The following is a 56,372-nucleotide window of genomic DNA, read 5'->3' as shown; positions in this document are numbered from 1 at the left end:
CCGGTCCTGACCGCGCTCACCGGGATCCCGCCGCGCTGAGCCGAGGCAGACGCGGATCGGCCACCCCGCACCCCGGCAACCCGCGGTCTACATTGGAGGGGCACCCTCACCGCGAATAGCCAGGTCCGGAGCCCACGATGGCTGTCTTCGCCGCACCCACCGCCACCCGCGCGGACTTCGACTCCCTCCTGCGCCAGGACCCTGAGGTCGCCGAGATCGTGCTGGGGGAGTCGGCCCGCCAGGGAGAGGGCCTCCAGCTGATCGCCGCCGAGAACTTCGCATCCCCCGCGGTGCTGGCCGCTCTCGGCTCCCCGCTGGTCAACAAGTACGCGGAGGGTTACCCGGGGGCCAGGCACCACGGCGGCTGTGAGTGGGTGGACGAGGCCGAGCGGCTGGCCGTGAGGCGCGCCGCCGCACTCTTCGGCGCCGAGCACGCGAACGTACAGCCGCACTCCGGTTCGTCCGCGGTGCTGGCCGCGTACGCCGCCCTGCTCGAACCGGGCGACACGGTCCTTGCGATGGGGCTGTCCGCAGGTGGGCATCTGACCCACGGCTCACCGGCGAACTTCTCCGGCCGCTGGTTCGACCTCGTCGGCTACGGCGTCGATGGGCAGACGGGCCTGATCGACTACGACCGGGTCCGTGCGTTGGCGCGCCAGCACCGCCCGCGGGCTGTCGTGTGCGGTTCGATCTCGTATCCCCGGCATCCGGACTACGCCCTGTTCCGGGAGATCGCCGACGAGATCGACGCCTATCTGATCGTGGACGCCTCCCACCCCATGGGGCTGATCGCGGGCGGGGCGGCGCCGAATCCCGTTCCGTACGCGGACGTCGTCTGTGCAACCACCCACAAGGTGCTCCGCGGGCCCCGCGGCGGAATGATCCTGTGCGACAGCGCGCTGGCCAAGCGGGTGGACCGTGCGGTGTTCCCCTTCACCCAGGGCGGGGCTCAGATGCACACCATCGCCGCGAAGGCGGTGGCGTTCGGAGAGGCCGCGACCCCGGCGTTCACCACCTACGCGCATCAGGTGGTGGCCAATGCCCGGGTGCTGGCCGCCGGTTTGGAGGCGGAGGGGTTCGGGGTGCTCACCGGCGGTACAGACACGCATCTGATCGGCGCCGACTCCACCCCGCTCGGTCGGGACGGGAGGACGGCACGGGCCCGCCTATCGGCCGCCGGGCTGGTCCTGGACACCTGCGCACTGCCCCACGGCGGAGCTCGGGGCATTCGGTTGGGCACCGCTGCGGTCACCACACAGGGCATGGGCGAGCGGGAGATGGCACGGATCGCCGCCCTGTTCGCGTTGGCTCTACGTGATGAAGGGGACCTGTCGCGGAGAGTACGTACAGAAGTACGCGAGCTTGCGGGTAGATTTCCGCCTTATCGGGGGTAGCCGGAATCGAGTGCAACCATTGCCGGCCCCCCTGGTGTCCTCAAACAAGTGGCCACCACAGCTAGGGTGTGGGGCTGAGATGGCCAGCGATTCCTGTGGGGCAGCCCGTGCGTGATTATCTGCTGACGCTCTGTGTCACAGCCGCCGTGACGTACTTGCTCACCGGTCCGGTGCGCAAGTTCGCCATCGCGACCGGGGCGATGCCGGAGATCCGGGCACGTGACGTACACCGAGAACCGACACCGCGGCTCGGTGGCATCGCCATGTTCTTCGGCCTGTGCGCGGGCCTGTTGGTCGCCGACCACCTACAGAACCTGAACAGCGTCTTCGAGCTGTCGAACGAACCGCGGGCGTTGCTGTCCGGGGCCGCACTGATCTGGATCATCGGAGTCCTCGACGACAAGTTCGAGATCGACGCCCTGATCAAGTTGGGCGGTCAGATGATCGCCGCCGGTGTGATGGTCGTGCAGGGTCTGACGATCCTGTGGATTCCGGTGCCCGGTGTGGGCACGGTCTCGCTGACGTCGTGGCAGGGCACCTTGCTGACGGTCGCGCTCGTCGTGATCAGTATCAATGCGGTGAACTTCGTCGACGGGCTCGACGGTCTGGCCGCCGGAATGGTGTGCCTGGCCGCGGCGGCCTTCTTCCTCTACGCGTACCGGATCTGGTTCAGCTACGGGATCGAGGCGGCGGCGCCGGCGACCCTCTTCACGGCGATCCTGATGGGCATGTGCCTGGGCTTCCTGCCCCACAACATGCACCCGGCGCGGATCTTCATGGGCGACTCGGGGTCGATGCTGATCGGTCTTGTGCTGTCGGCTGCGGCGATCTCGGTGACCGGCCAGGTGGACCCGGACGCCCTGAAGATCTTCTTCGAGGGCAGTACGCGCCAGGCCACACATGCGGCCCTGCCGGTCTTCATCCCCCTGCTGCTGCCGTTGACGATCATCGCCATTCCGGTCGCCGACCTGGTGCTCGCCATCGTGCGACGCACCTGGAACGGCCAGTCGCCGTTCGCCGCCGACCGTGGGCACCTGCACCACCGGTTGCTCCAGATCGGGCACTCCCACAGCCGTGCGGTGCTCATCATGTACTTCTGGTCGGCTCTGATCGCCTTCGGTGTGGTCGGCTACTCGGTCAACTCGGCGTCGATGTGGATCGTGATGGTCATCGTCGCTCTGAGCACGCTCGGCCTGGTGCTGTTGTTGCTGCCGAGGTTCACTCCGCGTGCACCGCGATGGGCGGAGGCGTTTGTTCCGCCCCGCTATCGGCGACGCAAGAGGGTGGCGCAACCGCTTTCTCCGCGCCCCAACGGGACTTCGGGCACAGATGCCCTTGACACCAATGAGACTCCTGTGACTGGAGAGGTGGCGGAAGGGTCTGCTCCGCTTCCTGTTGGCGTCAACGGAGCGACCGCCATGGGCGCCCGTTCGCGCATTTCCGACCATCGGAAGGCCGTGAGTCGCCGCTAACAAAGCGCTCACCATCGCCCAATACCAGACGAACCAAAGGGCGGTCTATGCACACACGCGCAGGTTCGCTCTCATGTGTGATAGTTGGCACACGGTCGGGTAAAGACCTCTTCAAATAGTTTGTGATACGGTTCACGAGAACCGGCGACAGAGCCAAGGGACCGTAGTGCGACGGTCTGTTGGCCCCGAGGACCTGACTCGGACCCGGATTAGGCTCGTCCATGACGACACCACTGCCCCCACCAAGCAAGCGGAGCTGCCGCCATGCCGTCAAATGACGCACGCACCCTGATTCACACCGCCGTACCCACGGCTGCCGCGGGCGTTGTTGCCGTCGCGGTGAGCGCGGGCATCGCCGGTGGGAAGGGGGCGATCGGTGCGGCCATCGGCACCTTGGTGGTCATGCTCTTCATGGGCATGGGGCTCGTGGTGCTCCAGCGGACGGCGAGGTCCCTGCCGCACCTGTTCCAGGCCATGGGTCTGATGCTCTACACGGCACAGTTGTTGTTGCTCTTCATCTTCATGGCGGCGTTCAAGGACACCACGGCCTTCAACGCCAAGGCCATGGCCTTCACGCTGCTCGGAACGACCCTCGTCTGGGTCGCCGCACAGGCACGTGCTTACATGAAGGCCAAGATCCTTTACGTGGAACCCGAGGGCACCAAGGCGCAGAAGCCCGAGAACGCAGGGTCGCCGACGTGAGAGGTAGGGGCGGTATAAAGACCGGTCCTGGTTCCTGCTATCGTCCGGTGCCAACTGCGGCTCTGCGGGCGCGGGCATCTGAGCTGACGCCTGCTCATTCGCGAGGCTCCTTGCCCGCCAGCCGCCCTCACATCCGTAACACCAGTCCAGTGCCGAACCGCGGCTGCGCGCCGCGCCGACACAACGAGGTTGCCGTACCTATGCGCCACGCTGAAGGAGCCCGCGGTGAGTGCTGACCCCCAGATGCTCGCCTTCGACCCCGATTGCCAGCTCTTTTCTGGGTGCGGGTTCCCAGCTCCGGGCCTGCACACCTTCCTCTACGAGCCGATCTTCACGGTGAGCGGCTTCGAGTTCACCAAGCCGATGTTGCTGGCCTTCATCAGCTCGTTCCTGGTCGTTGCCTTCTTCTGGGCCGCTTTCAGTAAGCCGAAGCTGGTTCCGGGCAAGCTCCAGATGATCGGTGAGGCGGGGTACGACTTCGTTCGCCGCGGCATCGTTTACGAGATCATCGGCAAGAAGGACGGCGAGAAGTACGTCCCGCTGATGGTGTCGCTGTTCTTCTTCATCTGGTTGATGAACCTCTGGTCGATCATTCCGCTCGCCCAGTTCCCGGTGACGTCGCTCATCGCGTTCCCGGCGGGTCTCGCCCTGATCGTGTACGTCCTGTGGGTCGGTCTGACCTTCAAGACCCACGGATTCGTCGGCGGCTGGAAGAACATCACCGGCTACGACAAGTCGCTCGGCCCGATCCTCCCGCTCGTCGTGGTCCTGGAGTTCTTCTCCAACCTGCTCATCCGCCCGTTCACGCATGCGGTCCGACTGTTCGCGAACATGTTCGCCGGCCACCTGCTGATCGTGATGTTCAGTCTCGCCACCTACTACCTGATGAGCGGCATCGGCTTCGCCTACGCCGGCACGTCCTTCGTGCTGGTCATGGTGATGATCGTCTTCGAGCTCTTCATCCAGGCAGTTCAGGCATACGTCTTCGTCCTGCTGGCCTCCAGCTACATCCAGGGCGCGCTCGCCAAGCACCACTGAGCCAAACCTCGCCCGTCACTCCACCCCAGACGTCCGGTGGCCAACCCCCACCGGGTCCTTGAAAGAGAAGGAAGAACCGGCATGTCCGCTCTCCAGACCCTTGCCGCCGTCGAAGGAAACGTCGCCTCGATCGGCTACGGTCTCGCCGCCATCGGCCCCGGCGTCGGCGTCGGCATCATCTTCGGTAACGGTACCCAGGCCCTCGCCCGTCAGCCCGAAGCTGCCGGCCTGATCCGTACCAACCAGATCATGGGTTTCGCCTTCTGTGAGGCGCTCGCCCTCATTGGCATCGTCATGGGCTTCGTCTACTAAGACGCGGACCTGACAGCCAACATTTCACGGAAGGCACTGATGTGACTCAGTTCAATCTTGCGGCAGCGGGGGCGGAGCAGCCGCCGCTCATCCCGCACGCCGACGAGCTCATCATCGGCCTGATCGCGTTCGCCATCGTCTTCTTCTTCCTCGCCAAGAAGCTCCTCCCGAACATCAACAAGGTTCTGGAGCAGCGTCGGGAAGCCATCGAAGGCGGCATCGAGAAGGCTGACGCGGCGAAGACCGAGGCCGAGAGCGTACTTGAGCAGTACAAGGCCCAGCTCGCCGAGGCCCGCCACGAAGCCGCTCGGCTGCGCCAGGAGGCCACCGAGCAGGGCACCGCGATCATCCAGGAGATGAGGGCGGAAGGCCAGCGGCAGCGTGAGGACATCATCGCCGCAGGTCACGCCCAGATCGAGGCCGACCGCAAGGCCGCAGCCGCCGCGCTCCGTCAGGACGTCGGCAAGCTTGCGACCGATCTGGCCGGCAAGCTCGTCGGTGAGTCCCTTGAGGACAACGCCCGACAGAGCCGGACGATCGACCGCTTCCTCGACGAGCTGGAAGACGGCGCTGTGAAGGCAGAGGCCACCCGGTGAAGCCCCTGAACGGAGCGAGCCGTGAGGCCCTCGCCACCGCGCGTGAGTCGCTCGATGCACTGACGGACTCCACGTCCGTCGATGCCTCGACGCTCGCCGAGGGGCTGGCCTCCGTCACCGCGCTGCTCAACCGCGAGGTGTCGCTGCGTCGGGTCCTGACCGACCCGGCGCAGGCCGGCGAGGCCAAGGCCCAGCTGGTATCGCGCCTGCTCAGCGGGCAGGTCAGCGGCGAGACCGTTGATCTGGTCTCCGGTATGGTCCGCTCCCGCTGGTCCAGGTCACGCGACCTGGTCGACGCACTGGAAGAGCTGACGGCCACCGCCGATCTCAGCTCGGCCCAGCGCGCAGGGGTCCTGGACGACGTCGAGGACGAGCTGTTCCGCTTCGGCCGGATCGCGGACTCCAGCCCGAATCTGCGCGCCGCACTGAGCGACAAGGCCGCCACCGCCACTGCCAAGGCCGGACTGCTGCGCAGTCTGCTGGGCGGCAAGGTGAACCCGGTCACCGAGCGACTGATCATCCGACTGGTCACCGCACCTCGTGGACGTAGCCTGGAACAGGGACTCGACTCCCTGTCCAAGCTCGCTGCGTCGCGCAGGGACCGGATGGTGGCGGTCGTCACCTCGGCCGTACCGCTCACCGACGTCCAGAAGCAGCGCCTCGGCGGTGTTCTGGCCAGGGTCTACGGGCGCGAGATGCACCTGAACCTCGATGTGGACCCCGAGGTCCTCGGCGGGATCTCGGTGCGGGTCGGCGACGAGGTGATCGACGGGACCGTCGCGAGCCGTCTGGACGAGGCAACCCGTCGGATGGCCGGCTGACAGCCGACACCAACTGAACAAGGCAGTAAGCGGCCCGGTTGGGCCGTGCAGAGATTGCAGAAGATTCCTGGGGGTCGCCCCCAGACCCCCTTAAGAAACTTCGGGCCCAACAAGGAGAGCAGGGAACCCAGATGGCGGAGCTCACGATCCGGCCGGAGGAGATCCGGGACGCGCTGGAGAACTTTGTCCAGGCGTACAAGCCGGACGCGGCCTCGCGCGAGGAGGTCGGTACGGTCAGCGTGGCCGGCGACGGTATCGCGAAGGTCGAGGGTCTCCCCTCGGCCATGGCGAACGAGCTGCTGAAGTTTGAGGACGGAACCCTCGGTCTCGCCCTCAACCTTGAGGAGCGCGAGATCGGTGCGATCGTCCTCGGCGAGTTCAGCGGAATCGAAGAGGGCCAGTCGGTCACCCGTACCGGCGAGGTTCTGTCCGTCGCCGTCGGCGAGGGCTACCTGGGCCGGGTCGTCGACCCGCTCGGCAACCCGATCGACGGTCTCGGCGAGATCGACACCGAGGGCCGCCGCGCCCTCGAACTTCAGGCACCCGGCGTCATGGTGCGTAAGTCGGTGCACGAGCCGATGCAGACCGGCTACAAGGCCGTCGACGCCATGGTGCCGATCGGCCGTGGTCAGCGTCAGCTGATCATCGGCGACCGCCAGACGGGCAAGACCGCCCTGGCCGTCGACACGATCATCAACCAGCGTGACAACTGGCGCACGGGCGACGTCAACAAGCAGGTGCGCTGCATCTACGTCGCCATCGGCCAGAAGGGCTCCACCATCGCGTCCGTGCGCGGCGCGCTGGAGGAGGCCGGCGCCCTGGAGTACACGACCATCGTCGCCGCCCCGGCGTCCGACCCGGCCGGCTTCAAGTACCTGGCGCCGTACACCGGTTCGGCCATCGGCCAGCACTGGATGTACCAGGGCAAGCACGTCCTGATCATCTTCGATGACCTGTCCAAGCAGGCCGACGCCTACCGCGCCGTTTCGCTGCTGCTGCGCCGCCCGCCGGGCCGTGAGGCGTACCCCGGTGACGTCTTCTACTTGCACTCGCGTCTGCTGGAGCGCTGCGCCAAGCTCTCCGACGACATGGGTGCCGGTTCGATGACCGGTCTGCCGATCGTCGAGACCAAGGCCAACGACGTCTCGGCGTTCATCCCGACCAACGTCATCTCCATCACCGACGGCCAGTGCTTCCTGGAGTCCGACCTGTTCAACGCCGGCCAGCGTCCGGCTCTGAACGTCGGTATCTCGGTTTCCCGAGTCGGTGGCTCCGCCCAGCACAAGGCGATGCGACAGGTCTCCGGCCGACTGCGCGTCGACCTGGCCCAGTTCCGTGAGCTGGAGGCGTTCGCCGCCTTCGGTTCCGACCTGGACGCCGCGTCGAAGGCGCAGATGGAGCGCGGCAAGCGCATGGTCGAGCTGCTCAAGCAGGCTCAGTACCAGCCGATGCCCGTCGAGGAGCAGGTCGTCTCCGTCTGGGCCGGTACCACCGGCAAGATGGACGACGTCCCGGTCGAGGACATCCGTCGCTTCGAGAGCGAGCTGCTGGAGCACCTGCGCCGCGAGCACAAGGGGCTGCTGACCAGCATCGCCGAGGGCGCGAAGATGTCGGATGACACCATCCAGGCCATCGGCGACGCGATCGCCGCCTTCAAGCGCCAGTTCGAGACTTCGGACGGCAAGCTTCTGGGCGAAGACGCTCCGGTCAGCACCAGCAAGTGACGACGGAAGGGACCTGACTCATGGGAGCCCAGCTCCGGGTCTACAAGCGTCGCATCAAATCCGTCACCGCGACCAAGAAGATCACCAAGGCGATGGAGATGATCGCCGCCTCGCGCATCGTCAAGGCGCAGCGCCAGGTGACGGCCTCCACTCCGTACGCGACCGAGCTCACCCGCGCGGTGACTGCGGTGGCGACCGGGTCGAACACGAAGCACCCCCTCACCACCGAGGCCGAGAACCCGGTGCGGGCCGCTGTTCTGCTCATCACGAGCGACCGCGGCCTGGCCGGTGGCTACTCCGCCAACGCCATCAAGGCGGCGGAGCAGCTCACCACGCGCCTTCGGTCCGAGGGCAAGGAGGTCGACAGCTACATCGTCGGCCGCAAGGGTGTCTCGTACTACGGCTTCCGTGAGCGCAAGGTCACGGAGTCGTGGACCGGTTTCACCGACAACCCGACCTACGCGGATGCCAAGAAGGTCGCGGGCCCGCTGATCGCGGCGGTCCAGAAGGACACGGCGGACGGTGGTGTGGACGAGCTCCACATCGTCTTCACCGAGTTCATCTCGATGTTGACGCAGACGCCGGTGCAGAACCGGCTGCTGCCGCTCAGCCTTGAGAAGGCCGTGGAGGAGAGCGGGACCAAGGGCGAGATCCTGCCCCTGTTCGACTTCGAGCCGTCGGCGGAGGACGTCCTTGACGCCCTGCTGCCGCGCTATGTCGAAAGCCGGATCTTCAATGCGCTGCTTCAGGCCGCTGCTTCCAAGCACGCTGCCACCCGCCGCGCGATGAAGTCGGCGACCGACAACGCCGGAGAGCTGATCAAGAGCCTCTCCCGGCTTGCCAACGCGGCCCGCCAGGCCGAAATCACCCAGGAAATCAGCGAGATCGTCGGTGGAGCCAGTGCCCTGGCCGACGCGACCGCGGGGAGTGACAAGTAATGACGACGACAGTTGAGACGGCCGTTGCCACGGGCCGCGTCGCCCGGGTCATCGGCCCGGTCGTCGACGTGGAATTCCCCGTCGACGCGATGCCGGAGATCTACAACGCGCTGACCGTCGAGGTGGCCGACCCGGCCGAGGACGGCAAGCTCAAGACCCTGACCCTTGAGGTCGCCCAGCACCTCGGTGAGGGCGTGGTCCGTGCGATCTCCATGCAGCCCACCGACGGTCTGGTCCGCCAGGCTGCGGTGACCGACTCGGGTACGGGCATCACCGTTCCCGTCGGTGACTTCACCAAGGGCAAGGTCTTCAACACCCTCGGTGAGGTGCTCAATGTGCCCGAGGCGAACGCCGAGGTCACCGAGCGCTGGCCCATCCACCGCAAGGCCCCCAGCTTCGACCAGCTGGAGTCCAAGACGGAGATGTTCGAGACCGGCATCAAGGTCATCGACCTCCTCACCCCGTACGTCAAGGGTGGAAAGATCGGTCTGTTCGGTGGTGCCGGTGTCGGCAAGACCGTGCTGATCCAGGAGATGATCTACCGCGTCGCCAACAACCACGACGGTGTGTCGGTGTTCGCGGGCGTCGGTGAGCGCACCCGTGAGGGCAACGACCTCATCGACGAGATGAGCGAGTCGGGCGTCATCGACAAGACCGCCCTGGTCTTCGGTCAGATGGACGAGCCCCCGGGCACCCGTCTGCGCGTCGCGCTCGCGGGTCTGACCATGGCGGAGTACTTCCGCGATGTGCAGAAGCAGGACGTGCTCTTCTTCATCGACAACATCTTCCGGTACACCCAGGCCGGTTCCGAGGTGTCCACCCTGCTCGGCCGTATGCCGTCCGCGGTGGGTTACCAGCCGAACCTGGCGGACGAGATGGGCCTCCTCCAGGAGCGCATCACCTCGACCCGTGGTCACTCGATCACCTCGATGCAGGCGATCTACGTCCCCGCGGACGACCTGACCGACCCGGCGCCGGCCACCACCTTCGCCCACCTCGACGCGACGACGGTTCTCTCCCGTCCGATCTCCGAGAAGGGCATCTACCCGGCCGTGGACCCGCTGGACTCCACGTCCCGCATCCTGGACCCGCGCTACATCGCGCAGGAGCACTACGACGCCGCCACGCGGGTCAAGGGAATCCTGCAGAAGTACAAGGACCTCCAGGACATCATCGCGATCCTCGGTATCGACGAGCTGGGCGAGGAGGACAAGATCGCCGTCCACCGTGCCCGTCGTGTGGAGCGCTTCCTGTCCCAGAACACCCACGTCGCCAAGCAGTTCACCGGCGTCGATGGTTCGGACGTGCCGCTCGACGAGTCGATCGCCGCGTTCAACGCGATCTGCGACGGCGAGTACGACCACTTCCCCGAGCAGGCGTTCTTCATGTGCGGTGGCATTGAGGACCTCAAGGCCAACGCCAAGGAGCTGGGCGTCTCCTGAGTCTTTGACTCATGAAGGGGGGCGGGTCCGTCCCGTCCCCCTTCGCAAGCCCCATTAGACTTTGACCCAACACCCGGCATCTTCGCCGGGTGGTGACCCGAGGAGCCACCCTTGGCTGCTGAGCTGCATGTCGAGCTGGTCGCCGCCGACCGAAAGGTCTGGTCCGGCGAGGCCACCCTGGTCGTCGCGCGCACCACGTCCGGCGACATCGGCGTCATGCCCGGTCACCAGCCGCTGCTCGGTGTGCTGGAGTCGGGCCCGGTGACGATCCGTACCACCTCCGAGGAGGGGGGCGGGACCGTCGTCGCCGCTGTGCACGGCGGTTTCATCTCCTTCGCCGACAACAAGCTGTCGCTGCTGGCGGAGATCGCCGAGCTGGCTGACGAGATCGATGCCCAGCGCGCCGAGCGTGCGCTGGAGCGTGCCAAGTCGGAGGAGGACGCCGCCGCCGAGCGTCGTGCCGACATCCGACTGCGTGCGGTGGCGGTGCGCTGAGCACCCCGCCACACAGTCAAACCCTCAGCCGCGGCCCGGTCTGGAGTCATCCAGACCGTGTCGCGGCTGAGGCGATGCAGGTGCATAGAGCAGTGCGTTTGGTTACGAGGACGAGCACGATGCGAGGAGGTGGGTGGAGATGTTCCTCGCGGTGCTGGTGAGCGTCCTGGCCGTCGTCACACTGGTGGGGATCGGCCTTTTCGTCTTCGGTCTGCGCCGACGGCTGATCCAGCGTTCCGGCGGCACTTTCGACTGCAGCCTCCGGTGGAACCTCCCGGAGGAGCCCGATCTCTCGGGCAAGGGATGGGTGTACGGAGTCGCCCGCTACAGCGGTGACCGGATCATGTGGTTCCGGGTCTTCTCCTACGCCCCGCGTCCCCGTCGCACCCTGGAGCGTTCGGCGATCGAGGTCGTCGCCCGTCGCACTCCGGAGGGCGAGGAGGAGTTGGCGCTGCTCTCCGATGCGGTGGTGCTGGGGTGTCTGCATCGCGGAACCCGGCTGGAACTGGCGATGAGCGAGGACGCCCTGACTGGTTTTCTGGCCTGGTTGGAGGCGGCACCCCCCGGCCAGCGGGTGAACGTGGCCTGAGCCGTGTCTGGCACATCCCGCCCGACCTTCGGGTGGATGACGCTCTTGTCAGGAACGACCGAGGAGCTCTCGCGGTCTCGTCCATGTGATGGGTGAGTGCTGGAGAAGGGCGCTGTCCATGGGGCAGCGCCTTTGTTGTGCCCGGATTCCCGGACCCGTGGGTGACGGGTTCCCTGACCCGGGTGGGTGACGGGTGCCGGTCGAATCGCGGTGTGAGGGGCATGACGGCGGGGGTGGCGGGGGTGGCAGGGGACCGCGGGCGGGCGGTCGGTCAGTGAAGAGCGTTGCCCATGCCGGTGGTTGGACGCCGTACCGCTGTTGGGGTGTTGCCAGGAACGCGGCCGGCTCGATGGCCGGGTCCGTGCGGGCGCCGCGGGGGAAGCGGGCAGCCGCCTGGGCCGGTCCACAGCGGTGTTCGCGTTCGCCGGTGTCGCCCTGCGGGTGCTGCTCTGCGGTGATGTGCAGGGGGCGGCACGGTCATCCCGTGTCCGAGGGCGCAGCACCGGTGGATGTGAGCAGTGGACGGACGGGCATGCGGAAGGGGCCGGGGAGATGGTTCTCCCCGGCCCCTCCTGTGTGCTGAGTGCAGTGCTGGTTACCTACTGGGTGCGACTACTGGAGGCCGGTGTGGACCGCGTTCGCGAGTTCACCGTTGGCGGTGTCTCCGCTGAACTCCCAGTAGAAGGCGCCACCCAGGTTCTGCTGCTTGGCCCACGCCATCTTGGAGTTGATGGTCGCCGGGGTGTCGTAGCTCCACCAGTTGGTGCCGCAGTGGGCGTAGGCGGTGCCGCCGACGGTTCCGGTGGACGGGCAGGTGTTCTTGAGGACCTTGTAGTCCTCGTTGCCGGGCTCGTAGGTACCAGCAGCAGCGCCGGTGGCGGTGCCACCCGGTGCCGCCTGGGTCACTCCGGTCCAGCCGCGGCCGTAGAAGCCGACACCGAGCAGGAGCTTGCTCGCCGGCACGCCCTTCGCCTTGAACTTGGCGATGGCCTCAGCCGAGGTGAACTTCGGCTTCGGGATGCCCGTGTACGCGGTCAGCGGGGAGTGCGGAGCCGTCGGGCCCTTTGCGTCCCAGGCGCCGAAGAAGTCGTACGTCATCACGTTGTACCAGTCGAGGTACTGCGCGGCGCCGCCGTAGTCGGCCGCGTCGATCTTGCCACCGTCAGACGCGTCGGCCGTGGTGGCCGCGGTGATCAGGTAGTTCGGGCCGAACTTCGCCCGCATGGCCTTCATCATGTTGGTGATCGATGCAGGGCCACTGGTGTCACAGGTCAGACCACAGGCGTTGGGGTACTCCCAGTCCAGGTCGATGCCGTCGAAGACACCGGCCCAGCGCGGGTCCTCAACGAGGTCGTAGCAGGACTGCGCGAAAGCGGTCGGGTTGGCAACGGCCTGGCCGAAGCCGCCGGACCAGGTCCAACCACCGAACGAGTACAGGACCTTGATGTGCGGGTACTTCTTCTTCAGCTTGAGCAGCTGGTTGAAGCTACCGCGCAGGGGCTGGTCCCAGGTGTCAGCGACACCGTCGACCGACTTGTCCGCACTGTACGCCATGTCGTAGTCCGAGTAGGCGTCACCGATGGTGCAGCGACCGTTCTGGACGTTACCGAAGGCGTAGTTGATGTGGGTGATCTTCGACGCCGTGCCGGAGGTGTCCAGGTTCTTCACGAAGTAGTTGCGTCCGTAGACGCCCCAGTTGGTGAAGTAGCCCATCTTCTTCTTGGCGCCCGGGTCGATGACCCCGCCCTTGGTCGTCACCGAGAGGGCTCCGGACAGCGGACCGAGCTGGTCGATGCTGTCGCGGGCCTGCACGGTGTACGAGTACGTGGTGCCCTTGGTCAGACCCGTGTCCGTGTGGGTGAGGGCGGTCGTGGTGGCGACCTTGGCCCCGTCCCGGAAGACGTCGTAGTTCTTGACCTGCTTGTCGTCCGTGGCGGCGCCCCAGCTGATCTTCGCCTGGGTCTCCGTCACATCGGCGTCGCCAGCGGTGACGGTGCCGGGAGCGCTCGGGGGAGCGTCCTCGGGCGGGGTGCCGTCGCAGGAAGCGCCGTTGATCTTACAGCCGGTCGGGGCACCGGTGCCCTGGCCGTTGAAGCCGAAGGTCACGGAAGCACCGGGGGCCAGGGTGTTGGCCCAGGGCTTGTTCTTCGCCGTCCAGTGGTTGCCGGCGCTTGTCACGTCGGCGTCCCAGGACGAGAGGACCTTGGTTCCGGTGGGGAAGTCCCACTCAAGGGTCCATCCATTGATGGTCGTGGTGCCGGTGTTCTTCACCGTCCACTTGCCCTCGAAGCCGCTGCCCCAGTCAGATCCCTTGACATAGCTCGCGGAGGCCGAGGTGGCGGCCTGTGCGGGGGATGCCATGGCGACCATTGCGGCCAGGGGCAGGGCGAGCGCGGTCAGACCCGCGACTATTCGTGATCTTTTAGACATACGTTTTCTCAAGCCGTTGAGTGGTGGGGGTTGAGTGCTCAAGGGTGCTCCTTGGGGAGGTCCGGATAGTGGGGTAGGACCGTGCACTGCGCACTCTGCGTGGCTCACTGCAGCGTGTTGCGGTGAGAGTAAGGAGGTCTGGACCAATCGTCAATAGGTCCAGACCAAAGCTAGCCGGTGGCGTGAAGAGATGGGGTCAGATTCCCAACTCCTGTGCCAGAACGGCTGCCTGGACCCGGCTACGGAGGTCCAGCTTTCCCAGCAGTCGGCTCACATGCGTTTTCACAGTAGCCTCAGCCATGCACAGCCGTACCGCGATTTCGGCATTCGACAGTCCTTGGCCGAGACACACGAGGACCTCCCGCTCGCGCCGGGTGAGGACGTCCAGCAGAGCGGGGTCCGGTGCATCAGGGGCGCGAACGGGGCCGGGAGCTGCGAATTCCGCGATCAGACGCCGGGTCACGGCCGGGGCGATCAGGCCCTCTCCGCGGGCGACCGTGCGAACGGCGTCCAACAGCCCCTGCGCCTCGGTGTTCTTCAGCAGGAATCCGGAGGCGCCAGCTCTTAGCGCTCCGAAGATGTACTCGTCAAGATCAAACGTAGTAAGGATCAAGACATCTGCGAGATGGTCCTCAACGATCTGCCGGGTGGCTGAAACCCCATCGAGACGGGGCATTTGAATATCCATCAACACCAGGTCCGGACGGAGGCTCCGAGCCAACTCCACCGCCTCTTCGCCGTCCGCGGCCTCCGCGACGACCTCGATGTCCGCAGCGCTCCTGAGGATGAGCACCAGTCCCGCGCGCACCGCGCTCTGGTCCTCCGCCACCAGCACCCGGATCCGCCCGGTCCGCCGACCGTTCGTTCCGTCGGATTCGTCCGTCATGTCGATGGCTCCTTGTCGTCGTCCCGTACGGGGAGCACCGCCCGTACGCACCAGATCTTGGCCGGGCCGCCCGGTGGCCCCTCGACCGGACCCGCCGTCAACTCGCCCTTCAACAGGGCGACCCGCTCCCGCATCCCCACCAGCCCGGCCCCGGAACCCGGTGCCCGCGGGCCCGGTCTCCTCCCGAACGGGCTGTTCACCTCCACGGTCAGGGCGCGCCCCCGCTCATGGGAGAGATGGATCTCCACCTGCCCCGACTCCGCGTGCTTGAGGGCGTTCGTCACCGACTCCTGGACGATGCGGTACGCCGCCAACTCCACCGGCGCGGGCAGTGAATCCCCCTCCCGCCGGTCGTCCAGGCTGAAGGTGAGCCCGCTGGCGGCCCCGTTGGTACCCGCCTGGGCGATCAGGGCGTCGAGGCCGGCCAGAGTGGGGGCAGCCGCCGGTTCGTTGTCATCGCTGCTCTGTCTGAGCAACCCGATCAGCCGCCGCATCTCGGACAGCCCGGCCACGCTGTTCTCACGGATGACCCCGAGCGCCTCCTCGGTCGTGCGCGGGTCCTTGAGGGAGAGCGCGGCCGTGGAGTGGATGGCGATCGCCGAGAGATGGTTGGCCACCATGTCGTGCAGTTCACGCGCCATCCTGCTGCGCTCGGCCGTCACCGCCTGCACCCGGTCCATCTCGGCGAGCAGCGCCGTCTGCTCGGCTCGCAGCCGGGCCGCGTCGGCCGCCTCCCGGTGGTTGCGGATGATGCTCCCGGTGGCGGCGGGGGCGAGGGTGATCAGTCCGATGATGACCCCGATCAGCAGGCCGACCGGTTCCTGGAACACGGCGAGCAGGGTGATCGTCGATGCCACGGTGATCAGTCCGGACACCACGGGGACCCGACGGGCCGCGGCGGGGGAGCCGTAGACGACCGCCGCGTACACCGCATCCGTGAAGACGACGACCGTCACCAGGCTGCCGACCGTGAACTGATCGGCGATCAGCGCGGCCGTGGCGATCGCCAGCATCGCGAGCGGCAGTATCCGGCGCAGCAGCGACTGGGCGGACATCACGGCCAGTGGCACCAGGGCTGCCCAGGGGGGCAGCGCATTGCGGGAGGACTGGGTGTACAGCCCCAGTGACCAGAGCAGCACACCGCCGAGGAATGCGGCGACGGCGAGGATCACATCGTCACGGTGAGGGCGGGGAAACGTCACCTGCCCATCCAACACGGCGGGACGGGTGCAGGGCGTCCGCAGCCCGGGTGAGCTGCGAGTACATCGAAAGATGCAGCACGACTTCGTCACTGGCGACGACGATCGGCGGCCCCTTCGGCGAGACGCTGGAGTCGGTGAAAGGAGTTGTGCCGTGATCGTCACGCTGATCATCGTCTGCGAGGTCGGATTCTGGGTGCTGCTGGCGGCAGGGCTCGCCACGCGCTACATCCTGAAGAAGCCGAAGACGGGCATGGCCCTGCTGCTCTGCGAGCCCCTGTTGGAGGTCCTGCTGCTGGTCGTCACCGCGATCGACCTCAAGAACGGCGCGGACCCCAGTTGGAAGCACGGTCTGGCGGCCCTCTACATCGGCTACACCGTCGGCCACGGGCACCGCACGGTCACCTGGCTCGACGGCCATGCGGCCCATCGGTTCGGTGGCGCGCCGCCGCCTGCGAAGCCGCCGCGCTACGGAAGGGGACGGGCCGTCCACGAGGCGAAGATCTGGTTCGGGACGGTGGTGGGCGCCGCGGTCGCGAGCGGACTGCTGCTCCTGGCGATCTGGTACGTCGGCGACCCGAGCCGCTCCGCCTCGCTGGAGGGTTGGATCTACCAGGCGTGGAAGATCACCGCCATTCACGGTGTGATCGCGCTGTCGTACTCGCTCTGGCCCAACAAGGGCAGCGGCGGCCAGAAGACGGACGAGCAGAGCGATCAGGGGCAGTCGGATCGCGAGCCGGTCCGGGTGCGCCGCCCGTAGGGCCTGGCCCGAGCGGGCCGCGAAGGCCCGTGCGGTGTTCTATGAGTCTCTGGACTTCTCGGTGCTTCGGCCCCGTCGACCCGGTCATCCGGGTCGACGGGGCCGAAGCGGTACACCGAGGGTTCAGCGATCTCCGCCGGGGACCCACAGCACGTCCCCGGTCTCCTTGTTCGCCAGCCGGGCCATGATGAACAGCAGGTCGGAGAGGCGGTTGAGATAGGTGGCCGCCAGCGGGTTCATGCTCTCGCCGTGGACCTCCCAGGCCGCCCAGGTCGAACGCTCCGCCCTGCGCACGACGGTGCACGCCTGATGGAGGAGGGCGGCGCCCGGGGTGCCGCCGGGCAGGATGAAGCTGCGCAGCTTCTCCAACTCCTCAAGGAAGCGGTCGCAGTCCGCCTCCAGTCGGTCGATGTAGAACTGTTCGACGCGCAGGGGCGGGTACTTCGGCTCCGCCACCACCGGCGTGGAGAGGTCCGCCCCCACGTCGAAGAGGTCGTTCTGGACGCGGACGAGCACGCCGACGACGTCCTCCCGCAGCTGCCCCAGGGCGATCGCCGTGCCGAGTGCGGCGTTGGCCTCGTTGGCGTCGGCGTACGCGGAGATCCGCAGGTCCGTCTTGGGGACGCGGCTCATGTCGCCCAGGGCCGTCGTGCCCTGGTCGCCGGTACGGGTGTAGATGCGTGTCAGGTTGACCATGGGCCCAGCGTAGTTATGCGCTGGCCGTGCGGACGACCCGTGTGCCCACCGTCACGCCCAGCGCGGCGAATGCGACCGCCACGATCCCGCCGTACAGCATGGAGGCGCTCGTGTACTCGCCCACGTAGGCGTCCCGGACGGCGTCGACCAGATGGCGGAACGGCACGGCCTGCGACAGTCCGTCCAGCCAGTCGGGCCCCAGGGTCATCGGCAGCATCAGGCCCGACAGCAGCATGGACGGCATCACGAACGCATTGACGGCGGGGCCGAACTCGTGAGGGGCGCCGACCTTGAGCGCCAGTGCGTACGACAACGAGGCCAGCGAGACGACCAGCAGGGCCACGAACACCAGGCCGATGAGGACTCCGGCGAGCGGTGCGCGCAGACCCATCGCCAGCGCGACGAGCACCAGCAGCACGGCCTGGAAGACGGCGAGTGCGGTGTCCCTCAGGACCCGGCCGAGCAGCAGCGCGAGGCGGCTCACGGGGGTGACCCGCATCCGCTCCACCACGCCCTGTCCTTGTTCGACGATGGCGCCGAAGCCGGCGAAGGACGCCCCGAAGAGGGAGAGTTGGAGCAGCAGGCCCGGGACCAGGACCTGCCAGGAGTCGCCCTGGGAACCCAGGGGTAAGCCGGTGAGCAGCGGCCCGAAGAACAGCAGGTAGAGCAGCGGCGTCAGGATGCCGATGAGGATGTGGAACCGGGAGCGCAGGGTCTGCCGGGCGTAGCGCCCGAAGATCAGCGCGGTGTCGTGGAGCAGCATCGGGACTCCTCAGACGGCGAGTGGGGTGGCGTCGGCGGGGGCCGGGGCGCGGCCGGTGACGGCGAGGAAGGCGTCCTGGAGGGTGGCGTGCTGCGAGCCGCCGTATTGGATCTTGAGCGCGGTGGGGGTGCCTTCGGCGATGACCACGCCCTGGTCGACGATGATCAGCCGGTCCGCGAGTGCGTCCGCCTCGTCCAGGTAGTGCGTGGTCAGGAAGACGGTCGTGCCGTGGTCGTCGCGCAGCCTGCGCACGAGTGCCCAGAGGTCGGCCCGGCTGCCGGGGTCGAGCCCGGTGGTGGGCTCGTCCAGGAAGAGCACGTCGGGCCTGTGCGTCAGACCCATGGCGATGTCGAGCCGCCGCCGCTGGCCACCGGAGAGGGCCGCGGTCGGACGGTCCATCAACTCCGCGAAGCCGAAGTCCTCGGCGAGTTCTGCCGCCCGCGCCACGGCCTTGGCCTTGGGCATGCGGTAGAGCCTGGCCTGTGTGGTGAGCTCCTCCCGGACGCTGACATAGGGGTCGAGCCCGCCGGACTGGGCGACGTAACCGCTCCGGCGACGCACGCCCGCGGGATCGCGCACCAGATCGCAGCCGGCGACGGTGGCGTGGCCGCCCGTGGGTGCCAACAGGGTGGTGAGCATACGCAGGGTGGTCGTCTTACCGGCGCCGTTGGGGCCGAGGAAGCCGATGATCTCGCCGCCTTCGACCGTGAGGTCGATTCCGCGCACGGCCTCCACAGGTCCGTTCTTGCTGGGGAAGGTCCGGGCGAGCCCGGTTGCACTGATGACTGCCATGGCCCCAGAAAAGCAGAGTCGTTGAAACTTTGCAATGACTACAAAATTTAAGCGGGGGAGGGGAAAGCTACGATGCCCGGCATGGCCGAGGGACTCAGAGAGCGCAAGAAGCGCCAGACCAGACAGCACATCTCCGACACCGCCACCGGCCTCTTCCTGGAGCGGGGTTTCGACGCGGTGACCATCGCGGAGATCGCCGAGGCGGCCGATGTCTCCGTCAACACCGTCTACAACTACTTCGCCACCAAGGAGGACCTCTTCCTCGACCGCAGCAAGGAGGTGACCACGCGCCTCGCCCGCTGGGTGCGTGGGCGGCCATCGGGGGAGTCGGCCGCCGCCGCCGTCCTGCGCGAGTTGCGCGCCGAGGTCGAAGCGGTCTCCCCGCGGGTGGGGCTGGTCGCCGGATGGGAGCGATTCCTGCTGGTCGTCCATGCTGCGCCCACGCTGCGCTCCAGTCTCTGGGGGATGCAGCAAGAGGTGCGGGAGAACCTGGAGGCAGAGCTCCGTGCCGAACTGGCGACGGGTCCCGCGGACCCGCTGCCCCATCTGATCGCCGGTCAGATCACCTGGGCGCACGAAGCCACCATGAGCTTCATCGGGACCGAGATGATGGCCGGCCGTCCTCCGGAGGAGGTCTCCCGCGAAGCCCTCGCCGTCCTGGACGAGATCGAGGACCTGCTGAGCGCCAAGGTCCATGACTACGCCGTGCGGACGCCTCGCTGACCGACCCCGGTGTGATGTCCGTCATTTGAGACGTGACGCGCATCTCTTCACCGCCACACGGCCGCCGTGGAGCGCTAACCTCCGCCCGAGAGGCGAAATGTAAACGTGTGTTAAGGGGTGTCGCAGTGGCCAGGAAGCTCGCCGTCATCGGGGCCGGACTCATGGGTGCCGGGATCGCACAGGTCTCCGCCCAGGCGGGCTGGGACGTGGTCCTGCGCGATGTCACCGAAGAGGCGCTGACCCGCGGCACCGACGGCATCCGCGCCTCGTACGCCAAGTTCGTGGCCAAGGGCAAGCTCGAAGCGGACGCGGCCGAAGCGGCGTTGGCCCGCATCACCACCACGACCGACCTCGACGCCGTCGCCGATGCGGACATCGTCGTCGAGGCGGTCTTCGAGAAGCTGGACGTCAAGCACGACATCTTCCGCGCCCTCGACCGGCTCGTGCGCGACGACGCCGTACTTGCCTCCAACACGTCCGCCATCCCCATCACCAAGATCGCGGCGGTCACCGAACGTCCGGAGCGGGTCGTCGGTGCACACTTCTTCTCGCCCGTGCCGATGATGCAGCTGTGCGAGTTGGTGCGGGGTTACAAGACCAGCGACGAAACCCTCGCCACGACGCGTGAGTTCGCCGAGTCGGTCGGCAAGACCTGCATCGTCGTCAACCGCGACGTGGCGGGCTTCGTCACCACCCGACTGATCTCCGCACTCGTCGTCGAGGCGGCCAAGCTCTACGAGTCGGGAGTGGCATCGGCCGAAGACATCGACCTCGCCTGCAAGCTGGGCTTCGGTCATGCGATGGGCCCGCTCGCCACGGCCGACCTCACCGGCGTGGACATCCTCCTCCACGCCACGAGCAACATCTACACCGAGTCCCAGGACGAGAAGTTCGCCCCGCCGGAGCTGATGCGCCGGATGGTGGACGCCGGGGACATCGGACGCAAGAGCGGCCAGGGCTTCTACACCCACGAAACCCACTGACAGGCCATCGAACATCACCCTCAGGGGTGAATTCGGTATCGGTTCGCTTACAACCAGCAACTGGAGTGCCCTTCGGGCAGTCAGTTGGTGAAAGACAAGTACGTCCAAGAACTGTGAACGCGCGACAAGCACACCGAACGAGCACAGTCAGAGCAGCCAGCGTGAGTGACGCCAGGGCGGCCGGCGGCATTCGCACAGGGCACTGAGGCACTTCCCGGGGAGCGCATATGCACATCAGGGGCGACCACACCGAGCTGGTCGTCGGGGGCCGCCTCGACGTGCGCAGCGCGGCGGACGCCCGCACGGTCCTGCACTCGGCGGTCGACGACGGTCACGGCGACCTCGTACTCGACCTGACCGACCTCGACTCGTGGGACGCGACGGGGCTCGGAGTCATCATGGGCGCCCACCGCCGGGCCGGCCGCTGCGGCCGACGCCTTGTGCTGCGTGGCGTACCGCCGCAGATGCAGCGCCTGCTGGTGGCAACCCGGCTGCACCGCATCCTCGCGATCGAAGGCGGCCTGGCCGCTGAATCGCTTCCTCGGGTCTGATCGACACCCCGCGCCACCTCCCGGGATCTCCGGGATGCTCCGGATTCCGTGGGATGACCGTGATGTGAAAAAGGCGCGTGCCAGCGGTGACGCTCCTGCGACCGCGCGGTAACAGCTGTACAACACCTGCGGTGACAGAGCCCGGTAGTCGGCTTTGAGCTGACCCCTGCGGCGATTCTCATGAGACTGTGACGTCGCGGACGGGGCAGCACCCCACCGCAGGTGGATACCCTGCGGGGGTCTTGGGCCCACTCATCCGCCGTGCCAGCGCCGCAACGGAGCTCGTACGGCTGGCGAGGGGCAAAGCGACGGCCGGGCGTACGAAGTGGACCGGGAGGGGCTCCTTCGTATCTGCCTCCGTCGCGGGCTCCGCGAAGACCGCGGCGGCGGACGAACCTATGCACAGTGCATTTGGGGGCTTGGACGATGGACAACGAGAGCTTCGGCGAACAAGAAGGCACGGTACGCCCGTCCCGGGACGCCGCGGCACCGGGCTTCGGACAGACCGGCGGGCAGGCACCGGCCCGCATGGTCCGACTGATCTCCGGCGACTTTCTGCTGACCGTCAATCCCGTGGACGGGAGCGAAGTCGAGCTCTGCCCACCGGGAGGCACTCCTGACGGCCTGAGCCGGCTCACCACCGCCGTACGCCGTAGTAACACGGAACGGATCGAACACGAGCGCATCGGCAGGCCGCCGGCGCTCGCCGGGCCCGCCACCCCCCGACTGCCGCTCCTGGAGCGGGACGAGGAGCGCGAGCGCCTGATACGCATGCTCGCCCGGGGCCGCTCCATACGCGTCACCGGGGCCGCGGGCTCCGGACGCACCACCCTGCTGAACGCCGTGGCCGCGGAGTGCGCCGACCTCGCACCCGACGGAGTCGTTCGCCTCAACGGCCGCCAACGCACTCCGAGCGATCTGCTGAACGACCTGTTCAACGCGATCCACACCACCCCCCAGCTGCGCCCCGACCGCAACCAACTCCTCTCCCACATCCGGGAGATCGGTGCGATCGTCGTCCTCGATGACCTCGACTTCGGCGGCGCGGCCCTCGATGAACTCCTCAACGCGGCACCCGAGTGCGCCTTCTTGACGGCGACCACCCCCGAGGTGCCCGGCCCCACCGACGCCTCACGGCTCGAAGAGGTCACCCTGGTCGGACTCGGCCGCCCCGCGTCCCTGGAACTCCTCAAGCGCGCCGTGGACCGTCCCCTCACCGAGGACGAGCAGAACTGGGCCGGCGACCTCTGGTTCGAATCCGAGGGACTGCCCCTGCGCTTCGTCCAGGCCGGCGCGCTCCTGCGGCAGTGCGATGCGCTCCGTCAGGAGATCCAGGAACTCCAAGAGGACCCTGACGCCTTCGAAGCCTTCGCCCGCATCGACGCCACGGGTGGCGAGGTCCCCCTGCCGACGCTCGGCCAGGGTGCGGCGCCCGCAGCCCTCCTCGCCTCGCGGCTCAGCGAGTCCGCCCGCAACACCCTGCGCTTCGCGGTCGCCCTCGGCGGTGAGGTCCCGCACCAGGCCCATCTGCCTGCGCTCATCGGCGACACCCACGCGGACACCGCCATCGGCGAACTGATGCGCTGCGGACTGCTCTCACCCGTCGGCGGGCGCTACCGGCTCGCCGCGGGCGTGCTGGTCCAACTCACCGAGCGCGGGTACGCCGACGAGGCCGCGGCCCATGCCCGTACCACCGCACAGCACTACGCCTGGTGGACCGCGCACCCCTCCGTCACACCCGAGCGGGCCGTCGCCGAGGCGGACGCCATCGTGGCCGCGCTCACCGCTCTGGTGCCCGGCACCGAAGCCGCTGACGCGAGCGCGGCCGTCCTCCTCGCGCGCAGTGCTGCGCCCGCCTTCGCCGCGGGGTTGTACTGGGGTGGCTGGGAGCGCGTCCTCCGTGTCGGTTCGGAGGCCGCCCGCATCGCGGGAGAGGTGGCCGAAGAGGCGTACTTCCACCATGAACTCGGCGTTCTGGCCCTCTGCACGGACAGCCTGGACCGGGCCCGGGCGGAGCTGGAAGCCTCCATCGCCATGCGTGGAGCACTCGCCGACAAGCGGGGCACCGTCGCCGGGCGCCGCGCGCTGGCACTGGTCGCCGACCGTGAGAACGGACTCGTGCCCAGTGCGATCCCGGCCCCCGTGCCACCGCCGGTGCCCGCCCCGGAGCTGGAGGTGGCGGCCCCGGAGCTGGAACTGCCGCAGGGCCGGACCGCTCTCGCCCTGCCGGCCGGTCAAGCGGTCGCCCCGCCCGAACTCGCCCATGAACGCGCCCCAGGCGACACACGCGACGAACGCGACGAGCAACCGGAGCCCCGTACCCAGGAGACCGCGGTCATCCCGGAGACCCTGGTGGCCTCGCAGGCGCCGCCGCCCTACTCCTTCGACCGCAGGGAGCCGCGCTCGGCGCCCGGCAAGCGGTTCGCCGTTCTGCGCGGCGCCCGACGCAATCTGGTCGCCGCGGGTGCCGGCGCGGTGATCGTCGCGCTCCTCGGCACGGTGCTGACCCTGGGCATGGCCGGGGACGGTGAGGAGCAGCCCAGCGTGAACGTCCGCAACGGACAGTCCGCGAACGTGGACGACGAACAGGACGGTCTCCAGGCCGATGAGCCGGACACCGAGCCTGCCGACGACCCCGATGACCCGGACGCCCCCACGAGCCCCCTCCCGGACAGCTCCGACGAGGTGGACCCGGACCCCACTTCCTCCAGGACGTCCGAATCCTCACGGCCGAGCGAATCCAGCGGTTCCACCGGCTTCCCCGGCTCCAGCGAGGGCCCGTCGTCGAGCGGCTCACAGGAACCGGGGGAGAGCCCGTCGTCCTCGCAGTCGACCCGGCCCACTTCACGGCCGACGTCCGCACCGCCGACGAGCAGGCCGCCCACCGGACCCTCCAACCCGGGCGAGCCCTCCTCGTCCCAGTCGTCGACCGGTTCGAGCACTCCCCGCCCCTCCACGTCTGGCGGGGTCACCGCGAGCGCACCGATCAGCAGCGCGCCCGTGAGCGGATCGCCGTCGTCGGCGTCCGCGCCGGCGGGGCCAGGCGGAGTCTCACCCTCCCTGGCCTGAACATCCCCAACGCACGGTGCGGCCCAGGAAGCCAGGCTTCCTGGGCCGCACCGCGTCTGTTCGAGAGGACTCAGAAGAGTCTGAGCTTGTCGTCCTCGATGCCCCGCAGGGCGTTGTAGTCGAGGACGACGCAGCCGATGCCACGGTCCGTCGCCAGCACACGCGCCTGCGGCTTGATCTCCTGAGCCGCGAACAGCCCCTTGACCGGCGCCAGGTGCGGATCGCGATTCAGCAACTCCAGATAGCGGGTCAGCTGCTCCACCCCGTCGATCTCACCACGCCGCTTGATCTCCACGGCGACGGTCGCACCATCGGCATCGCGACAGAGGATGTCCACCGGACCGATGGCCGTGGGGTACTCACGACGAATCAGGCTGTAACCGCTGCCCAGCGTCTCAATACGGTCGGCGAGCAGTTCTTGGAGGTGCGCCTCCACGCCATCCTTGATCAGACCCGGATCCACTCCCAGTTCGTGCGAGGAGTCATGGAGGACCTCCTCCATGGTGATGATCAGCTTCTCGCCCGCCTTGTTGGTGACCGTCCACACATCGCCGTCACCCTCCTTGAGCGAGCACGGAGGGGACATCCAGTTCAGTGGCTTGTAGGCGCGGTCGTCCGCGTGGATGGAGACGCTGCCGTCCGCTTTGATCAGGATCAGACGGGGAGCTGAGGGCAGATGGGCGGTGAGCCGGCCCGCGTAGTCCACGGAGCAGCGGGCGATGACAAGGCGCATGAGGGGCAACGCTACTCGACCTGCCCCACCCGGCGCGATTCCTTCTACGCTCCCCTGCTGCGAGGCCCCACTGCGGTTGGCTGAGGCGGTTCGGGTCGCCCCACTTGTCCCCGTTCGTCGTTGGCCGGTTGTCCTCCCAATCTCCTGGTGCGCTCTGGACGGCGCACTTACCGTGGATGCAGCAGGTCGCCGGGTGCGCACTCTGTGTCGCCGTACGTCATACCGTACGGCGGTGTCCCCGGCGCCTACTTCCCTGCCCGTATGACCCCGTGACCCGGGGTCGCGAGAGGAGAACCCATGTCGCTCGACGTCTCACCGGCGCTGTTGGAACAGGCCGAGCGAGGCGAAGTCGATGAAGCCGCTTTCGTCGACTGCGTCCGGACCTCCCTGCCATACGCATGGGAGATGATCACTACGTTGGTGGCACAGCTGAAGGTCGACGGCGGCGAGTTCGCCGACAACCAGACGCCCCCGCCGGATGAGCAGGCACGTGGTCAACTGCTGCGCGCTCTCGCCAGCGATGCGATCCGAGGTGCGCTCCAACGGCACTTCGGCGTGCGTCTGGCGTTCCAGAACTGCCATCGCGTCGCGGTCTTCCCGCTGGACCCGTCGGTGGACGAGCGGCTGGCCCGCTTCACTTCCATCAGGGGCCAGTTGCTGAACCAGTCGCCGGAGATGCGCGACTGCTGATGTCTTTTGCTGCCGCTCCGCATCACGAGAGCCGTGATGTGTGATGTCGGAGCGGCAGCATGGGTCCTGAGCGGGGAGCGTGATCACGGCGCCCTCAGCGGGCAGCGATCGAAACGGCTCCGGGGCGGCTCAAGCCAGCAGGGGCAGAACCTCGGTCCCGAGGCTGCGCACATTGGCCTCCGTGGTCGCAAGGTCCCCCGAACCCTCGGTCAGCAGGGCGAAGCGCGTGATGCCCGTGCGTTCGGCGGTCGCAGCCAGGCGATCCGCGGCGAGAGCGGGCGGGCCCACGGGATGCAGTGCGCAGAGCAGATCGGTGTAGGCGACGGGGTCGCGCATCACCCGACGTCGGCCGTCGACGGTGACATGGGCGTCCAACCCCTGTTTGAGCCAGCCGGGCATGGCCTTCAACAGCGTCTCCATCGCCTCGGCCGCGGTGTCCGCGATCTGCGCCACTCCCGCCGACACATGGGCGACCTCCGCGACCTCGTCGGGAGATCTGCCGACCGCCAGGGCGTGGCTGCGCCAGAGCCCGACCATCTCCGCCTTCTCGGCATCACTGCTGTGCATGCCCAGCAGCATGGGCAGTCCGCGCTCGGCGGCGAGCCGGACGCTCTTCGGCGAGGTGCAGGCGACGATGACCTCGGGGCCCGCACCGCCGTCGAGCAGCTCTCCGGCGCGGGGCACCACCTCGACCTCGCGGAAGGAGAACCGGGGGCCGTGCGCACTCACGCGGGGCTCACGGAGCCAGCGCAGCAGCAGATCCAGGGACTCGGGGAACTCCGACTCGTACGCGCGCAGACCGCCGCCGAAGACTTCCAGATCGATCCAGGGCCCCCCTCGGCCCACCCCCAGCGAGAACCTGCCGCCGCTGGTCAGATGGAGCAGCGCGGCCTGCTCGCCCAGGGCCACCGGATGGGCGCTCGGGAGCACGCTCACGGCGGTGCCCACCCGGATGCGTCGGGTGCGGCCGAGGAGGAGCGCGGCCAGCGTCACGGCGGACGGGCAGACGCCGTACGGCACGAAGTGATGCTCCGCCAGCCACACCGTGTCCAAGCCGGCTTCCTCCGCCACCTCCGCGGATCGCACCGCTCGGTGGAGCGCCTCCCCCTGGCCCTGCCCCGGGAACTGGGCTGCCAGCACGAACGTACCCACGCGCATCGCCTTCTGCCTCCTTGCGGCCGACGCGTCACTCCCCTTGACGGCAATAACGTCTGACACGTGCCAAAGGCACGGCACAAAGTGAAGTTCTTGCGATTTTCCGGTAACTGCTCCTGAGGAGTGGCCAGCTCTCACGCTGAGTGGTACGTGTACCCCCGACCCTGGACCGTAGGCTTGGACTCGACAGGAAACGTCCGTACTTGCCCCGTGAGGTATCACGTGTCCCCGCGCCGTAACCGCCCCAAGGGCGGCGACAATCCCTCCGAGCCCTCCGGTGACCCCGGGGACAGGTACGGCGGCTTCGGCCGCACCGAGTCCTGGCAGGGCGAGGGTTGGTCCGTGCGCCACGTCGCCGGAGCAAGTGCCGCCGGCAAGCGGTACCGCTGCCCCGGGTGCGACCAGGAGATCCCGTCGGGGATGCCGCACGTCGTGGCCTGGCCCCAGCACGGCGGCGTCGAGGACCGCCGCCACTGGCACAAGGCGTGCTGGAACGCGAAGGACCGCCGCACCTCACGGGTGCAGCGGTCCCGGAACGCTCCCAAGCACTGAGCTTGCGCCCGGTGCCGGCTGAACGTCGTTAGACGTCCCGTGCGTTCATCGTCGCGTACGCGGACCCCAGGGCGACGGCCGCAATCCCGAGCATGATCCACAAGGGCTCCCAACCCGTGGGGCCCGACTCGGTCACGGAGTTGTCGTAGAGCACGCCGAGCTGGCTGGGGATCGAGTATTCGAGCAGCGCGTCCTGGAGCCACGACAGGGACTCGGTGAACATGAACATGGCCAGCACCAGCGGGAGCAGCACCAACCCGATCATGATCGTGATCGCACCCGCGGAGTGCCGGATCAGCGAGCCCACGGCCAGGGAGAGCAGACCGAGCAGGGCCAGATAGAGACTGACGCCGAGCGTGGAGCGCAGCCACTCCTCGGAGCTGGGCGAACCCTGGTCGATGATCGCCACCTGTGCCGCACCCACGAGCAGGGTGAAGGCCAGGGTGACCGTGAACACCAGCGCGAAGAAGACGATCGCCTTGGCCGTGAGCACCCGCCCGCGGGAGGGGCAGGCCGTCAGCGTCGTCCTGATCATCCCGGTGCCGTACTCCGAAGCGATCGTCAGCACGCCGAGCGTCATCACACAGATGCTGCTGAGCAGCACGCCGAAGAACCCGAGCGACAGGATCGGCTGCCCGTCCACATTGGTGTCACTGCCGGAGATCGCCGCGGCGATGGCCAGACCGATGCCGATGAGGAGCAGCGCCATCACACCGAGCGTCCAGATCGTCGACCGTACGGAACGGATCTTGGTCCATTCCGAGGCGATGGCGTCACCGAGGTGGGCACGGCGGATCGGGATCGGCGAGGTGTAGCCGACTCCGGGCGCGTGCTGCTGCTGGTAGGGGGTGGTCATCGCGGGTCCTCGGACTTGGTCAGATCGGCAGGGGCGGACGCGGACGCGGGCGCGGCCGGGGCCGTGGGCGTCGAGGCGGCCGGCAGCCGCGGATCCGGGGCGGGAGCGGCAGCCGCGGTCGGAGCCGGACCCTGGCCACCGGGGGCCGGCGGCTGCTGGCCGTGCTGCGGCGGCGGTGGTGCGTACCAGCTCTGCTGCGGCACCTCGGGAACCTGCGGCGGCGGACCGAATCCCGGCTGGGGCTGCTGCATCAGCCCGGCCTTCTGGTCCGTCGACGAGCGGTAGTCGACCGCTCCCTGCGTCATCCGCATGTACGCCTCCTCCAGCGATGCCTGGTGCGGAGACAGCTCCCACAGCCGGACGTCCGCCCCGTGCGCCAGATCACTGATCCGCGGCAGCGGCAGCCCCATCACCCGCAGTCCGCCGTCCGGCTCCGGCACCACGTGCCCGCCGGCCTCGCTCAATGCGGCGGACAGCTTCTCCCGCAGCTGGGGATCACTGTCCGGAGTCCGCACCCGGGCGAAGTCGGCCGAGTTGGCGGAGATGAAGTCCTTCACGCTCATGTCCGAGAGCAACTGCCCCCGGCCGATGACGATCAGATGGTCCGCGGTCAGGGCCATCTCGCTCATCAGGTGCGAGGAGACGAAGACGGTGCGCCCCTCGGACGCGAGTTGCTTCATCAGATTGCGGACCCACAGGATGCCCTCCGGGTCCAGCCCGTTCACCGGCTCGTCGAACAGCAGCACCTGGGGGTCGCCGAGCAGGGCCGCCGCGATCCCCAACCGCTGGCCCATACCGAGCGAGAAGCCCTTGGAGCGCTTCCGGGCGACTTCCTGGAGCCCCACCACGCCGAGGACCTCGTCCACCCTGCGGGCCGGAATGCCCGAGAGCTGCGCCAACGACAGCAGGTGGTTACGGGCACTCCGCCCGCCGTGCACCGCTTTGGCGTCCAGGAGCGCGCCCACCTGCCGGGGTGCGTTCGTCGTCTGCCGGAACGGCTGACCGCCCACGGTCACCTTGCCCTCGGTCGGGTTGTCGAGCCCGAGGATCATCCGCATGGTGGTGGACTTGCCAGCACCGTTGGGACCGAGGAACCCGGTGACGGCACCCGGCCTCACCTGAAAAGAAAGGTTGTACACGGCCGTCTTCGCGCCGTAGCGCTTCGTCAGGCCGACTGCCTCGATCATTCTCCAGCCCCATCGACTTCTGGTCATCGGGGCCCAGGCTGGTCAGCCGCACGCCCCCCGTAAGAACTAGGAGGATAACTTTTTCTCCCCAGTTCGTCCTAGGCAGTAACACGTGGTCCGCCTGCGGGGCCGGGCCGTGGACCCTTTCGCCGTCGCAGAGCGTGCCCGACCGACCTCGGGACGTCGCCTCCGGGAGATCTGCGGCCTCCCACCGGGGATTTTTGACTCTCGGTCGCATCGCCGGCAGTACCACCAGGACACCCAGAGGCCCGGGCCGCCTTCCGGCGACCCGGGCCCACCGATGTCCTCACGCGGAGGTCAGGCGTCGCGCTTCTTCAACAGGAGGTAGGCGCCGGCAAGCGCCACCACCACCCAGATCAGCATGATCCCCAACCCGCCCCAGGGCCCGTACGGCGTTTCCTCGCTGCCCATCGCGTCCGGTACCACTTGCATGATCTTGGCGCCGGCCTGGTCGGGGAAGTAGCGCGCCACTTCCTTGGCCTTCGGAACCGAGGCGAGGATCTGCGACACGAGGAAGAAGAACGGCATCAGGATGCCCAGCGCCAGGATGGAGCTGCGCAGCATCGTGGCCACCGCCATCGAGAACAGCGCGATCAGGCCCATGTAGAGCCCGCCACCGATGACCGCGCGCAGGACGTTCTCCGCGCCGATCGTCGTCCGGTGCTCGCCGAGGAGCGCCTGACCGATGAAGAAGGACGCGAAACTCGTCGCCAGTCCGACGCCCAGGGCCAGTGCCGTGGCCACGGTGATCTTGCTGAACAGGAAGGTCGCCCGCTGCGGTACGGCGGCCAGCGAGGTGCGGATCATTCCGGAGCTGTACTCCGTGCCCACCACCAGCACACCGAACACCACCATCGCCAGCTGGCCGAGGATCATCCCCGACGAGCTCATGAGGGTCGGGTCGAAGGTGAACTGCTCCTCGCGGCTGAGGTCGTCGAAGGTCGCCTTCGTCAGGGCGCACAGGGCCGCGCTCAGTCCGACGGTCACCAAGAACGCACACACCAGCGTCCAGGTGGTCGAGGAGACCGTACGGATCTTGGTCCACTCGGACTGGAGGACCGCGGGTACCGAGGCCATGGGTCAGGCTCCCTTGCTGCTCTGGTAGCTCTGGCCCCACTGGGGCCCCGGCTGCTGATCGGACGGCGGGCCTGCATGGCTCGTCCCGTGGGCGTGGTACTCCACCGCGCCCGCGGTCATCTGCATGAACGCCTCTTCCAGCGAGGCCCGCTGGGAACTCAGCTCATGCAGGGTGATCTGGTGACGGGCCGCCAACTCGCCCAGCTCCTCCGACGTCGCGCCGTCGATCTCCAGGACCCCCGAGCCCGCCTCGACTGCGGTGAAGCCCCCTTCGCTGAGCACGTCCCGCAACCGCTCCTGATCGGGCGAGCGCAGTCGGACGAAGCTACGGGAGTTCTCCTGGATGAAGTCCGCCATCGAGGTGTCCGCCAGCAGCCGCCCCTGCCCGATGACGATGAGGTGATCGGCCGTCAGGGCCATCTCGCTCATCAGGTGCGAGGAGACGAAAATCGTGCGCCCCTCGGACGCCAGAGCCTTCATCAGATTGCGGATCCAATGGATGCCCTCCGGGTCGAGCCCGTTCACCGGCTCGTCGAACATCAGGATCTCGGGGTCGCCGAGCAGCGCGGACGCGATGCCCAGGCGCTGACCCATGCCGAGGGAGAACCCCTTCGACTTCTTCTTGGCCACCGCGGTCAAACCCACGATGTCCAGAACCTGATCCACCCTGGACGCCGGAATGCGGTTCGCCTGCGCCAGACAGAGGAGGTTGTTGTAGGCACTCCGCCCGCCATGCATGGCCTTGGCGTCCAGCAGCGCGCCAATGTACTTCAGCGGCTCTTCCAGTTCCCGATAGTGCTTGCCGTCGATCCGGACATCGCCGCTGGTCGGGTTGTCCAGATCGAGCATCATGCGCATCGTCGTCGACTTGCCCGCGCCGTTCGGGCCGAGGAATCCGGTCACAACTCCTGGTCTGACCTGGAATGACAGATGGTCGACGGCGACTTTGCTCCCGAAGTGTTTAGTGAGGCCATCCAGCTCGATCATGCGGACACCGTACGGCGTGCGCAAAGCCCCCCGCCACTTTTGAGCGGCGGGGGGCTTTCGACATGCGTGGCCCCGAGCGGGGCGGGGATCAGCGGGACTGCTGGGCCGGGACGCCCCGAGAGATGGGCTCGTCGTCGACGGGGTTGCCCGCAGCGGCCACCGCGGCACCGGTCAACGTGGCCAGCATCTCGCGGACGTTGGTCAGCTGCGCGTTGATGGAGTCGCGGCGGTTGGTGAGCGCCGCCAGCTCGCGCTCCGATTCGCTGCGGATCCGGTCGGCCTTGGCGTTGGCGTCGGCCACGATGTCCTCGGCCTGACGCTGCGCGGTCTCCACCGTCTGGCGGGCCCGACGCTCGGCGTCCGTACGCAGCTTCTCGGCCTCCAGGCGCAGCTGCTCCGCGCGGTGCTCGATCTCCGCGAGGCGCTTCTCGGCCTTGGCCTGACGCGATGCCAGGTCCCGCTCGGACTGCTCGCGGCGCTTGGCCAGGTTGGTCTCGAAGTCGGCGGCAGCCTGGGCGGCCTTCGCACGGGTCTCCTCGAAGAGGGCGTCCGCCTCCTCCCGCTTGGACTGCGCGTCCTTCTGAGCCTCCGTACGCAGCTGAGTGGCGTCGCCCTTCGCCTTCTCGACGATCCGGACGCCCTCGTCCTCCGCCTTCGCCTTCCGCTCGGCGGCGAACGACTCGGCGTCGTTGCGGACCTGCTGGGCGGCGGACTCGGCGAGCTCGCGGTGCTGCTCGGCGGCCCGACGGGCCTCCTCACGCAGGTCCTTGGCCTCCTCCTCGGCAAGACGGAGGATCTTTTCGACGCGCGCTCCGAGCCCGGCGTACGACGGCTCCGCGTCGGTGACCTGAGCCTGGGCGTTCTGCGTCTCAAGGTGGAGTTCCTCGATGCGCTTTTCCAGCGAGGTGATGCGCGCCAGCGCACTATCACGGTCGGCGACGAGCTTGGTAATGCGGTCGTCCACCTGGCCGCGGTCGTAGCCACGCCGCACGAGCTCGAAGCCGAATGGGGAGGATGTGTCGCTCATGGGGTTCCTGTCGAATGAGACCGGTGAGGTGATAGAGGGAATCCTAGGGGCCTAAGCGGCGTGTCATCGAGTGGATACAGGTTTGATCTGGAGAATGTCCAGCCTTTTGAGTGGCTAGCCGTCAGACGTCTTGCCACTCGAACGGGTGGCGCCCGCTGTCGCGCCCGCCCTGACACCACCTGAGGAACCGCTGGAACCCTTGGTGTTGGTAGTCGGCGCCTCGAAGGATTCCAACGCCTCCAAAACGTCCTGGACACGGGAGATCTCGGTCTGGATGTCCTCGCGACGGCGCACCAGGACGTCCAACTCCCGCTTGCCGTCGCCGACGAGCCGCTTGGCCTCGACCTCCGCGTCGGCCTTGATCTGCTGTCCCTCGCGTACGAGTTCGGCCTTCTTCTGCTCGGCCTCCTTGAGCAGGCCCTCCGCCTTCCTGACCGCGGAGATACGGACCGAACTGGCCTCCGAATTCGCCTCGGCCAGCAGCTCCTTGGACTTGGTGTCCGCCTCCGCACGCTGATCGCGCGCCGCCGTCATCAGCTGGTCGACCCGCTCGCCGGTGGTCTTCATCTGCTCGGATGTCTCCCGGCGGGCCCGCTCGTGCAGCTCCTCGATCTCGCTCTCGATCCGCGTGCGCAACTCCTCCGCACGCTCCCTGATCGCGGTCGAGTCCCGACGGGCACCCACCAGCAACTCGTCCGCGTCCGTGCGGGACTTCTCCACCAGGGTGTTGCCCTCGATGGTCGCCTCGGCGAGCAGTCGTTCGGCCTCCTTGCGGGCGGCCCCCACCATGGTGTCGGCCATCTCCTCCGCCTCCAGCGCAGCGCGGAGCGCCTCCTCCTGAGCCCGGTTGATGAGCTGGTCGGCCTGCTCGGCGGCATCCCGACGGCGCTTGGCGGACGCCTCGCGCGCCTCGTCCACCGTCCGGTCCGCCGCGGCCCGCGCATCGGCGCGCATCCGCTCGGCCACGGCCTCCGCATCCGCCACGACCTTGCGGGCGTCGGCCCGCATCCGCTCCGCCGCCTGCTGGGCGGAGCCCACGGTGTCCGCCGCTTCGGCGCGCAGCCGCTCCGCCTCCGTACCGGCCTCCGCCATCAACTGATCGGCCTGCGCCGCCGCATCCGCACGGCGCTTGTCGGCCGATTGGCGTGCTTCATCGAGGAGTCGTTCGGCTTCGGTCCTGATCCGCTCGCCCTCGGCGGTCGCCTCACGCACGAGCCGATCGGACACGGCCGCGGCCTCGGAACGGCGCTTGTCGGCCGATTGGCGTGCCTCGTCGAGGAGTCGTTCGGCTTCGGTCCTGATCCGCTCGCCCTCGGCGGTCGCCTCGCCCACGAGCCGATCCGACAGGGTCGCAGCCTCGGAACGGATCCGGTTGGCGTCGTCCCGGGCGTCCGCACGAGTACGGGAGGCGTCCTGCTCGGCCGTCGCCAGTGCGTTCGACGCATCCGTACGCATCCGTTGCGCGTACTCCGCGGTGTCCGTGCGCAGCCGCTCGGACTCCTCGATCGCGTCGGTGACGGTCCGTTCGGCCAGCGCGTTCGCCGCCTCGGTCTCCTCCTGCGCCCGCGTCCGCAACCGGGCCACGTCCTCCGCCGCGCGATCCCGCTCGGCGTGGGCGTCGGAGCGGATCCGGTCCGCCTCGTCCTGTGCCTCGGTACGGGTCCGCTCGGCCGAGTGCTCGGCCGCCGAACGCAGCCCGGCGATCTCCTGTTCGGCCTGCTCGTGCAGGCCGGCGACGGCGTCCCGCACCTGCTTCGCGGTCTGCTCGGCCGCGGCGACCAGATCCGTGGCCCGCTGGTCCGCCTCTTCGACCAGCCGGTGTGCCTCGGCCTGGGCGTCCTCGACCCGCTTGCGGGCGGAGGCGAGGAGCCCCTCGCTCTGCTCACGGGCCCGCTCGCGCTCCTGGTCTGCTTCGGCGCGCGCCGAATCGACCATGCCCTCGGCCTCGCGGCGGCGGCGCAACGCCTCTTCCTGAGCAGCGGCCAGCGCCTCCGCGGCCTCGGCGCCCACCCGCTCGGAAGCCGCGGCTGCCTCCGCGCGCACCCGGTCGGCGGTGTCCTTCGCCTCGCTCTTGAGCCGCTCCGCCTCGGCCGCGGCCTCGGAGCGCAGCCGTACCGCTGCGTTCTCCGCTTCGGCGCGGGTGCCCGCTGCGTCCGCTGCGGCCTCGGTGCGCAGCCGCTCGGCTTCCTGCTCGGTCTGGGCCTGAAGCGCACGCAGCCGCTCGCCGGCCTCCCGGCGCAGCCGCTCGATCTCGTCGCCGGTGTCCCGGCGCAGCTGCTCGGCGTCCGCACGGGCCTCGGTCAGCGCCTCATCGGCGGCCTGACGCCGGGACTGGGCCTCGGCATGGAGACGGCTCAGCTCCTCGGCGGCTTCCTCCTGCCGGGCGGCCATCGCCCGCTCGGCGTCCTCGCGCAACTCCGCCGCGGCCCGTTCGGCCGCCGCCCGCACGCCCTCCGCAAGCTCCTCGGCCTCGGCGCGCAGCCGCTCGGCCTCGGTGCGCGCTGCGGCCAGGCCCTGCTCGGCCTGTCGGCGCAGCGCCGTCGCGCGCTCGATCGCCTCCGTGCGCACCCGTTCGCTGTCACCGCTGGCCGTGGAGCGCAGCTCGTCGGCATCGGTGCGCGCCTTGGTGAGCAGCCCCTCCGCGGTGCTGGCCGCCTCCTCGATCTGCTGGACGGCCTCCCGCCTGGCCTCGCCACGGATGCGCTCGCCCTCCGCGACCGCCTCCGACCGGAGCTGTTCGGCCTCGCCGCGCAGCCGGCGCGCCTCCTCCTGGAGCTCGACGGTCTTGGCCCGGTACTCCTTGGTGTCGTCCTTGGCCGCACCCTTGAGCTGGTCGGCCTGCTCCGCGGCCTCGCCGCGCAGACGATCCGCCTCGGCCTCGGCCTCGCGGCGAATGCGTTCGGCTTCCGCGCTCGCCTTCCTGGTGGTCTCCTGGGCGTCCTCGGACGCCTTCGTCAAGACCTCCTCGGCCGCTCGGGCGGCCTTGGCGAGCGCTGCCGCGGAGTCCTCGGCGGCAGCCGTCCGAGCCTTCTCGGTGGCGGTCGCGAGCTGCTTGTCGGCCTCGGCGCGGGCATCGGCGAGGATCTGCTCGGCCTCGGCCTTCAGAGCCTCGGCATCGGTGGTCGCCTCGCCGACCAGTCGGGCGATCTCCGCCTTCGCGGTCCTGGCGCGCTGCTCGTTGTCCGACTCCGCGGACGCCAACTGTTTGGCGGCGGCTTCCTTGGCCTCGGTCAGGACCCGTTCCGACTCGGTACGGGCCTCGCGAAGCTTCTCCTCCGCCTCCTGTATCCGCTGCTCGGCGACGCGGCTCAGTTCGGCGGCCTGCTGCCTCGCCTGGTCGGACTCGGCGGTGGTGGACGAACGCAGCCGTTCGGCGTGGCTGGTGGCCTCCTGCGCCTGGGTGGATGCGGCGTTCATCAGCCGTTCGGCGTCCCGGCGGGCACGCAGCAGGATCTGCTCGGCCTCGGACCGGGCGCTCTCCGTCTCCGAGCTGACCCGCTGGCGGGCCTCGTCGGCGAGCCGTTTGGCCTCGGTGCGCGCCGCGGCGAGGCCCTGCTCGGCCTCGGCGCGCGACTCGTCGAGCAGCCTGCGGGCCTGGGACTCGGTACGGGCGCGCAGCTGCTCGGCCCAGGCGACGTTCTCGTTGACGTGGGCTTCGACGGTCTGGCGGCGCTCGGCCAGCTCCTGGTCGAGTCGCTGGCGGCGCTGGTTGGCCTCGGTGTGCAGCTCGGCCTGGAGCCGGGCCTGGTGTTCGGCGTGCTCCTGGAGGATCCGCTGCGTCTGGGCACGGGCCTCGCGCAGTTCGCGCTCGGCGTCCCCCCGCATCTGATCGGCCTGTACCTGGGCGTTGCGGAGCATCTGCTCGGCCTGGTAGCCGAGGTCGCCGTTGTCGTAGGCGGGGCGTGATGCGAGGCTGCGGCGCGCCTCATGGAGCTTCGCGCGCAATACCTCGACCTGGTAGCCGAGGTCCTCGGCGTGCTGGACGGCCTTCTCCCGCTCGGTCTTCAGCCGTTCCATCTCGGCTTCGAACCGCGAAAGGTGGTCGTCGTCAGCTCGGTGGCTCTCCTGGCGTTCGTAGCCCCGCACTGCGCGGTCCCATCCGTCCCCTGGTCGCAACTGGCTTCACACTCTCACCGCTCGCCGGGCGAACGGGCTCCCCGGGGAAATGGTGACAGATCAACATGAGAGGACGCGTCGCGGCCCCGACCCGGCCCCGGCCCGGAATTGCCCACTCTACCGGGCCAGGAATCCGGAGGTCAGTGCTCCGTTGCAGAGGTGACAAGTTCGGTCAGAACACCATGGCAGTCCTTGGGGTGGAGGAAGGTGATCCGCGACCCCATGGAGCCGATGCGCGGCTGGTCGTACAGCACGCGCACGCCCTTCTCGCGGATGGCCGCGGCTTCACCGTCGACGTCCTCGGTGCCGAACGCGATGTGATGAACTCCCTCACCGTTCTTGGCCAGCCATTTTCCGACCGGGGAGTCCTCCCGGATCGGCTGGAGCAGTTGAAGGTAGGAAGCGCCCCCGTCGGAGGTGCCGTTGATCCGGAGCATGGCCTCCCGTACGCCCTGCTCCTCGTTCACCTCGGAGTGGTGGACCTCGAAACCGTACGTGGAACGGTAGAACTCGACCGTCGCGTCGAGATCGTGGCAGGCAATTCCGATGTGGTCGATTCGCGTCAGCATCCCCCCAGTGCAGCGCCGTACCGGCGGTTACGCAACGTGCGCGCGATCACACCGACCGCCCGGTGACCTCGTGGTGGACCCCTCAGTACATTTGAGGTAAACCCTCGTTCACTCCTCAGCCTCCGTGCTGAAAGGGGATCTTGTCTCATGTCAGGAACGACCGGTAACACCTCAGTGATCGTCGCGGGCGCCAGGACGCCCATGGGACGGCTCCTCGGCTCCCTGAAGTCCTTCTCGGGCGCGGATCTCGGCGGCTTCGCCATCAAGGCGGCGCTGGAGCGCGCGGGGGTCGCCCCCGAGCAGGTGGAGTACGTGATCATGGGACAGGTGCTTCAGGCCGGTGCCGGACAGATCCCGGCACGCCAGGCCGCGGTCAAGGCCGGCATCCCCATGAACGTGCCCGCGCTGACCGTCAACAAGGTCTGTCTGTCCGGCCTCGACGCCATTGCGCTGGCCGACCAATTGATCCGCGCGGGTGAATTCGAGATCGTCGTGGCCGGTGGCCAGGAGTCGATGACCAATGCGCCGCATCTGCTGCCGAAGTCGCGCGAGGGCTTCAAGTACGGGGCCGTGGGAATGCTCGACGCCATGGCGCACGACGGCCTCACCGACCCCTTCGAGAACATCGCCATGGGCGAGTCGACCGAGCGGCACAACGCCCTGCTGAAGATCGTCCGTACCGATCAGGACGAGATCGCGGCCCTCTCCCACCAGCGCGCCGCCGCCGCGCAGAAGAACGGGGTCTTCGACGCCGAGATCACGCCCGTCGAGATTCCGCAGCGCAAGGGCGAGCCGGTCGTCGTCACCAAGGACGAGGGCATCCGGCCCGAGACGACCGTGGAGTCGCTGGGCCGGCTCCGTCCGGCGTTCGCCGCGGAGGGCACGATCACCGCGGGCACCGCGTCGCAGATCTCCGACGGTGCGGCTGCGGTCGTGGTCATGAGCCGGGCCAAGGCCGAGGAGCTGGGGTTGGAGTGGATCGCCGAGATCGGCGCCCACGGCAATGTCGCAGGCCCCGACAACTCCCTCCACTCGCAGCCCTCGAACGCGATCGCGCACGCCCTGCGCAAGGAAGGGCTTGAAGTCGCCGATCTCGATCTGATCGAGATCAACGAAGCGTTCGCCGCGGTCGCCGTCCAGTCAATGCGGGACCTCGGGGTGTCCCCGGAAAAGGTGAACGTCAACGGTGGTGCGATCGCGCTCGGCCACCCCATCGGCATGTCGGGCGCCCGATTGGTGCTGCATCTGGCGCTGGAGCTCCAGCGCCGGGGCGGTGGCGTCGGGGCCGCAGCGCTCTGCGGCGGCGGTGGACAGGGCGACGCCCTGATCGTCCGCGTACCGGCGAGCTGATCCCTTCGGGCACATGCCGTTCGGGTCGGTCGAACCACAGAGGAGTCGAGTGATGGTGGACGTCCCCCAACTGGTCGCTGATGCGAGGGAGGGCAGGCCACGGGCCGTGGCCCGGCTGATCTCCCTGGTGGAGGGGGCGTCCCCGCAGTTGCGCGAGGTGATGGCGGCGCTGGCCCCGCTGACCGGGGGCGCGTACGTCGTCGGCCTCACCGGTTCGCCCGGTGTCGGCAAGTCGACGTCGACATCGGTCCTGGTGAGCGCGTACCGCAAGGCGGGAAAACGGGTGGGGGTGCTCGCCGTGGACCCGTCCTCGCCGTTCTCGGGCGGCGCCCTGCTCGGCGACCGGGTCCGGATGTCGGAACACGCGTCCGACCCGGGCGTCTACATCCGGTCCATGGCCACGCGAGGCCATCTCGGCGGTCTGGCCTGGGCGGCCCCGCAGGCGATCCGCGTCCTGGACGCCGCCGGCTGCGATGTGATCCTGGTGGAGACCGTGGGCGTCGGGCAGTCGGAGGTGGAGATCGCGGCTGCTGCCGACACCTCCGTGGTGTTGCTCGCCCCTGGCATGGGGGACGGCATCCAGGCCGCGAAGGCCGGCATCCTGGAGATCGGCGACGTCTACGTCGTCAACAAGGCGGACCGTGACGGCGCGGACGCCACCGCCCGGGAGTTGAACCACATGCTCGGGTTGGGCGAGGCACGCTCGCCCGGTGACTGGCGTCCGCCCATCGTCAAGACGGTGGCGGCCCGGGGCGAGGGCACGGACGAGGTCCTGGCCGCCCTGGACAAGCACCGCGCCTGGATGGAGGAGCACGGGGTCCTCGCACAGCGCCGGGTGCGACGGGCCGCGGTCGAGGTGGAGACCATCGCGGTCACCGCCCTGCGGGAGCGGATCGGTGATCTCCACGGGGACCGCCGGCTCGGGGCGCTCGCCGAGCGGATCGTGGCGGGGGAGACGGACCCCTACTCGGCGGCCGACGAACTGGTGGCGGGACTGACGCAGTCGTAGCGCGTCCGACGGCCCCTGGGCGGGGACGCCCAGGGGCCGGGCGGGCAAAGGCCCGACCCGGCCTGGACGCGGGGGGATTGGTCCAAGGCCGGGCCGGGGTTCAGGGGCGGGGCGCTGCGGGGCACCCCGGGGGCATGCCCCTGGCTGTGGGGGCGGCGATGCCCATGGTCCGGGCCCGTGTTCAGCCCATGTTCAGTCCGTGACCAGGGGAGAGCGCCGCTCGGTCAGGGGATCAGTCGTCGTCGCGGTCGTTCTTGTCGTCCCTGTCATCACGGTCGTCGCGGTCATCGGCGTCATCCGTGTCATCGGTGTCATCGCGGTCGTTGGACTCTGCCGAGACCGATGCCTTACCGGTCGTGGCGTCCACCCGCACCTCGTGCTCGCGACCGTCCTTGTCCCGGACCTCGACCTCCCAGTGACCGTTGTCGAAGTCGACCTCGGTGACGGAGCCCGCACGGAACTTCAGGGCGGCGGATGCCGCCTGCTCGGCGTTCACCTTCGCGGCGTTCAGGGCCTCGCGCTCGGCCTTGTCGTCAGCGGAGTCGCGGTCGTCACCGTCGTCGCGGTCATCGTCGTCCGAGAACAGGGACGCCTTGCCCTTCGCGTCCACCCGGACGTCCTGGTCGTCGCCGTTCTTGTTGACGACCTCGACCTCCCACTGACCCTTCGCATCGTCGTCCAGGCCGATGGACTCGATCGACCCCGGGCTCTTCTTCAGTGCCGCACCGGCGGCCTCGGACGCCGAGATGCTCGACGAGGGAGCGGGGTCACCGGACGCGGCGACCGCGGTGTAGGTACCGCCGCCCACCAGGGCGATCACGGCGACGGCGACGGCAATCTTGCGCTTCATGAGGGTTCCTCCCCGTACCTGCTGGCTTCGTGGACACCAATCTGCCGGGGAGATGCTGAACCCAACCTGAAGCCACCTGAAGGGATCTTCAGCTTCGGTTTGCGACCCTGAGCGCATGCGTTTGTTGATCGTGGAGGACGAGAAGAGGCTGGCGCTCTCCCTTGCCAGGGGATTGACGGCCGAAGGCTATGCGGTGGACGTGGTCCACGACGGCCTTGAAGGGCTGCACCAGGCGTCCGAGGGCTCCTACGACCTCGTCATCCTCGACATCATGCTGCCCGGGATGAACGGCTATCGCGTCTGCGCGTCGCTCCGGGCCGCGGGTGACGAGGTGCCGATCCTGATGCTCACCGCCAAGGACGGTGAGTACGACGAGGCGGAGGGTCTCGACACCGGCGCCGACGACTACCTGACCAAGCCGTTCTCGTACGTCGTCCTCGTCGCGAGGGTGAAGGCGCTGCTGCGTCGCCGCGGTCGCTCCGGCGGCTCGCCCCGGCTCACCGTGGGTGATCTACGGGTGGAGACCGCGGCCCGTCGCGTCTTCCGCGGGGACGAGGAGGTGACGCTCACCGCCAAGGAGTTCGCCGTGCTGGAGCAACTCGCCGTGCGCGCCGGTGATGTGGTCAGCAAGGCGGAGATCCTCGAACACGTCTGGGACTTCGCCTACGACGGCGACCCCAACATCATCGAGGTCTACATCAGCGCCCTGCGTCGAAAACTGGGCGCCCCCCGCATCCAGACCGTGCGCGGCGCGGGATACCGACTGGTGGCCGCGCCATGAGATCCGTACGGGCCAAGGCGGCCATCGGCGCCACCCTCGTCGTGGCGATCGCGCTGATCACGGCGGGCCTCGGGGTGCTGCTCGTGCTGCGCCAGAACCTGGAGGGCAAGATCAACCTCCAGGCGGAGATCGCCGCCCGCGAGGTTGCTTCCCAGTTCGCCCTCGACACCCCGGCCGACAAGCTCGACCTGCCGAGTGCCGAGGACCGTCCCGTCCAGGTGGTGGGCGAGAACGGGCAGGTCATCGCCGTCTCACCGGATCTCCAGAGCATCGAGGGCACGAGCAGCCGGAGCGTTCGGCCCGTGCCGCTGCCCTCGCCGAGCACCGAGCAGGACGACGAGCCGGAACGGCAGGGTGACGAGTCCGAGCGCGACCCGTCCGGTGCCTCGTCCGGCGATCCGTCCGACGGCCCGGAGAACGGACCGGACCAGGACACGGACTCAGCCAGTGACACGGACTCCGATGCCGACAACGACACCGACTCCGATGCCGATGCCGATGCCGACTCTGATTCCGACGCCGATTCCGACGACCCTGCCCGGGGCCAGGTCTCGGGCAGTGAGAAGCTCAGCGATGGCAGCGCCACCGTCGACGGTGACAGCGCCCCCTACCGCTTCGCCGCCGTCGAGGCGACCAACAGCAGCGGGACCACCGTCACCGTGTTCGGGGGTGTGCCGCGCGCCACCGAACAGGAGGCGGTCGAAAGCGTTCGGGACGCCATGTTGATCGGGCTGCCCGCCCTGCTGGTCGTCGTGGGTGCGGTGACCTGGCTGGTGACCCGAAGGGCGCTACGGCCCGTGGAGGACATCCGCGCGGAGATGGCGGCCATCACGGCCTCGGAGGACCTCTCCCGGCGCGTTCCGGAGCCCGACTCCCGTGACGAGATCGCCCGGCTCGCCCGCACCACCAATGAGACGCTCGCCGCGCTCGAAGCCTCGGTCGAACGCCAGCGCAGATTCGTCGCCGACGCCTCCCACGAACTGCGCAGCCCCATCGCATCGCTGCGCACCCAACTCGAAGTGGGCGAGGCACACCCGGATCTGCTGGACGTGCCGGGTGCGGTGGCCGACACCGTACGCCTTCAGCAACTCGCGGCCGATCTGTTGTTGCTGGCCCGGTTGGACGCGGGGGAGCGGCCGGGTCGGGCCCGGCTGGATCTCGGGGCCATGGTGCGGGAGGAGGCGTCCCAGCGGACGCACGACCGCATCGCGGTCACGGTGGACGTCGTCGACGGGCTGGACGTGATGGGCTCGCGCTCCCAACTGGCCCGGGTGCTCGGCAATCTCCTCGACAATGCGCAGCGCCACGCGGACGAGTCGGTCACGGCGACGGTGCGCGCGGACGGGGACCGGATCGTGCTCGCGGTCGCCGACGACGGAGAGGGGATCCCGGAGCTCGAACGGGAGCGGATCTTCGAGCGTTTCGTGCGGCTCGACGATGCCCGCACCAGGGACGAGGGGGGTGCGGGGCTCGGGCTGGCCATCGCCCGCGATGTGGCCGAGCGCCACGGGGGGACGCTCACGGTGCGGCAGGGACCTCAGGGCGGTGCGCTCTTCGAGGTGAGTCTGCCGGGGGCGCCCGGGGCCGGCGGGGAGGATCAGGAGCCGCAGTGAGCGGTGTGTTCGCCGGGCCGTTCGGGGCCGTCGGCCCGGCTGGGTGGTGCGTCCGACCCTCAACAGCGGGAGGGCGGCGGGTCCTGCTCGCGTACGGATGCCCACCGGCCCCTCATGGCAGCGGGCGGGCAGATGCCGAACCGGGTACGGGAGGACCATCCGGCGAGATCCGAAAGAGAGCCCCCCAAGGCCCGCCTTCCGGATCTTCCTGGTGTTCCTCGCTCAGCCCTTGCCGCGTCGGCCGCGGAGATGATCGGCGACCGGTGCGAGGGACGCCCGCAGATCGGCCAGCGCCTCGGGCGTCATCAGATCGATGAAGTGCTGGCGCACGGAGGCCACGTGGTGCGGTGCGACCCGCTGCATGGTCTCCGTACCCTGCTCGGTGAGCACGGCGTACAGCCCGCGCCGGTCGGATTCGCAGTTCTCCCGTCGGACCAGTCCCGCGGTTTCCATCCGGGTGATCTGGTGGGAGAGGCGGCTCTTGGACTGGAGCGTGGCAGCGGCGAGGTCGCTCATCCGCATCCGTTGGTCCGCGGACTCGGAGAGGTTGACCAGGATCTCGTAGTCGTTGTTGGTCAGGCCAAACGGCTGGAGGTCCTTTTCGAGTTGGTGCATCAGCAGCCGGCTGACGTCCAGGTGAGTGCGCCAGGTGCGCTGCTCGTCATCGGTCAGCCAGCGAGTGGCCGTCTCGGTCTCCATATATGGATTCTACCTAAGAAGTTGAAAGACGGACGAAGTCATGGTGTGACGCCCGGCACTGGCCAGGGAGTCAGCACGGAGCCCGCAGCGTACTGGGGGTGCAGACGTTCGACGTCACACTCCGCAGACTACCGCTCACAGGCCGAAGCGGCGGGTGAGATCACCCAGCTGACCTGGGAAACGCGGAGTGGAGCCGTGTTGACCTTGCTGGCCAGGCGCGGGGGAGCCGTGCCCCCCGGGCACTCCCGCCTGGTGCGGCGTCGCCCCCGTGGCCGTCTCCGGCATCAGCGTCTCGGTCGACTGGAGCAGTACGGTTCCCGCCCCGACGAACTCGAATTGATGCTCTTCCCCAGAGGCCCCACCGATCCCCGTCAGGGCACGCAGCCCTCCCATCACCCCGGTCATATAGCCGTGGTCGTAGTGGTGGCACGGCGACGGGCAGTCCGCCCAGCCCACCAGTGCCTGCGGATCCACCCGGATGGGCGGTTCCATGAACACCACCGGGCCGTTGGAGGCCGCCACGAACTTCCCCGTACCGATCAGGGTGAGGAAGCCCGGCACGATTGACTGCTTCAGCGCCAGCGACGGCTGGTACGCCAGCAGGTTCCCGGACCGGATCGTCAGATTCCCCTGGTCCAGGTCGTACGAGTTCACATCGAAGGCCCGGTCCGCGAGCAGCATCTTGCCGCTGCCCTCGGCCACCACCCAGTCGCTCGCGTGCAGCGGCGAATGGAACGAGGTCCGCAGCAGTCGGTCCAGCCGGCCGTGGCCGATGCCGTTGAAGTCGATCCGGCCGTAGTAGGCGATCATCTTCCCCTTTTGGAGGAACCACTGACCGCCCTTCAACTCCACACAGAAGGTGTACGGGTTGACGTTGTCGTCGCTGGGGAGGGTGGTCGGGTCCCAGATGTAGCTCTGCGCTGGGGTGGTCACAACTTCTCCTCCGATGCCTGGACGTAGACCGCACCGCTGCCGCTCAGCTCCAGCTGGAACGCCTCGCCCGAGCCGCGTCCCACCATGTCGCGCCAGCCGAGCGCCGTGGTGAGCTTGTTCTGTACGTCACCGCGATGCGCCACGTACGCCTGGGGGTCCACATGGATCGAGCGGCCCGGGGTGATCGGCAGTTCGACCACACCGCCGTGGGCCATGACCGCGACCGCTCCGCTGCCGCGCAGGGTGGTGGTGAACAGCCCCTGCCCGGTGACCTGGCCGCGCACCATGCCCATCACCCCGCCCTGCGAGCCGAGGAACATCGTCCCCTGCTCCAGGGTGCCGTCGAAGGCGAGCAGTCGATCGGCCTCCACATAGAGGGTGTCGCCGCTGAGATGGACGAGGTGGACGTGGTGGCCGCCGTGGCCGAACATCACCGTGCCACTGCCTTCGACCGTCATCAGCGGGGTCGCCTCGCCGGCGACCCGGCGCCCGATCATCGAGGCCAGCCCGCCCTGACCGCCCTGGGTGTTCGGGGTGAAGGACACCTCGCCCTTGTACGCGAGCATCGCGCCGCGCTGGCTGAAGATCCGCTGGCCGGGGAAGACCGCTGCCTCGACCATCCTGGAGTTGATCTCTCGGAACGGCATGGCTACGCATCCCCTCCGATGGTGTTGCGCTCACTGGGCTGGACGTAGACGACGCCATCTCCCTCGAACCGGATCTGGAACGCCTCCCCACCGCCCTCGCCCAGGAAGGTGCGGAACGTCACACCGGACTGGAAGTTCTGCTGGAGGTTCCCCTGATGGGCGATGTACGCGCCGGGGTCCACCGCCAGGGGGTACTGCGGGGTCACGCGCAGGACCACCGCGGGTCCGTCGGACATGATGGCCGCCTGGCCGGTGCCCTCGACGGTGGTGGTGAACAGGCCGTTGCCGGTCGCCCCGCCGCGCAGCCCGGTGAAGCTGGTGCCGGTCCGCAGCCCGGCGTCGGCGCAGAGCAGATTGCTCGACTCCACGTACAGCTTGTCCCCGTGCAGGCCCACCAGGTTGATCTCGGACGCCCGATCGGCGAAGTAGCAGGTGCCCTGCCCCTTCACCTCCATCATGACCATCTGCTCACCGGTCAGCCGGCGGGTCACCATGCCGCGGATGCCCTCACCGCCACCGGACAGCTTCTTGAAGGCCATCTGGCCGTCGTACGCGACCATCGACCCGTTCTTTGCCTTCACGGCGTCGCCGGTCATGTCAACCGCGAGCACCTTGCTCCCCTGGAGCCGGAACGTTGCCACATAGCGACGGTAGCCGCCCGATGGGGGACTAGGACAGCCATCCGGGAGTAACCCGCCCGGCTCGGACCCACCCCGGACAAAGGGATGGCAAAGGAAGCTGACACAATAGGCCCGCGCTTGTGAGCGCATTCACAAGATCGTCTCCCACTGAAGGTGCCTCCGTGGACATCAAGACCGCCTCCTCCCTCCACCGTCTTCGCCTGGTCTCCGCACCGGAGGCCGTCTCCTTCATCCTGTTGCTCGTGGCCTCCGTACTGAAGCGGACCACCGACTTCAACGCGGTGCCGGCCCTGGGCATGATCCACGGAGTCCTGTTCATCCTGTACGTGCTGTTCTGGCTGGACGCCTGGAACCGCACCAAGTGGGACCTGAAGACCGCCGCGCTCTACTTCGTCCTCTCGGTCCTGCCGCTGGGCGGTTTCTACGCCGAGCGCAAGCTGAAGCGTGCCGCGGACGACGAGGTCATCGCCTCCCGCGCCCGCCGCGAGGGTGTCGTCGAGGCATAGGCACTTCCCTCGGGGGCGGGTCGATCACTCGACCCGCCCCCGAGTGTTTTCCGCCTTGTCGCCGTTGGATCGGCCGAGTTCGTACGGTGATCGGACCGAGGGGCGAGACGGGGCTGACCTGCCCGCGGTCACTGGATAGGGTCGGAGCCGTGCCGAAGCCGCTCAGCCTCCCCTTCGATCCCATCGCACGCGCCGACGAACTCTGGCGGCAGCGCTGGGGGCCCGTACCCTCCATGGCGGCGATCACTTCGATCATGCGTGCGCACCAGATCCTGCTCGCCGAGGTCGACGCGGTCGTCAAGCCCTATGAGCTGACCTTCGCCCGGTACGAGGCCCTGGTGCTGCTCACCTTCTCCAAGGCCGGGGAGCTGCCGATGTCGAAGATCGGTGAGCGGTTGATGGTGCATCCGACCTCCGTCACCAACACCGTGGACCGACTGGTGCGGTCCGGCCTGGTGGACAAGAGGCCCAATCCGAACGACGGGCGCGGCACCCTCGCGTCGATCACCGACAAGGGGCGGAGCGTCGTCGAAGAGGCCACCCGCGACCTGATGGAGATGGACTTCGGGCTCGGCGCGTACGACGCCGAGGAGTGCGCGGAGATCTTCGCGATGCTGCGGCCGTTGCGGGTCTCGGCAGCCGATTTCGACGAACGTTAACCGGCGCTGACCGGCACTGACAGTCCTTCGCAGGGGCTCGTCGGGTTCATCCCCGCCCCCGCCCCCAGCGGCTACGGGGCTGATGGGAGCGGGTCAGACCCGCTCGCACAGGGCACCGACTGCCCGGATACGCTCGACCCCATGAAACAAACCGTGCTGACCCGCTACCGGGTGATGGCGTACATCACTGCCGTCTGGCTGCTCGTCTTCACCGGCGCCATCATCTTGAAGTACGGCTTCGAGACCGGCGACACCATGGTGATCTCGCAGATCCACGGTGTTCTCTTCATCGTCTATGTGATCTTCGCGTTCGATCTGGGCTCCAAGGCGAAGTGGCCCTTCGGCAAGCTGCTCTGGGTGCTCGCGGCCGGCTGCATCCCTGTGGCCTCCTTCTTCGTCGAGCCGAAGATCAGCCGTGAGGCCCGCGCCCTGATCACCGACGGCAACAGGGTTCCGGCCGGAGCCTGAACTCCACCGCCGCGCGCGTACGGCTCGCGGCGGTCTCCCATCGACATTTACTAGGACGTCCTAGTAAATTGACAACATGGACGCTGACGCCATCGAGCAAGGCCGCCGACGCTGGCAGGCCCGCTACGACCAGGCCCGGAAGCGGGATGCCGACTTCAGCACGCTCTCCGGAGACCCCGTCGAGCCTGTTTACGGCCCCCGCCCCGGAGACACGTACGAGGGATTCGACCGGATCGGCTGGCCCGGCGAGTACCCCTTCACCCGAGGACTGCACCCGACCGGCTACCGCGGTCGAACGTGGACGATCCGCCAGTTCGCCGGCTTCGGGAACGCCGAGCAGACCAACGAGCGGTACAAGATGATCCTCGCCGCGGGCGGCGGTGGGCTCTCCGTCGCCTTCGACATGCCCACCCTCATGGGACGGGACTCGGACGACCCCCGCGCACTCGGTGAGGTCGGCCACTGCGGGGTCGCCATCGACTCCGCGGCCGACATGGAGGTCCTCTTCGGTGACATCCCCCTCGGTGATGTCACCACGTCCATGACCATCAGCGGCCCGGCCGTACCGGTCTTCTGCATGTACCTGGTCGCCGCCGAACGGCAGGGCGTCGATCCGGCCGTGCTGAACGGCACGCTCCAGACCGACATCTTCAAGGAGTACATCGCCCAGAAGGAATGGCTCTTCCAGCCCGAGCCCCATCTGCGGCTCATCGGCGACCTGATGGAGCACTGCGCCCGGGACATCCCGGCGTACAAGCCCCTCTCCGTCTCCGGCTACCACATCCGCGAAGCCGGGGCGACAGCCGCACAGGAGTTGGCGTACACGCTCGCCGACGGCTTCGGCTATGTAGAACTCGGGCTCAGCCGCGGTCTGGACGTGGACACCTTCGCCCCCGGACTCTCCTTCTTCTTCGACGCCCACCTCGACTTCTTCGAGGAGATTGCGAAGTTCCGTGCCGCCCGACGGATCTGGGCCCGCTGGATGCGTGACGTGTACGGCGCACGGACGGACAAGGCCCAGTGGCTGCGCTTCCACACCCAGACCGCGGGTGTCTCCCTCACTGCCCAGCAGCCGTACAACAACGTCGTGCGCACCGCGGTGGAGGCGCTTTCCGCCGTCCTCGGCGGTACCAACTCGCTGCACACCAACGCCCTGGACGAGACGCTCGCCCTGCCCAGCGCCCAGGCCGCCGAGATCGCCCTGCGCACCCAGCAGGTGCTGATGGAGGAGACCGGGGTCGCCAATGTGGCCGACCCGCTCGGCGGCTCCTGGTACGTGGAGCAGCTCACCGATCGGATCGAGGCCGAGGCCGAGAAGGTCTTCGAACGGATCAAGGACCGCGGCCGGCTCGCCCACCCCGACGGACAGCACCCCATCGGCCCCATGACCTCCGGCATCCTGCGCGGCATCGAGGACGGGTGGTTCACCGGCGAGATCGCCGAATCGGCCTTCCGCTACCAGCGGTCGCTGGAGAAGGGCGAGAAGCGGGTCGTGGGCGTCAATGTCCACCATGGCTCGGTCACCGGTGATCTGGAGATCCTTCGGGTCAGCCACGAGGTGGAGCGCGACCAGGTGCAGACGCTCGCCGAACGCCGGGCGCGCCGGGATGACGCCGCCGTCCGTGCCGGTCTGGAGGCGATGCTCACGGCGGCCCGGGACGGGTCGAACATGATCGGCCCGATGCTGGACGCCGTACGGGCCGAGGCCACCCTGGGCGAGATCTGTGATGCGCTCCGGGACGAGTGGGGGACCTACACCGAGCCGCCCGGGTTCTGATCGTCCGCCGCGGTGCGCACGGTGATCGGGTGGTCCTCTGCCCGTCGCCGTGCGTGCCGTCTCGGCGTGCGCCGATGCCGATGCCGGTACCGGGGTGGGGGTCGGGACCGGTACTGATCGGGGGAGAGCCGGTCCTGGGCGGTGCGTCAGCCCTTCTTCAGGGATGTCAGCCCCAGGAGCAGCAGTGTGGTGAAGCGGTGGGCCCATGCCTCGTCGACCGGTTCCGCGCTGACCAGGGTTCGGTGGACCACCGCCCCGGCGATCACATCGAAGATTAGATCGGCGTTGCGTGCGGCGGACTCGGCGTCGTCCTCGTAGGGCAGTTCGCCGCGCGCCTGGGCGCGGGCCCTGCCCTCCAGTACCAAGCACTTCTGCCGGTCCACGATGGCGGAGCGGATACGGCCCCGCAGTGCCTCGTCCCGCGTGGACTCAGCCACCACGGCCATCAGCGCGGTCCTGGTCTCCGGTCGTTCCAGCAGCTTCGCGAACTGCAACACCACGCCTTCCACATCGGCCATCAGGCTGCCGCGGTCGGGTAGTTCGAGTTCGTCAAAGAGTACGGCCACGGCATCGATCACCAGTTCGCTCTTGCCCGCCCAACGGCGGTAGAGCGTGGTCTTGGCGACCTTGGCCCGGGCTGCCACATCGCCCATGGTCAGTTTTGACCAACCGAGATCGACGAGTGCCGCCCGGGTGGCTTCGAGGATGGCGATGTCGGCCTCGGTGCTGCGAGGGCGTCCCGTACGACCGGTACGTACTGATGTAGGGCGGGGACGGCTGCACATGACGGCGACCATACCGGCGGGTAGGCGCTTTGGTGTGAGCCAGTTCACCGGAGGAATCTCACACGCGGGAGGCGACGGAACGGAAGTCGAACAGATACGCTACGAGTCGTAGCGAAAGCGCTCAGGCGCTCCGCGACAACCACTGGCGCATCGGGTGGGGACCCCGCGCCGAACAGTTTGAGCCATGTGCAGTACCTGCGTCCATGGGTTCGTACGGTCTAAAGGTCCGTACTTTTCGTTTGCGCACGCGGAAGGGGGAGGATGTACTCATGCAGCCTAGGAACATGTCCATGAGCGGCGTCGTCGACCTCGCCGCGGTGAAGGCGGCCAACGAGGCCAAGGCCAAGGCGGAGCAGGCCCGTGCTGAGGCCGCCCGCCACGGCGGCGGGGGTGCCGTGTCCCCGTCCAGTCTGGTGATCGACGTCGACGAGGCGGGCTTCGAGCGCGATGTGCTCCAGCAGTCCGCCGAGGTCCCGGTCGTCCTCGACTTCTGGGCCGAGTGGTGCCAGCCGTGCAAGCAGCTCAGCCCGGTGCTGGAGCGTCTCGCGCTGGAGTACAACGGCCGGTTCGTCCTGGCCAAGGTGGACGTTGACGCCAACCAGATGCTGATGCAGCAGTTCGGCATCCAGGGCATTCCAGCCGTTTTTGCGGTGGTCGCCGGGCAGGCGCTGCCGCTCTTCCAGGGAGCCGCACCCGAGGAGCAGATCCGTCAGACACTGGATCAGTTGATCCAGGTCGGCGAGGAGCGCTTCGGGCTGACCGGGATCGTGGTCGACTCCGACGCGGCGCCCGCTGCGGCGGCTGGCCCTGCCCCGGTGCCCGTCGGCCCTTATGACGCCCTGCTGGAAGCCGCCGTACAGGCGCTGGACGCGGGAGACTTCGGCGGCGCCGTGCAGGCGTACCGCAATGTGCTCGCCGACGACCCCGGCAACTCGGAGGCCAAGCTCGGCCTGGCGCAGGCGGAACTGCTGGGCCGGGTCGCCGGCATGGATCCGCAGAAGGTGCGCGACAAGGCGGCGAGCGACCCCGCCGATGCCAACGCGCAGATCGATGCGGCCGATCTCGACCTGGTCGGCGGCCATGTCGAGGACGCCTTCGGGCGCCTGGTGGAGGCCGTTCGGCGCACGGCGGGCGAAGACCGCGATGCCGTACGGGTGCGATTGCTGAAGCTGTTCGAGGTGATCGGGCCGGATGACCCCCGGGTGACGGCGGCCCGCTCGGCCCTGGCTCGGGTCCTCTTCTGATTCCGACCTTGTCGGTCCGTGCTCGCGGGGGTCCCTGCGGCCCCGGCGGGTGTTGAAGTCGACGGCGGTGGCGTTCTGGGAACGCCACCGCCGCTTTTGTTGACGCGATGCCTACTAGTGGCAGCCCTTTACCAAAACTTGGTAATTCGGCGGGCTGTTACTCGTAGTAAAGCAACAGCACTCTCCTGTCCCCCTATGGTCATCGATTTCCGCATCTGGTGGGGCGATGTGCGGCACCCTGTGTGGCCGCGCGAAAGCGGTCGGCCATACCACCGGCACCGACCCGTTACTAGCCAGTAACGAACCCCCTTGTGTCCGGGCGTGGAATGCACCACGATCGGCGACGCTCGGTCCAAACACCGCAACGCCCGGTCTCCAGCCGTGTGACGCGCCTTGGGTCCCCACCGGGCCGACCGGCCTCAACGCCGGTCGCGGACAGGGGGGTTCCCGCCATCAGCGGGGCCTGTCTGAATCAGGTTGTGCGTGAGGCATCAGGCGCGACCAGTGGTTGTCGCTCGGGGGTGATCGCCGGTGCTTCGGACGCGCTATGCGCCGGACGGTACGGCGCTCTCCTTCCCGAGGACGTAAGCACTTCTCCCATTTCAGGACGGACCTGGCGGTCCGATCCGGAGATGTACGTCCGAGAAGGAGGAAATCATGGAGTCTTTGGCTCGTGGCGGAACCAGATGGAAGCGGTTCGCCCTTGTCATGGTGCCGAGCATGGCCGCAACGGCCGCAATCGGCATCGGTCTGGCCCAAGGAGCACTCGCCGCGTCATTCAGCATCTCCGGCCAGGAGTTCAAGGTCACTGCCGACTCACTCGTCGGTCACGACTTCGTTCAGTACGGCAGTGTCGCATCGGGCAAGGACCTCGAAGGGAACCCGTTCGCGGAGCCCGTCGCCGTGTCGGGCTTCAGCAGAGCCACCATCACCAACATGTGCCAGTCGGTGGTCACGCCGAAGGTGCCGTTCGTCGGCAATGTCAGCCTTGAGCTGACCGCGGGCACCGATCCCGACAATCCGGTGACCGCCAAGGACCTCTACCTCGACGTCTCCTACCTGGAGGCGGACGCCGAGTTCCGCAACATCGACATCGGGGTGGCGGCCGGTTCCGTCGGCACCCCGGGCATCCAGCCGGGCACCGAGGGGAAGGTGAATGCGAACGGCTTCGCCCAGCGCGCCGACCTGGCGACGCTGACGGGCGTCAAGCAGAAGGCGTGGGCCACCACGGCAGGCACCTTCAAGCTCAGCGGGCTCAAGTTGAAGCTGCACAAGGGCGTCAAGGAGTGCTTCCCCGGCTAGCGGGATCCGGCACATCTGGACGGGCGGGGGCGTCGGCTCTCGCCGTTGCTCCCGCCCCGTCCTCCCATCTCACCGCACGACCGCTAGCAGGGAGCTGTTTTTCCATGAGCGCCGAGTCCATGGCCACCGGACACGATGAGCACTTCCTCCGCGGCCTTCGGCGGCGGTTCAGCACCTGGCGGGGTCAACGGCCCTTCTGGGCAGGGCTGTTCACCATGCTCGGTGGCGTTCCGATCGCCTACTTCCCCTATGCCGACGTTCGGCTCGGCAATCTGACCATCGCCATGGCCACCACGGCCGGCGCCGGCTCGTTGATCATCGGTGTACTGCTGGTCACCCTCGGACTGACGATGTGGTTCCACGCACTCGTCCGGGTCTTCGCGGGCGTCGCGGCGATCATCCTGGCACTGGTCTCCCTACCGGTGGCCAACATCGGCGGCTTCGTGTTCGGATTCCTCTTCGCCATGATCGGCGGTGCGCTGTCCATCGCGTGGATGCCGGGCGAGCCACTGCCGCCGACCGTCGAACCCACCGAAGACCGTGCCGTGCCCGAGGCCGCCGCCCTCCCAGCGCAGTCCTCCATCGAGCCGGGGGAGTGGGGTGCCCAGGTCCCGGCCCCTTCGGACACACCCGAGACCACCACCGAAACCAACGGCGGGAGGAAGAGTGCAGGGTGACATCTCGCCGCTGACACCCCCCGAGGGGGACGGCGGGCGGGCCAGGAAGGGCCCCCGCCATGCGGCTCCGCGCAAGTCCCTGCTGACCAGGCTCCAACTGCCCGCGGGCAAGGCGATGGCCCTGGCCGCGATGCCGACCGCGGTCCTGGTCGGCATGGGGCTCACTCCTCGCATGGCCCTGGCCGACGAGAAGGAGATCCCCTTCGCACCCGGGCCGTGCGTCACCCGCTCGGACGAACCGGTGGAGCCCACCGAATCGCCTCCCGAACCCACCCCGACCACCTCCGTATCGCCGGGGCCTTCGCCATCGCCGTCACGGCCGACCGCCGAAACCGACGAGCCGGATGGTTCCGAGGAACCGGACGGCGAGGGCGGCGACGACGGGCGTGAAGAAGAGGACGCCCGGCCCGGTGCGTCCCCCTCGGCCCAGGACCGGCCGGCGGGCGCACCATCGGCGTCGGGATCCGGGCCGACTTCGACCCCGAAGCCGTCTCCTTCCGCCTCCAGGACCAGGAACCCGCTGGATCCGCTGGGGGTGGGCGACGCGGTCAAGGACCTCATCGAGGGGTTGGTGAATCCTTCGGCGAGGAGGTCCACCGGGGACGACGAGAAGAAACCTTCCGACCCGCCGACGGCCGCCGGTTCGGCCGAGAAGCCCATCGAGAAGCCCACCGGGAAGCCAGAGGGGAAACCCGCACGGAAGTCGGACGGGAAGTCGGACGGGAAGTCGGACGGGAAGTCGGACGGGAAACCGCCCAAGAAGTCCGACGAGCCCGGTGAAGGGTCCGGTGCGGTGCAGGGCGAAGAGTCCCGGGAAGATCCCGATGACGAGGCCCCCGACAGGCCGGACGGCGCTTCGACGGGTGCGTCGGCAGGCACCGATCGCCCGACGACGGACCTGGAGCCCTCTGCGGACCCGGAGCCCTCTGCGGACTCGGAGGCGATGCCATCCGCCGACCCGACGAAGGAAGCCATCAAGGAGGCCGCTGAGCAAGTCGGCGCCACCGTGGAGGAGTTGGACGAGGAGGCGAAGGGGCTCGAACCGAAGAAGGACGGGGACGTCCCGGATGGAGCGAAGCCGCGCTTCCCCTGCCCCACCGCCGATCCCGAGGCCCTGGCCGCCGCGGAGTTGGAGCCGGGCATCCCGGTGCTGCCCGAACACCCCTGGGAGCTGCGGAGTTCCGTGCTGACCCTACGGGGTCTGAACTACCACGGCATCGTCGAGGTGCGGACCGGCGCGGGCACCGTCAAGAAGGCGTTGAAGTTCACGGCGTCGAGCGTGGACATCAAGGACCTCCACCAGATCGCCCGGTACCCGGGAGGCAGCACGATGCACGTGAAGGCCAGGGAGGATTCCACGTCGACCATCCGGCAGGGCACGGTGACGATGTACACGGAGTCCCTGAAGGGGAATCTGTTCGGCATCATCCCGGTCACCTTCAGTCCACAGACCCCACCTCCGCTCGACGTTCCGTTCGCCGTGTTCACCGATGTCACGGTGCGGCAGGCGGGTCAGTTCGGCGGCACGCTGACCGTGCCGGGACTGCGCAACCACGTGGAAACGGGCGAGGACGACGACTGACGCTTGACTCCCGCTGTCGCATGGAGTGGCGGGGGATCCGCGAGATCTGCGGGTCCGGGGCGGACATGCCCAGGGCCGCGCTCCTCCGACGATCGCGGGAGGAGCGCGGCCCTGGGAGATGACCGGCAGGTCAGCTCTGGCCGCCCAGGTGATGGACGCGCACCATGTTGGTCGTGCCGGGCACTCCGGGGGGCGAGCCGGCAGTGATGATCATGGTGTCGCCCTCGTTGTGTCGCTGGAGCTTCAGCAGCTCCGCGTCCACCAGCTCCACCATGGCGTCGGTGTTGTGCACGTGCGGCACCACGAAAGCCTCCACGCCCCAGCTCAACGCCAGCTGGTTGCGCGTGGCGACCTCGGTGGTGAAGGCGAGGATGGGCTGACACGCGCGATAGCGGGAGAGCCTGCGGGCGGTGTCACCGGACTTGGTGAAGGCGATGAGCGCCTTGCCGTCCAGGAAGTCCGCGATCTCGCACGCCGCCCGGGCCACGGAACCGCCCTGCGTACGGGGCTTCTTGCCCGGGACCAGCGGCTGGAGGCCCTTGGACATCAACTCTTCCTCGGCCGCGGTCACGATCTTCGACATCGTCTTGACCGTCTCGATCGGGTAGGCGCCCACGGAGGACTCCGCGGAGAGCATCACCGCGTCCGCTCCGTCCAGGATCGCGTTGGCGACGTCAGACGCCTCGGCGCGCGTGGGACGGGAGTTGGTGATCATCGACTCCATCATCTGGGTCGCCACGATCACCGGCTTGGCGTTGCGGCGGCACAGCTCGATCAGCCGCTTCTGCACCATCGGGACCTTCTCCAGCGGGTACTCCACCGCCAGGTCTCCGCGGGCGACCATCACCCCGTCGAACGCCATGACGACGTCCTCCATGTTGGCGACCGCCTGCGGCTTCTCCACCTTGGCGATGACCGGCACCCGACGGCCGACCTCGTCCATGACCTTGTGGACGTCCTTGACGTCGTGGGCGTCACGGACGAAGGAGAGGGCCACCAGGTCGCAGCCCATCCGTAGGGCGAACTTCAGGTCGTCGATGTCCTTCTCGGACAGCGCGGGGACGTTGACGGCGGCGCCGGGCAGGTTGATGCCCTTGTGGTCGGAGATCACACCGCCCTCGACGACGATGGTCTTCACCCGGGGGCCCTCGATCTCGACGACCCGCAGTTCGACGTTGCCGTCGTTGATCAGGATCTGGTCGCCGTTGGATACGTCGCCCGGCAGGCCCTTGTACGTGGTGCCGCAGATGGACTTGTCGCCGTCCACGTCCTCGGTGGTGATGGTGAACTCATCGCCCCGGACCAACTCCACCGGACCCTCGGCGAAGGTTTCCAGACGGATCTTCGGGCCCTGGAGGTCGGCGAGCACTCCCAGTGCGCGGCCGGTGTCCTCGGCGGCCTTGCGGACGCGGTGGTACCGCTCCTCGTGCTCGGCGTGGGATCCGTGGCTCATGTTGAAACGGGCCACGTTCATACCGGCCTCGATGAGAGCTTTCAGCTGCTC

General features: G+C 68.4%; 54 protein-coding genes (2 of these 54 only partly in view). 32 read left to right on the top strand and 22 right to left on the bottom strand.

What is annotated here, in order from left to right:
- From ACFXJL_RS01665 to ACFXJL_RS01605, 13 genes are all read left to right on the top strand, one after another.
- On the top strand, positions 1–39 hold the 3' portion of the coding sequence (locus ACFXJL_RS01665; RefSeq protein WP_358875997.1) for a protein-tyrosine-phosphatase. The gene continues 630 nt to the left of window position 1, outside the view; only the last 39 of its 669 coding nucleotides appear in the window; its start codon lies off the left edge, out of view; it ends in the stop codon at positions 37–39.
- 98 nt (positions 40–137) lie between these two features.
- The gene (gene glyA / locus ACFXJL_RS01660) at positions 138–1,394 is read left to right on the top strand and encodes a serine hydroxymethyltransferase (RefSeq protein ID WP_384688350.1); all 1,257 of its coding nucleotides are present in this window, start codon (positions 138–140) and stop codon (positions 1,392–1,394) included.
- A gap of 107 nt (positions 1,395–1,501) precedes the next feature.
- Positions 1,502–2,866, top strand: coding sequence for an MraY family glycosyltransferase (locus ACFXJL_RS01655; RefSeq protein WP_358875995.1), 1,365 nt, complete (start codon positions 1,502–1,504; stop codon positions 2,864–2,866).
- Between the two features lie 264 nt (positions 2,867–3,130).
- The gene (locus ACFXJL_RS01650) at positions 3,131–3,568 is read left to right on the top strand and encodes a hypothetical protein (RefSeq protein ID WP_358875994.1); all 438 of its coding nucleotides are present in this window, start codon (positions 3,131–3,133) and stop codon (positions 3,566–3,568) included.
- Positions 3,569–3,793: 225 nt separating this feature from the next.
- On the top strand, positions 3,794–4,606 hold the full coding sequence (atpB, locus tag ACFXJL_RS01645) for a F0F1 ATP synthase subunit A (RefSeq protein ID WP_329023386.1): 813 nt from the start codon (positions 3,794–3,796) through the stop codon (positions 4,604–4,606).
- Positions 4,607–4,687: 81 nt separating this feature from the next.
- Positions 4,688–4,918, top strand: a complete 231-nt coding sequence (atpE, locus tag ACFXJL_RS01640) for an ATP synthase F0 subunit C (RefSeq protein ID WP_137993321.1) — start codon at positions 4,688–4,690, stop codon at positions 4,916–4,918.
- A gap of 41 nt (positions 4,919–4,959) precedes the next feature.
- Complete coding sequence (locus ACFXJL_RS01635; protein ID WP_329023388.1) at positions 4,960–5,514, top strand: F0F1 ATP synthase subunit B; 555 nt, start codon at positions 4,960–4,962, stop codon at positions 5,512–5,514.
- A gap of 5 nt (positions 5,515–5,519) precedes the next feature.
- Entirely contained in the window at positions 5,520–6,335 is an 816-nt protein-coding gene (locus ACFXJL_RS01630) for a F0F1 ATP synthase subunit delta (RefSeq protein ID WP_384689100.1), read from the top strand.
- Between the two features lie 131 nt (positions 6,336–6,466).
- Entirely contained in the window at positions 6,467–8,059 is a 1,593-nt protein-coding gene (atpA, locus tag ACFXJL_RS01625) for a F0F1 ATP synthase subunit alpha (protein ID WP_358875993.1), read from the top strand.
- A 20-nt stretch (positions 8,060–8,079) separates the two neighbouring features.
- Positions 8,080–8,997, top strand: coding sequence for a F0F1 ATP synthase subunit gamma (locus ACFXJL_RS01620; RefSeq protein WP_358875992.1), 918 nt, complete (start codon positions 8,080–8,082; stop codon positions 8,995–8,997).
- Positions 8,997–10,439, top strand: a complete 1,443-nt coding sequence (gene atpD / locus ACFXJL_RS01615; RefSeq protein ID WP_384640654.1) for a F0F1 ATP synthase subunit beta — start codon at positions 8,997–8,999, stop codon at positions 10,437–10,439. Before ACFXJL_RS01620 ends, atpD begins: the two co-directional genes overlap by 1 nt.
- Positions 10,440–10,550: 111 nt before the next feature.
- Complete coding sequence (locus ACFXJL_RS01610) at positions 10,551–10,934, top strand: F0F1 ATP synthase subunit epsilon (RefSeq protein ID WP_329023395.1); 384 nt, start codon at positions 10,551–10,553, stop codon at positions 10,932–10,934.
- 139 nt (positions 10,935–11,073) lie between these two features.
- Positions 11,074–11,523, top strand: coding sequence for a DUF2550 domain-containing protein (locus ACFXJL_RS01605; RefSeq protein ID WP_329023397.1), 450 nt, complete (start codon positions 11,074–11,076; stop codon positions 11,521–11,523).
- 612 nt (positions 11,524–12,135) lie between these two features.
- Here the strand turns inward: ACFXJL_RS01605 and ACFXJL_RS01600 are convergent.
- The 3 genes from ACFXJL_RS01600 to ACFXJL_RS01590 form a co-directional block, all read right to left on the bottom strand.
- Positions 12,136–13,953: a glycosyl hydrolase family 18 protein gene (locus tag ACFXJL_RS01600; RefSeq protein ID WP_384640657.1), complete on the bottom strand. Its 1,818-nt coding sequence runs from the start codon at positions 13,951–13,953 to the stop codon at positions 12,136–12,138.
- A gap of 196 nt (positions 13,954–14,149) precedes the next feature.
- Positions 14,150–14,839, bottom strand: coding sequence for a response regulator (locus ACFXJL_RS01595; protein WP_384688341.1), 690 nt, complete (start codon positions 14,837–14,839; stop codon positions 14,150–14,152).
- A complete protein-coding gene (locus ACFXJL_RS01590; protein WP_384688338.1) occupies positions 14,836–16,041 on the bottom strand; it encodes a sensor histidine kinase in 1,206 nt (401 codons plus the stop codon). The genes ACFXJL_RS01595 and ACFXJL_RS01590 overlap by 4 nt, the downstream gene beginning before the upstream one ends.
- A 151-nt stretch (positions 16,042–16,192) precedes the next feature.
- On the opposite strand from ACFXJL_RS01590, the gene ACFXJL_RS01585 reads away from it, so the two are divergent.
- Complete coding sequence (locus ACFXJL_RS01585) at positions 16,193–16,798, top strand: hypothetical protein (RefSeq protein WP_358875987.1); 606 nt, start codon at positions 16,193–16,195, stop codon at positions 16,796–16,798.
- Between the two features lie 123 nt (positions 16,799–16,921).
- Here ACFXJL_RS01585 and ACFXJL_RS01580 read toward each other — a convergent pair whose 3' ends face one another.
- From ACFXJL_RS01580 to ACFXJL_RS01570, 3 genes are read right to left on the bottom strand one after another with little or no spacing between them, the layout of a single operon-like run.
- On the bottom strand, positions 16,922–17,494 hold the full coding sequence (locus ACFXJL_RS01580) for a cob(I)yrinic acid a,c-diamide adenosyltransferase (RefSeq protein ID WP_329023406.1): 573 nt from the start codon (positions 17,492–17,494) through the stop codon (positions 16,922–16,924).
- A gap of 13 nt (positions 17,495–17,507) precedes the next feature.
- On the bottom strand, positions 17,508–18,257 hold the full coding sequence (locus tag ACFXJL_RS01575) for an ABC transporter permease (protein ID WP_358881512.1): 750 nt from the start codon (positions 18,255–18,257) through the stop codon (positions 17,508–17,510).
- A 9-nt stretch (positions 18,258–18,266) separates the two neighbouring features.
- The gene (locus tag ACFXJL_RS01570; protein ID WP_358881511.1) at positions 18,267–19,049 is read right to left on the bottom strand and encodes an ATP-binding cassette domain-containing protein; all 783 of its coding nucleotides are present in this window, start codon (positions 19,047–19,049) and stop codon (positions 18,267–18,269) included.
- Between the two features lie 81 nt (positions 19,050–19,130).
- Here ACFXJL_RS01570 and ACFXJL_RS01565 point away from each other — a divergent pair, with 81 nt between their 5' ends.
- From ACFXJL_RS01565 to ACFXJL_RS01550, 4 genes are all read left to right on the top strand, one after another.
- On the top strand, positions 19,131–19,772 hold the full coding sequence (locus ACFXJL_RS01565) for a TetR/AcrR family transcriptional regulator (protein ID WP_384637847.1): 642 nt from the start codon (positions 19,131–19,133) through the stop codon (positions 19,770–19,772).
- A 125-nt stretch (positions 19,773–19,897) separates the two neighbouring features.
- Positions 19,898–20,755, top strand: coding sequence for a 3-hydroxyacyl-CoA dehydrogenase family protein (locus tag ACFXJL_RS01560; RefSeq protein ID WP_384688332.1), 858 nt, complete (start codon positions 19,898–19,900; stop codon positions 20,753–20,755).
- 227 nt (positions 20,756–20,982) lie between these two features.
- The gene (locus tag ACFXJL_RS01555) at positions 20,983–21,306 is read left to right on the top strand and encodes an STAS domain-containing protein (RefSeq protein WP_329023415.1); all 324 of its coding nucleotides are present in this window, start codon (positions 20,983–20,985) and stop codon (positions 21,304–21,306) included.
- A gap of 426 nt (positions 21,307–21,732) precedes the next feature.
- Positions 21,733–24,375: an ATP-binding protein gene (locus ACFXJL_RS01550; RefSeq protein WP_384688329.1), complete on the top strand. Its 2,643-nt coding sequence runs from the start codon at positions 21,733–21,735 to the stop codon at positions 24,373–24,375.
- Between the two features lie 70 nt (positions 24,376–24,445).
- Here the strand turns inward: ACFXJL_RS01550 and nucS are convergent, their stop codons facing one another.
- Positions 24,446–25,108: an endonuclease NucS gene (gene nucS / locus ACFXJL_RS01545; protein WP_329023418.1), complete on the bottom strand. Its 663-nt coding sequence runs from the start codon at positions 25,106–25,108 to the stop codon at positions 24,446–24,448.
- A 297-nt stretch (positions 25,109–25,405) separates the two neighbouring features.
- On the opposite strand from nucS, the gene ACFXJL_RS01540 reads away from it, so the two are divergent.
- Entirely contained in the window at positions 25,406–25,798 is a 393-nt protein-coding gene (locus ACFXJL_RS01540; RefSeq protein ID WP_329023419.1) for an SCO5389 family protein, read from the top strand.
- 129 nt (positions 25,799–25,927) lie between these two features.
- On the opposite strand, the gene ACFXJL_RS01535 is transcribed toward ACFXJL_RS01540, so the two are convergent.
- Positions 25,928–26,956 (bottom strand): LLM class flavin-dependent oxidoreductase, encoded by a 1,029-nt coding sequence (locus ACFXJL_RS01535; protein WP_358881507.1) that lies wholly within the window; start codon positions 26,954–26,956, stop codon positions 25,928–25,930.
- Between the two features lie 219 nt (positions 26,957–27,175).
- Between ACFXJL_RS01535 and ACFXJL_RS01530 the strand changes: the two genes are divergently transcribed.
- A complete protein-coding gene (locus ACFXJL_RS01530; protein WP_329023423.1) occupies positions 27,176–27,505 on the top strand; it encodes an ATP/GTP-binding protein in 330 nt (109 codons plus the stop codon).
- A gap of 28 nt (positions 27,506–27,533) precedes the next feature.
- On the opposite strand, the gene ACFXJL_RS01525 is transcribed toward ACFXJL_RS01530, so the two are convergent.
- The 7 genes from ACFXJL_RS01525 to mce form a co-directional block, all read right to left on the bottom strand.
- On the bottom strand, positions 27,534–28,361 hold the full coding sequence (locus tag ACFXJL_RS01525; RefSeq protein ID WP_358881506.1) for an ABC transporter permease subunit: 828 nt from the start codon (positions 28,359–28,361) through the stop codon (positions 27,534–27,536).
- Positions 28,358–29,548 carry an ATP-binding cassette domain-containing protein gene (locus tag ACFXJL_RS01520; protein WP_384688324.1) on the bottom strand — a complete coding sequence of 397 codons (1,191 nt, stop codon included), beginning with the start codon at positions 29,546–29,548 and terminating at the stop codon, positions 28,358–28,360. Before ACFXJL_RS01520 ends, ACFXJL_RS01525 begins: the two co-directional genes overlap by 4 nt.
- A gap of 318 nt (positions 29,549–29,866) precedes the next feature.
- On the bottom strand, positions 29,867–30,646 hold the full coding sequence (locus ACFXJL_RS01515; protein WP_358881504.1) for an ABC transporter permease subunit: 780 nt from the start codon (positions 30,644–30,646) through the stop codon (positions 29,867–29,869).
- Positions 30,647–30,649: 3 nt separating this feature from the next.
- Entirely contained in the window at positions 30,650–31,633 is a 984-nt protein-coding gene (locus tag ACFXJL_RS01510) for an ABC transporter ATP-binding protein (protein ID WP_384637862.1), read from the bottom strand.
- Between the two features lie 88 nt (positions 31,634–31,721).
- Entirely contained in the window at positions 31,722–32,660 is a 939-nt protein-coding gene (locus ACFXJL_RS01505) for a cellulose-binding protein (RefSeq protein WP_358881502.1), read from the bottom strand.
- A gap of 114 nt (positions 32,661–32,774) precedes the next feature.
- Positions 32,775–36,746, bottom strand: a complete 3,972-nt coding sequence (scy, locus tag ACFXJL_RS01500; protein WP_384688319.1) for a polarized growth protein Scy — start codon at positions 36,744–36,746, stop codon at positions 32,775–32,777.
- 170 nt (positions 36,747–36,916) lie between these two features.
- Positions 36,917–37,345: a methylmalonyl-CoA epimerase gene (gene mce / locus ACFXJL_RS01495; RefSeq protein ID WP_358881500.1), complete on the bottom strand. Its 429-nt coding sequence runs from the start codon at positions 37,343–37,345 to the stop codon at positions 36,917–36,919.
- A gap of 147 nt (positions 37,346–37,492) precedes the next feature.
- Between mce and ACFXJL_RS01490 the strand changes: the two genes are divergently transcribed.
- On the top strand, positions 37,493–38,695 hold the full coding sequence (locus ACFXJL_RS01490) for an acetyl-CoA C-acetyltransferase (protein ID WP_358881499.1): 1,203 nt from the start codon (positions 37,493–37,495) through the stop codon (positions 38,693–38,695).
- A gap of 52 nt (positions 38,696–38,747) precedes the next feature.
- On the top strand, positions 38,748–39,704 hold the full coding sequence (meaB, locus tag ACFXJL_RS01485) for a methylmalonyl Co-A mutase-associated GTPase MeaB (RefSeq protein WP_358881498.1): 957 nt from the start codon (positions 38,748–38,750) through the stop codon (positions 39,702–39,704).
- 232 nt (positions 39,705–39,936) lie between these two features.
- On the opposite strand, the gene ACFXJL_RS01480 is transcribed toward meaB, so the two are convergent.
- Positions 39,937–40,554 carry a PepSY domain-containing protein gene (locus ACFXJL_RS01480; protein ID WP_384688315.1) on the bottom strand — a complete coding sequence of 206 codons (618 nt, stop codon included), beginning with the start codon at positions 40,552–40,554 and terminating at the stop codon, positions 39,937–39,939.
- Between the two features lie 115 nt (positions 40,555–40,669).
- Between ACFXJL_RS01480 and ACFXJL_RS01475 the strand changes: the two genes are divergently transcribed.
- Both ACFXJL_RS01475 and ACFXJL_RS01470 read left to right on the top strand, forming a co-directional pair.
- Complete coding sequence (locus ACFXJL_RS01475; RefSeq protein WP_329023444.1) at positions 40,670–41,335, top strand: response regulator transcription factor; 666 nt, start codon at positions 40,670–40,672, stop codon at positions 41,333–41,335.
- Complete coding sequence (locus ACFXJL_RS01470; protein ID WP_384688311.1) at positions 41,332–42,948, top strand: sensor histidine kinase; 1,617 nt, start codon at positions 41,332–41,334, stop codon at positions 42,946–42,948. Before ACFXJL_RS01475 ends, ACFXJL_RS01470 begins: the two co-directional genes overlap by 4 nt.
- A gap of 222 nt (positions 42,949–43,170) precedes the next feature.
- On the opposite strand, the gene ACFXJL_RS01465 is transcribed toward ACFXJL_RS01470, so the two are convergent.
- The 4 genes from ACFXJL_RS01465 to ACFXJL_RS01450 form a co-directional block, all read right to left on the bottom strand.
- Positions 43,171–43,647 carry a MarR family transcriptional regulator gene (locus tag ACFXJL_RS01465; protein WP_329023447.1) on the bottom strand — a complete coding sequence of 159 codons (477 nt, stop codon included), beginning with the start codon at positions 43,645–43,647 and terminating at the stop codon, positions 43,171–43,173.
- A 135-nt stretch (positions 43,648–43,782) separates the two neighbouring features.
- Entirely contained in the window at positions 43,783–44,580 is a 798-nt protein-coding gene (locus tag ACFXJL_RS01460; RefSeq protein WP_384688308.1) for an AIM24 family protein, read from the bottom strand.
- On the bottom strand, positions 44,577–45,227 hold the full coding sequence (locus tag ACFXJL_RS01455; protein ID WP_358881494.1) for an AIM24 family protein: 651 nt from the start codon (positions 45,225–45,227) through the stop codon (positions 44,577–44,579). The genes ACFXJL_RS01460 and ACFXJL_RS01455 overlap by 4 nt, the downstream gene beginning before the upstream one ends.
- 2 nt (positions 45,228–45,229) lie before the next feature.
- The gene (locus ACFXJL_RS01450) at positions 45,230–45,868 is read right to left on the bottom strand and encodes an AIM24 family protein (RefSeq protein ID WP_329023451.1); all 639 of its coding nucleotides are present in this window, start codon (positions 45,866–45,868) and stop codon (positions 45,230–45,232) included.
- A 161-nt stretch (positions 45,869–46,029) separates the two neighbouring features.
- Here ACFXJL_RS01450 and ACFXJL_RS01445 point away from each other — a divergent pair, with 161 nt between their 5' ends.
- The 4 genes from ACFXJL_RS01445 to ACFXJL_RS01430 all read left to right on the top strand — a co-directional run bounded on the left by ACFXJL_RS01445 (position 46,030) and on the right by ACFXJL_RS01430 (position 49,278).
- Positions 46,030–46,374, top strand: a complete 345-nt coding sequence (locus tag ACFXJL_RS01445; RefSeq protein WP_329023454.1) for a DUF3817 domain-containing protein — start codon at positions 46,030–46,032, stop codon at positions 46,372–46,374.
- Positions 46,375–46,523: 149 nt separating this feature from the next.
- Positions 46,524–47,033, top strand: coding sequence for a MarR family transcriptional regulator (locus ACFXJL_RS01440; protein WP_358881493.1), 510 nt, complete (start codon positions 46,524–46,526; stop codon positions 47,031–47,033).
- Positions 47,034–47,174: 141 nt separating this feature from the next.
- The gene (locus ACFXJL_RS01435; protein WP_358881492.1) at positions 47,175–47,501 is read left to right on the top strand and encodes a DUF3817 domain-containing protein; all 327 of its coding nucleotides are present in this window, start codon (positions 47,175–47,177) and stop codon (positions 47,499–47,501) included.
- A 76-nt stretch (positions 47,502–47,577) separates the two neighbouring features.
- Positions 47,578–49,278 (top strand): methylmalonyl-CoA mutase, encoded by a 1,701-nt coding sequence (locus ACFXJL_RS01430; RefSeq protein ID WP_384688302.1) that lies wholly within the window; start codon positions 47,578–47,580, stop codon positions 49,276–49,278.
- A 146-nt stretch (positions 49,279–49,424) separates the two neighbouring features.
- Here ACFXJL_RS01430 and ACFXJL_RS01425 read toward each other — a convergent pair whose 3' ends face one another.
- Positions 49,425–50,075 carry a TetR/AcrR family transcriptional regulator gene (locus ACFXJL_RS01425; protein ID WP_384638123.1) on the bottom strand — a complete coding sequence of 217 codons (651 nt, stop codon included), beginning with the start codon at positions 50,073–50,075 and terminating at the stop codon, positions 49,425–49,427.
- A 257-nt stretch (positions 50,076–50,332) separates the two neighbouring features.
- Here ACFXJL_RS01425 and ACFXJL_RS01420 point away from each other — a divergent pair, with 257 nt between their 5' ends.
- The 4 genes from ACFXJL_RS01420 to ACFXJL_RS01405 all read left to right on the top strand — a co-directional run bounded on the left by ACFXJL_RS01420 (position 50,333) and on the right by ACFXJL_RS01405 (position 54,868).
- Positions 50,333–51,307, top strand: coding sequence for a tetratricopeptide repeat protein (locus tag ACFXJL_RS01420; RefSeq protein ID WP_384688299.1), 975 nt, complete (start codon positions 50,333–50,335; stop codon positions 51,305–51,307).
- A gap of 657 nt (positions 51,308–51,964) precedes the next feature.
- Positions 51,965–52,609 carry a DUF6230 family protein gene (locus ACFXJL_RS01415; protein ID WP_358881488.1) on the top strand — a complete coding sequence of 215 codons (645 nt, stop codon included), beginning with the start codon at positions 51,965–51,967 and terminating at the stop codon, positions 52,607–52,609.
- Between the two features lie 104 nt (positions 52,610–52,713).
- On the top strand, positions 52,714–53,286 hold the full coding sequence (locus ACFXJL_RS01410; protein ID WP_358881487.1) for a DUF6114 domain-containing protein: 573 nt from the start codon (positions 52,714–52,716) through the stop codon (positions 53,284–53,286).
- The gene (locus ACFXJL_RS01405; protein WP_384688296.1) at positions 53,276–54,868 is read left to right on the top strand and encodes a hypothetical protein; all 1,593 of its coding nucleotides are present in this window, start codon (positions 53,276–53,278) and stop codon (positions 54,866–54,868) included. The genes ACFXJL_RS01410 and ACFXJL_RS01405 overlap by 11 nt, the downstream gene beginning before the upstream one ends.
- Positions 54,869–54,998: 130 nt before the next feature.
- Here the strand turns inward: ACFXJL_RS01405 and pyk are convergent, their stop codons facing one another.
- Positions 54,999–56,372: the 3' portion of a pyruvate kinase gene (gene pyk, locus ACFXJL_RS01400; RefSeq protein ID WP_329023469.1), read on the bottom strand. Its footprint extends 51 nt past the window's final position; only the last 1,374 of its 1,425 coding nucleotides appear in the window; its start codon lies off the right edge, out of view — the gene reads right to left on this strand; it ends in the stop codon at positions 54,999–55,001.

The organism is Streptomyces sp. NPDC059256, from assembly GCF_042753785.1.
Taxonomy (GTDB): domain Bacteria; phylum Actinomycetota; class Actinomycetes; order Streptomycetales; family Streptomycetaceae; genus Streptomyces.
The sequence above is the reverse complement of the archived record's forward strand: the minus strand, read 5'-3'. Positions and strand labels throughout refer to the sequence as shown.

Coding starts and splice junctions, on each gene's coding strand:
- nucS (WP_329023418.1), bottom strand. CDS start 25,108: ATGCGCCTTGTCATCGCCCGCTGCTCCGTGGACTACGCGGGCCGGCTC.
- meaB (WP_358881498.1), top strand. CDS start 38,748: ATGGTGGACGTCCCCCAACTGGTCGCTGATGCGAGGGAGGGCAGGCCA.
- ACFXJL_RS01425 (WP_384638123.1), bottom strand. CDS start 50,075: ATGGTCGCCGTCATGTGCAGCCGTCCCCGCCCTACATCAGTACGTACC.
- atpE (WP_137993321.1), top strand. CDS start 4,688: ATGTCCGCTCTCCAGACCCTTGCCGCCGTCGAAGGAAACGTCGCCTCG.
- ACFXJL_RS01420 (WP_384688299.1), top strand. CDS start 50,333: ATGCAGCCTAGGAACATGTCCATGAGCGGCGTCGTCGACCTCGCCGCG.
- atpA (WP_358875993.1), top strand. CDS start 6,467: ATGGCGGAGCTCACGATCCGGCCGGAGGAGATCCGGGACGCGCTGGAG.
- ACFXJL_RS01595 (WP_384688341.1), bottom strand. CDS start 14,839: ATGACGGACGAATCCGACGGAACGAACGGTCGGCGGACCGGGCGGATC.
- ACFXJL_RS01480 (WP_384688315.1), bottom strand. CDS start 40,554: ATGAAGCGCAAGATTGCCGTCGCCGTCGCCGTGATCGCCCTGGTGGGC.
- ACFXJL_RS01525 (WP_358881506.1), bottom strand. CDS start 28,361: ATGACCACCCCCTACCAGCAGCAGCACGCGCCCGGAGTCGGCTACACC.
- ACFXJL_RS01475 (WP_329023444.1), top strand. CDS start 40,670: ATGCGTTTGTTGATCGTGGAGGACGAGAAGAGGCTGGCGCTCTCCCTT.
- ACFXJL_RS01410 (WP_358881487.1), top strand. CDS start 52,714: ATGAGCGCCGAGTCCATGGCCACCGGACACGATGAGCACTTCCTCCGC.
- ACFXJL_RS01580 (WP_329023406.1), bottom strand. CDS start 17,494: ATGGTCAACCTGACACGCATCTACACCCGTACCGGCGACCAGGGCACG.
- glyA (WP_384688350.1), top strand. CDS start 138: ATGGCTGTCTTCGCCGCACCCACCGCCACCCGCGCGGACTTCGACTCC.
- ACFXJL_RS01650 (WP_358875994.1), top strand. CDS start 3,131: ATGCCGTCAAATGACGCACGCACCCTGATTCACACCGCCGTACCCACG.
- ACFXJL_RS01515 (WP_358881504.1), bottom strand. CDS start 30,646: ATGGCCTCGGTACCCGCGGTCCTCCAGTCCGAGTGGACCAAGATCCGT.
- ACFXJL_RS01465 (WP_329023447.1), bottom strand. CDS start 43,647: ATGGAGACCGAGACGGCCACTCGCTGGCTGACCGATGACGAGCAGCGC.
- ACFXJL_RS01510 (WP_384637862.1), bottom strand. CDS start 31,633: ATGATCGAGCTGGATGGCCTCACTAAACACTTCGGGAGCAAAGTCGCC.
- ACFXJL_RS01565 (WP_384637847.1), top strand. CDS start 19,131: ATGGCCGAGGGACTCAGAGAGCGCAAGAAGCGCCAGACCAGACAGCAC.
- ACFXJL_RS01535 (WP_358881507.1), bottom strand. CDS start 26,956: ATGCGCGTGGGTACGTTCGTGCTGGCAGCCCAGTTCCCGGGGCAGGGC.
- ACFXJL_RS01520 (WP_384688324.1), bottom strand. CDS start 29,548: ATGATCGAGGCAGTCGGCCTGACGAAGCGCTACGGCGCGAAGACGGCC.
- ACFXJL_RS01575 (WP_358881512.1), bottom strand. CDS start 18,257: ATGCTGCTCCACGACACCGCGCTGATCTTCGGGCGCTACGCCCGGCAG.
- ACFXJL_RS01620 (WP_358875992.1), top strand. CDS start 8,080: ATGGGAGCCCAGCTCCGGGTCTACAAGCGTCGCATCAAATCCGTCACC.
- ACFXJL_RS01505 (WP_358881502.1), bottom strand. CDS start 32,660: ATGAGCGACACATCCTCCCCATTCGGCTTCGAGCTCGTGCGGCGTGGC.
- ACFXJL_RS01555 (WP_329023415.1), top strand. CDS start 20,983: ATGCACATCAGGGGCGACCACACCGAGCTGGTCGTCGGGGGCCGCCTC.
- ACFXJL_RS01550 (WP_384688329.1), top strand. CDS start 21,733: ATGGACAACGAGAGCTTCGGCGAACAAGAAGGCACGGTACGCCCGTCC.
- mce (WP_358881500.1), bottom strand. CDS start 37,345: ATGCTGACGCGAATCGACCACATCGGAATTGCCTGCCACGATCTCGAC.
- ACFXJL_RS01470 (WP_384688311.1), top strand. CDS start 41,332: ATGAGATCCGTACGGGCCAAGGCGGCCATCGGCGCCACCCTCGTCGTG.
- ACFXJL_RS01570 (WP_358881511.1), bottom strand. CDS start 19,049: ATGGCAGTCATCAGTGCAACCGGGCTCGCCCGGACCTTCCCCAGCAAG.
- ACFXJL_RS01490 (WP_358881499.1), top strand. CDS start 37,493: ATGTCAGGAACGACCGGTAACACCTCAGTGATCGTCGCGGGCGCCAGG.
- ACFXJL_RS01605 (WP_329023397.1), top strand. CDS start 11,074: ATGTTCCTCGCGGTGCTGGTGAGCGTCCTGGCCGTCGTCACACTGGTG.
- ACFXJL_RS01415 (WP_358881488.1), top strand. CDS start 51,965: ATGGAGTCTTTGGCTCGTGGCGGAACCAGATGGAAGCGGTTCGCCCTT.
- ACFXJL_RS01430 (WP_384688302.1), top strand. CDS start 47,578: ATGGACGCTGACGCCATCGAGCAAGGCCGCCGACGCTGGCAGGCCCGC.
- ACFXJL_RS01435 (WP_358881492.1), top strand. CDS start 47,175: ATGAAACAAACCGTGCTGACCCGCTACCGGGTGATGGCGTACATCACT.
- atpD (WP_384640654.1), top strand. CDS start 8,997: ATGACGACGACAGTTGAGACGGCCGTTGCCACGGGCCGCGTCGCCCGG.
- ACFXJL_RS01540 (WP_329023419.1), top strand. CDS start 25,406: ATGTCGCTCGACGTCTCACCGGCGCTGTTGGAACAGGCCGAGCGAGGC.
- ACFXJL_RS01455 (WP_358881494.1), bottom strand. CDS start 45,227: ATGCCGTTCCGAGAGATCAACTCCAGGATGGTCGAGGCAGCGGTCTTC.
- ACFXJL_RS01600 (WP_384640657.1), bottom strand. CDS start 13,953: ATGTCTAAAAGATCACGAATAGTCGCGGGTCTGACCGCGCTCGCCCTG.